Source organism: Micromonospora sp. II (assembly GCF_001709195.1).
In the GTDB taxonomy this organism is placed as follows: Bacteria; Actinomycetota; Actinomycetes; order Mycobacteriales; family Micromonosporaceae; genus Micromonospora; species Micromonospora chalcea.
This window is the reverse complement of the sequence record NZ_LYXF01000031.1, coordinates 1-42,877: the sequence shown is the minus strand read 5'-3', so window position 1 is coordinate 42,877 and position 42,877 is coordinate 1. Positions and strand designations below refer to the sequence as shown.

The window sequence follows — 42,877 nt, the reverse complement described above, 5'->3', positions numbered from 1 at the left end:
CTGCAACACCGACGCCGACGTCTACGCCGCCACCTCCACCGGCACCACCTTCGCCGGAACCACGATCAAGTGGCACGACTTCTTCTGCCTAACCGGCGAGTTCCCCTACCTCGCCGACACCAACGGCGACGGCAAAGACGACCTCATCGTCTTCACCAAAAGCACCACAAACGACATCTACGTCGCACTCTCCACCGGCACCACCTTCGCCCCCAGCACCAAATGGCACGACTACTTCGGCCTCACCAGCGAAACCACACTCTGAGCCCGACGGCGAGCGACGCCGGCCCGGATCGGGACCGGCGTCGCTCGCCGTCCACCTACCGCTCCACCACGTTGCGCGAGCTGGAGGCAGGCCTGACCGACGGGCTGGCCTTCGCTGCCGCGCTCACGTTGCTGGTCGTGGCGGGCTGTCGCGGTGCGGCTGCGGCAGCGGCGTCACCTGCGCCTGGCCACCTGACCGGCGGGGACGTGGGCGGAACCCGGGGAGACGATCGCGGTCAGGCCGGCGGTGGACAGCGTCGCCCCGCCCAGGTCGAGGCGTCCACCGGCCGGGTCCCGCGATTCCGGGACCAGTAGCCGGCCGGCGAGCAGGCAGATCACCACGATCGGGACGTTCACCAGGAAGATTGCACCCCAGGGCAGGTGAGCCAGGACGAGTCCGCCGATTGGTGGCCCGGCGGCGAAGCCCAGCGCACTGGTCGCCGCCCAGATGCCGATCGCCGGGGACCAGCAACAACATCTTCCCGCTCGTCCCCGGCGTGGACGGCGTGGTACGCGACGAGAAGGGCAACGTCCGCTGCGTGGTCCTGCACGATACGCCCCTTGGAACCTTCGCCGAACGCACCCTGATCGACCCTCGCGCAGCGTGGTTCTACCCGACGGCGTGGACCCGGTGCGGATCGCCACCGCCATGAACCCGGGCGATGTCATCCTGGATCGCGCTGACGCGCCGCATCAACTTCACCGCGGGCCAGCGCGTCCTTGTCCTCGGCGCCGTCGGCAACGCAGGTCGGATGGCGATCCAGATCGCGAAGTACCGTGCTCGCTCGTCGAGCTCTTCGACGTCTGCATCGCCGGCCTCATGCCCACGACCGAGGAGCCGGTCGCCGGCGGACGTGGCCTCGCACCTGCGCTCACGTATTGCTGCTCAGCCTCAGCCACGGCGCTCACTGTCGATCACGTGCCCTCGCCCAGCCACCGCGCACGAGAAAGGAGCCGGATGGGTTGCGGGCCGACAGCCACGCCGAGGCCGGTCCGGCGCGTCGGATTTCCCACAGCGGGTGCCCGGACCGGATCCGCGGCGAGCGCGGGCCGTTATGGTGGGGACGCCGTGGTGTTCGGGAAGCCGGTGTGATGCCGGCGCGGCCCTCGCCACTGTGATCGGGAGACCGTCGGCCCTCGTCGTTTCGCGAGGTCACTGGGCAGAGATGCCTGGGAAGGCCGGCCGGCGGTTGCTTGTCCCGTCAGCCAGGAGACCGGCCACGGCACGTTCGTCCCCGTCCACGAGGTGTTGGAAGGCGGTCCCGCTGTGCGGTTCCCCATGCCCTGGCGCGTTGCCGCGCCGTTGTTGCTGTCCACTGTGCTGCTCACCGGCTGCGGCGCCGATGCCAAGCCTGCTGCCGCACCACCGGCGGTGTCCGCTGGACCGGTCGCGGTGACCAACTGCGGCACCCCGGTGACCATCGCGGCGCCACCGATGCGGGTCGTCACCATGAACCAGGCCGCCACGGAGATCATGCTGGCCCTGGGCCTGCAAGATCGGATGATCGGCACGGCCTACCTCGACGACGCGATCCTGCCCGCCTACGCGGACGCCTACGCGAAGATCCCGGTGCTGGCCAAGGAGTACCCGACCAAGGAGAAGCTGCTCGAGGCTGAACCCGATTTCGTGTACGCGTCGTACAACAGCGCGTTCGGTGACGAGGGGGTCGGTGACCGCGCCGACTGGCAGAAACTCGGCGTCGGCACCTACATCTCCCCTGCCGGGTGCCCGGCGCAGACCCGGCAGGCGAAGCTCGCCATCGGCGACGTGTTCACCGAGATCCGCGAGCTCGCGGCGATCTTCGGGGTGAGCGACCGCGGCGAGAAGCTGATCGCCGACCACGAGGGCCGCATCGCCACGGCCGCAGGCACCGCCCGCAACGTGAAGGTCATGTGGTGGGACGGCGGCAGCGACGCCCCGAGCGTCGGCGCCTGCTGCGGCGCCCCCAACATGATCATGTCGGCGGCCGGGGTCACCAACGCCTTCGCCGACCTCACCGGCAGCTGGGGCGACACAAGCTGGGAGACCGTCACCGACCGCAACCCCGAGGTCATCGTGCTCGTCGACGCGAGCTGGGATCCCGCCGCGCAGAAGAAGACCTTCCTCGCCGGGCACCGCACCCTCAAGGACCTGCCCGCGGTCAAACAGCAGTGGTACGTGGTGATCCCGTTCTCGTCAACCACGGCCGGTGTCCGCAACGTCCTCGGCGTCGAAGCCCTCGCCCAGGGCATCGCCGCGCTGCCGTCCGGGGTCCCGAGCTGACCGCCGTCACCACCCGGCCCGCCCCGGTGCGCACCCACCGCCCGGTGCGGGCGGTCGGCCTGGCCGCGCTCGTGCTGGCTCTGGTCGCCGGTCTGGTGCTGTCGGTGGCCGTCGCGGTCACCATCGGCCCGGCCGACCTGACTGTCGGGACGGTGTGGACGGTCGTCGCCGGCCACCTGGGACTCGCGAACTCGGACGTGCCGCTGCTGCGCGACCACATCGTCTGGGACCTACGTTTGCCCCGGGTTCTCGGCGCCGCCACGGTGGGGGCGGGCCTGGCCGCGGCCGGTGCGGTCATGCAGACCGTCACCCGCAATCCCCTGGCGGACCCGTACCTGCTCGGGGTCTCCTCAGGGGCGTCGCTGGGCGCGGTCCTGGTGGTCGTGGCCGGCATCGGTAGTGGCGTAGCCGCGCTGACCGGCGGCGCCTTCCTCGGCGCCCTTGTCGCGTTCCTGCTGGTCGTGGGCCTGGCCGGGAGGTTCGGGGCATTGTCGCCGACGCGCGTGGTGCTGACCGGGGTCGCGGTGGGACAACTGTGCGCGGCACTGACCTCTTTCGTGATCATCTGGGTGGCCGACCCGCACGCCACGCAGAGCATCACGTTCTGGCTGTCCGGGTCAATGGCCCGCGCCGACTGGACGGCCCTGGGCTGGGCGGTACCGGTGCTGGTCGTGGTGCTGGCGGTGGTCGGCTGGCACGCCCGTACCCTCAACGCCTTCGCCTTCGGTGAGGAGGCCGCCGCGAGCCTCGGCGTCGAGGTGAACCGGCTGCGGTGGCTGCTGCTGGTCGGCACCGCCCTGCTGACCGCCGTGCTGGTCGCGGTCAGCGGCGCGATCGGGTTCGCCGGGCTGATCCTCCCGCACGCCGCCCGCCTGATCACCGGACCGGACCACCGGCGGCTGCTACCGGTCGCCGTGCTCGCCGGCGCCATCTTCCTGACCTGGGTCGACACCGCCGCCCGCACCGTCTTCGAACCGCGTGAGCTGCCGGTCGGGGTGCTGACGGCACTGGTCGGGGTGCCGGCGTTCTTCCTGATCCTGCGCCGCCGGGAGGTACGCGGCTGATGCTTCAGATCTCCGACGTCTCGTGGGCGGTGCCCGCCGCCCGCATCCTCGACCACGTCACCGGCACCGTCCCGGCGGGCAGCCTGGTCGGGCTGCTCGGCCCGAACGGCTCCGGCAAGACCACCCTGCTGCGGGCCGTCGCCGCCCTGGTGCGCCCGGATACCGGCAACATCACACTCGCAGGCGACGACGTGACTCGGCTGCGGCGCCTTGCCCTGGCCCGGCGCATCGCGTTGCTGGCCCAGCACGCCGAGACCGACCTCGACCTGACCGTCCGCGACGTGGTCCTGCTCGGCCGCATCCCGCACCGCCGGACCCGCTGGTCCGACACCGGCAGCGACCATGCCGCCGCGGTCGAGGCACTGGGCCGGGTCGACCTGGCCGGGTTCGCCGACCGTAAGTGGCAGACCCTGTCCGGTGGGGAACGCCAGCGCGTCCAGCTCGCCCGCGCGCTGGCCCAGGAGCCGGAACTGCTGCTGCTCGACGAACCCACCAACCACCTCGACATCGGCCACCAGCTTCAGCTGCTGCACCTGGTCCGCCGATCGCAGGTCACCGCCCTCGCCGCGCTGCACGACCTCAACCTGGCCGTCATGTTCTGCGACACCGTCGTCGTGCTGCACCACGGCCGGGTCGTCGCCGCGGGACCACCCGCACGGGTGCTCACCCCGGCGCTGCTCGCCGACGTGTACGGCGTCGACGCAGACGTGCGGGTTCACGACGGGCGGACCGTCATTGAGTTCCGGCCGCCGTCATGACCCGGCACGTGCTGCCGGTGCCCGGTCGGTCACCCACCACGCTGGCCACGACACGATCCACCAGCTCGCCGAGCAGATGGCCGCGCGTCTGGGCGTATTCGTGCACAGGTGTTTCCTCGACGGCGCGAAACCGTTTGCTGCACGCGGCGCTCGACGCGGCCACCGGTTCACTGGTCGGACGTGACCCGGCGGTTCGACGCGCCCCGCGCCGGCAACCCGATCATCCTGGCACGATGACCGAGGCCGGCGCTGGGCCGGCGTTCCTCGCGGCGCAGCAGGCGGCGGGAGTCATTGCGGCCAGACACCGCGGTGCCTTCGCCGGCGCCGAGGAACTGCTGGGCGCCATCGGCGACGAGACCGTGCGCACCCGGGTTTCATGCTGCTCGCCGAACTCGCCCTTGGCCCTGGTCCAGTCACAGACAGGGCAGAGCATGGACGAACTCGTCCATGAGGTCACGTTGCTGATGGCCGAAGTGGTGGGCAGCGTCGGACACCAGCCCGGGCTGGACCTCGCCCACGCCGAGCCCGGCGGTCCGGCGGATGGACAGCAGGCGATACTGGGGCGGTGGAAGGACAGGCTCGCCGAACCGGGCGGCTCATGGTGGCGGGCACGACGTCGGACGCGGGCAAGAGCCGGGTGACGACCGCGTTGTGCCGGGCGTTCGCACGGCGCGGTGTTCGGGTCGCTCCGTTCAAGGCACGGAACATGGCGAACAATTCGATGGCGTGTGCGGGTGGGGCGGAGATCGGCCATGCTCAGTGGGTGCAGGCGCTGGCGGCGGGCGCAGAGCCGGCCCGGCAGGCCCGGCTGGATCTGCTCGCCGACCTGGCGGAGAAACACCTGGAGGTCGACGCGCTGCTGAACCTAGCCGAGCGGGGCGCTCCCGCGGCGCCGGTGATCGGACCCTACGCGTGAGGATTCTCGTGCTCGGTGGGACGGGCGAGGCCCGCGCGCTGGCGGCCTCGCTCGTCGACGACGGTGCCGTGGTCGTGACCTCACTGGCGGGGCGGGTCGCGCGTCCCCGGCTGCCGGTGGGGCAGGTCCGCGTCGGTGGCTTCGGCGGGATCGCAGGACTGGCCGCGTACCTGGCGGAGACCCGGGTGCGTGCCGTGGTCGACGCGACGCACCCGTTCGCGGAGAAGATCAGCGCCAACGCGGCGGCGGCGTGCCCGGCCGCCGGGGTTCCCCTGCTCCGTTTGGAACGGCCCGGCTGGGCCGCTCGCCCCGAGGCGTCGGCCTGGTACTGGGCCGGTGACCACAGTGAAGCTGCCCGGGTGGCGGCCGGTCTGGGCGACCGGCCGTTCCTCACCGTCGGACGGCAGTCGCTGGCGCACTTCGTCGAACCGTTGCGCCGGCACGCGTGCCTGGTTCGCGTGGTGGACGAGCCCGACATCGTCCTGCCGGTGTCGTGGAAGCTGCTGCGCAGCCGCGGTCCCTACACCCTCGCGCACGAGCGGGAGGTGATGGCGGGCACGGACGTTCTAGTTACCAAGGACTCCGGCGGTGACCACACGGTCGCGAAGCTGGAGGTCGCCGCCGAGCGGGCGATGCCGGTCGTGATCGTGCGCCGCGCCGGGCCGCCGGCCGGAGTGCCGCTGGTCCGTGACGTGGACGCCGCCCTGGCGTGGGTGCGGGCGTTGCCCGCACCCTGACGCGAGGTTCAGCCGGGAAGGTTCAGAGCGTGGCCGCCAGCTCCTGGCGGCGCAGCCGCTCGGCGGCACGGTCCGCGTCGCGTCCGACCAGACCGGTCAGCACTGCACCCAGGACCGCCCAAGTCGCGGCCAGGGTCGTGATCGACGAGATGCGGAAGTACCAGAGTGTGTCGGCCGGGAAGCCGCCGACCTCGTTGACCGTCGGCAGCAGAGCCCCGGCGACCACGACGACCACGAGATAGGCGCCGGCACCGGCCAGCACCGCCGAGTATGCGCCCAGCTGGGGCAGCAGACGCCGGGCCAGGACCACGGCGCCGATCGCGGCGGCCAGGCTCAGTGCCCAGAACCCGAAGTACAGCGCGGTCCGCTCGTTGATCGTGTCACCGGAGCCGACCGCCGGTGGTGTGGCGGGGTACTTGAGGAACGGCACGAGGGCGGTGGCGACGAAACCGACGGCGGCGACCACCGCGGTGCTGGCCCGTGCGGACAGGGAGCCCAGACGCCCGGCGGCGAAGGCGGCAGCGAGCGCGGTCGCTCCACCGAGGACGACGCCTACCAGGATGGTGCCCAGTGCCAGGCCCCCGGTGGACTGGGTGCCACGCGAGACTTCGGCCTCCTCCTCATCGTGGCTGTGAGACTGCTCGGCGGTGGCATTGTCGTGCGGGTGCTCGGCGGCACCGGCTTCCTCCAGGGCGATGGCTGCATCGACCTGGGGTTCGGCGACGACGTAGGAGACGAGGAAGGCCGCGAAACCGGCGATGAGCCCGGCCAACAGCCCGTGAACGAGAAAAGTGCGAGGGGTCATCAAGGGTCCGTTCGGGAGCCGGCCGCGGGCAGCACGAAACGCCCGCAGCGCCGGTGACGAGGAAAGACGAAAACTCCGGCCGGGCCGGGCGGACTGCCGCGTGGCGTGGTGTCAGTGGCAGGGGAAGCCCAGCACGTGCCGTGCGTCGTGCGTCAGCTCGTGGATGAAGGTGCCCTCGAAGACGGAGAAAGCTCCCTGCTCGGCGCCCACGAAATACAGGACGACGGCGGTGACCAGCGCGAAGAACAGCGCCCAGGGGGCGAGCGCGCGAACGGGAATGGTGGGAAGAACGGCCGGAATGGCCGTGGTCGCCTGAGGCATGACACTCCTTGGGATGCTGCGTCCCGTCGATGGGTGGTCGACCTGGCTGGAGGGTCTGGCTTCGCCGCGAGCGGCGTCACAGTAGCGCGACTGCGCCGGATTCACACCGGCTTCCTTCAGCAGGGTGGCACGACCATATCAGGTATCGGAGCAACGCGACGCTGTCGCGACTGCCTGCACGGCGGCCGGTCCGAGGGCGACGACGTGGCCGATCACCGTTACGGCGGGCGCGCCGATGCCGGCCTCGGCGGTGTCGGCGACGACGTCGGCGAGGGTACTGCGCAGCACCCGCTGGCCGGCCGAGGCGGCGTCCGCGACGACGGCGCATGGTGTGTTCCGGTCGAGACCGGCGGCGACGAGCGCGTCGGCGATGGCCGCGAGGTTGCGCATGCCCATCAGCACCACGAGGGTGGTGCCGGTGCGGGCGAGGGCGGCGTAGTCGATCGACGAGTCGGGATGGCCGGGCGGTACGTGGCCGGAGATGACGGTGAAGCCTTGCACGAGTCCGCGGTGGGTGACCGGGATGCCGGCCAGCTCCGGGGCCGCGATGCTGGAGGTCACGCCGGGTATCACGGTGGTGGGGACGCCGGCTTCGGCGCACGCGGTGACTTCCTCGAAGCCGCGGCCGAAGACGTACGAGTCGCCGCCCTTGAACCGCACAACGTGCCGTCCGGCGCGGGCGTGCTCGACAAGCAGCGCGTTGATCTGTTCCTGGCTCGTGCTCCGCCCGTACGGGATCTTGGTGACGTCGATGATCTCGGCATCCGGGCGCGCCCACTTCAGGGCCTCCCACGGGGCGAGCCGGTCGGTGAGGATCACGTCGGCCTGCTTGACGGCCGCGCGTCCGGCGACGGTGACCAGCCCTGGATCGCCCGGGCCGGCGCCGACCAGCGTGACGTGTCCGGCCGTTCGGACCGCTGCCGGCGCCCCGGCCTCCGAGGGTGCGACGGTACGCAGCACGACGTCGAACCGGCTCTCGTCGACCGGGGTGGTGACCCAGGTCAGGCGCCCGCGGAGGGCGAGGTCCTCCAGCGCGGCGCACACGGCCGGCGCGGCGACGGTGACCAGGGCGCGCCTGTGCAGCAGCGCACTGACCGTGACGGCGGCGGGTGCGCTCCCGTCGAGGACGAGCACGCTACGGCCGGTGAGGTTCAGCTGCATGTGACGGTGATTCCTAACGTGCTGAGGAGACAGCCGTCCGGTGTACGGCCTCGGTGAACGACTGGGCCAGATGCGGTTGCCCAGCCCAATGCACGTGCAGATAGGACGCGCTGAGGCTGGGGGAGGCGAATCCGGCATTGCGGCCCTCGATGCGCCAGGCGGGGTGCTCGCCGTGACCGGGTGTGACGGTGGTGCGGTGGAATTCGTGGCCGGTGGCAGCGGTTCCCCGCTCGCCGAGCAGCTGGTCCGAGCCGAGTGCGGCACGGTGGTACGCGAGGGTGAGGCGCGGCGTCATGACGGCTTCGGCGTCGAGCGCCCCGACCATGGGATGGCCGTCGACGGAGCGGCACAGATACAGCAGGCCGGCGCACTCGGCGACGGTGGGGACGCCGTCGAGGACGGCCTGGCGCAGTTCGTGGCGCAGCGTCGTGTTGGCGCTCAGCGTGGACGCGTGTACCTCGGGGAACCCCCCACCGAGGTACAACCCGCGTGTCCCGGCGGGAAGCCGCTGGTCGCGGGCCGGGTCGAACGGAACGACGGTGCAGCCCGCCGCCTGCAGCAGCTCGGTCGTCTCGGCGTACCGGAAGGTGAAGGCACGCCCGGCCGCGACCGCAACCACCGGTGATCCGGCGCCCAGCCGCCGGACGTGCGCGGCGGGATCCCATGGCTGGGCGTCCAGATCGGGTGCGGTGCGTGCCACCTGCAGCACCGCATCGAGGTCCACGTGGCGGGCGATCTGCTCGGCCAGCACGTCCAGGGCGGCGGCGGCCTCCTCACGTTCGGCTGCCGGCACGAGCCCGAGGTGGCGCGACGGGGCGCTGACACCCTGGTCGCGGTGCAGGATCCCGAGCACCGGTACGCCGGTGGATTCCACCGCCCGGGCCGCCTCGGCGGCGTGGCGGGCGGACCCGGCTTTGTTGAGCACGACACCCGCGACGGTGACGCCGGCCTCGAACGTGCCCATTCCGTGCACGACGGCCCCTACGCTGCGCGAGGTGTGCGAGACGTCCACGACCAGCAGGATCGGGGTGGCGGTCAGGGCCGCGAGGTGCGCGGTAGAGGCGAAACCGTCGCCGCCGATGCGGCCGTCGAACAGGCCCATGACCCCTTCGACGATGGCGATGTCCGCGTCGCGTGCGCCGTGCAGCAGCAGCGGGATCACGAGTGAGGGGTCGGTCAGGTGCGGGTCGAGGTTGCGGCCGGGGCGTCCGGTGGCCAGCGCGTGGTAGCCGGGGTCGATGTAGTCGGGCCCCACCTTGTGCCCCGACACGGTGTGCCCGCGCGCGGCCAGCGCGGCCATGAGCCCGGTCGCGACCGTGGTCTTGCCGTGGCCGGAGGCCGGCGCCGCGACGATCAGCCGCGGAAGGCTCACCATTCGATGCCTCGTTGGCCCTTCTGGCCGACGTCCATCGGGTGCTTGACGTGCTGCATCTCGGTCACCAGATCGGCTGCCTCGATCAGCCGGTGGTCGGCCCGGCGCCCGGTGACGATCACGTGCTGACGGCCGGGACGGTGGACCAGTGTCTCCACGACGTCGCCGACGTCGACCCAGCCCCACTGCATCGGATAGGTGAACTCGTCCAGGATGTAGAGCTGGTGCCGTTCCGCCTGGATACGGCGCTTCACCTCCGCCCAGCCCTCGGCGGCGTCCGCGGCGTGGTCCGCCTCGGTGCCGCTCTTACGGCTCCAGGACCATCCGGAGCCCATTTTGTGCCACTCGACTGGCCCGCCTTCGCCGGTCTGCTCGTGCAGCAGCCCGAGCCTCTCCAGGACGGTCTGCTCCCCGATGCGCCACTTGGCCGACTTCACGAACTGGAACACCCCGATGTCCCAGCCCTGGTTCCAAGCGCGCATCGCGATACCGAAGGCGGCGGTCGACTTGCCCTTGCCGTTTCCGGTGTGGACCATCAGCAGCGGCCGGTTGCGCCGCTGGCGGGTGGTGCTGCCGTCGTCCGGGACGGTGAGCGGCTTACCCTGCGGCATCAGGCCACCCCCGCCCGCGGAGCGGTCGCCGTGCGAACGACCCCGGTGAGCCCGTCGGCGGTCACTTCACCGAGCGGCACGTGCTCGGCCCTCAGATGAGTGGCAAGCCGGGCGGCGAGGCCGAGCCGGAATCGTCCGGTCTCGCAGTCCACGACGACGACCTGGACACCGCTGGTGGCGAGCGCGGCGGCGGCGCGGTGGGCACGACCCAGCGGGTCCGGGCCGGAGGTGGCGCGGCCGTCGGTCACCACGACGAGCAGGGGCCGGCGGGACGGGTCGCGCAGCGCCTCCCGGCGCAGCACCTCCCCACTGCGTTCCAGGCCCTCCGCGAGCGGGGTCCGGCCACCGGCCGGTAGGTCGGCCAGGCGGCGGGAGGCGACGTCGACCGAGCCGGTCGGTGGCAGGACGACCTCGGCGGTGTGCCGGCGGAACGTCACCAGTGCGACCTTGTCCCGGCGGCGGTAGGCGTCCAGCAGCAGCGACAGCACAGCGGTCTTGACCTGCTCCATGCGGCGGCGGGCCGCCATCGAACCGGACGCGTCCACGCACAGCAGCACGAGGTTCGACTCGCGCCCGACGGTCTCGGCCCGGCGCAGGTCGCCGGGCACGAGCGCGAGGCCGCGACCGCCGGTCAAGCCACCCCGGGAATGCTGATGCGGCGCCGCCGCGGTGATGGTGCCCGGCAGGTGCAGCCGGCCGTCGCCGGACGTGCGCCGCCGCTGCCCGGCGACACGGCCCTGCGGTGTTCGTGCCCGGGACCGCCGGCCGGCCTGACCGTCGCCGGTTCCTTTCACGACCAGCAAGCGGGCACGTGCGGGCTCGCCCGCGGATGCCATCGATGTGGCGGCCTGCCGTTCGGGCTCCGGTACGGGCGGGCTCTCGCCGGGAGAGCCGGGCACGTCCCCGGCCGATCCGTCGTGCCCGGTGTCGTCGGGCAGACCGCCGCCGGGACCGTCGGGTCCGGGGTCGGGGTCGTTGTGGCCGAGTAGGTCGTCCAGGCGGTCCTGGTCCAGGCCGGGCTCGTCGAAGGGGTTGCGGCGGCGGCGGTGCGGCAGCGCGAGACGGGCGGCGATGCGGATGTCCTCGAGTGTCACTCGCGTACGTCCCCGCCAGGCCGCGTGCGCCGCGGCGGCGCGAGCGGTGACGAGGTCCGCACGCAGGCCGTCCACGTCGAACGCGGCGCACAGCTCGGCGATCCTGGTCAGCGTCTCGTCGTCGAGCACGACACCGGCCAGCGAGCGCCGGGCGGCGGCCAGCCGGGTGCGCAGGGCTTCCTGCTCGCCGGCCCAGCGTGTGGCGAAGCCCTCCGGGTCGGCGTCGAATGCGAGCCGGCGGCGGACCGCCTGCACCCGCAGGACGGGGTCACGCGGGGCGGCGACCTCGACCGTCAGGCCGAACCGGTCGAGCAGCTGCGGGCGCAGTTCGCCCTCCTCCGGGTTCATCGTGCCGATCAACACGAACCGGGAGGCATGCTCGACCGAGACACCGTCGCGTTCGACGCTGACCCGGCCGGTCGCCGCGGCGTCGAGCAGCAGGTCGACCAGGTGGTCCGGCAGCAGGTTGACCTCGTCGACGTACAGCAGGCCACGATGGGCCCGGGCCAGCAGGCCAGGCTCGAACGCGACGACGCCGTCTCGCAGCGCGGCATCGAGCTTCAGCGATCCGGTCACCCGGTCGTCGCCGGCTCCGACGGGTAGTTCGACGAGGCGTACCGGCCGTTCGACGACGGGCGTGGGCACGTCGAACGGCCCGTCGGGGCAGACCGCCGAGGGATCGTCCGGGTCGATGGAGAACCGGTCGCCCGCATAGACCCGTACCGCCGGGAGCACCTCGGCGAGGCCGCGCACGGTAGTGGTCTTGGCAGTGCCCTTCTCCCCGCGGATCAGGACACCGCCGATGAGCGGATCGATCGCGACCAGGGTGAGGGCGAGAGTCATGTCGTCGGCGCCGACGACGGCACAAAAGGGGTACTGCGCTGGCATGTAGGGCTCCCGCTCGATCTGCCATGGCGGTCCACGACGCGGCATGCGCCGTGGATCGGATCGAGGCCGGTCTTCGGACTTCCCAGGTCAATGCCTGGATCACCGCAGCGGGCCCTGTGCCGGATTCTCACCGGCTTCCCAGATTCTCCCCGCGACCACGGTCGTGGGGCACCTCGAACCTGTGCATCACCATAGACGCCCCGGTGGCCGGGGCAAGGGCCGGTGGGCGGCTAGGGTGCATCTCCATGGAGGAGCGGGTGACCGTGGTGGGGATCGGGGCTGACGGGTGGGTGGGTCTGCCGGAGCCGTCCCGGGCGCTGGTGCGGGCGGCCGCGACGCTGCTCGGCGGGCGGCGGCACCTCGAGGCGGTGCCGCCCGTCGACGGCCAGCAGCGCGTGGCGTGGCCGTCGCCGCTGCGGGACAATCTGCCAGGTGTGCTCGCCTCCGCGCGAGGGCCGGTTGTCGTGCTGGCCTCCGGCGACCCGCTCGTGTCGGGTATCGGCACGACGCTGCTGGACGTCCTGGGCCCGGAGCGCGTGACGATCGTGCCCGGGGTCTCCTCGGTAGCCCTCGCCCGAGCACGTCTCGGATGGCCGGCCGAGTCCGTCACCACGGTCAGCCTGGTCGGCCGGGACCTACGGCTGATCGTGCCTGCGCTCTCGGCCGGGCGCCGGCTGCTCGTGCTGTCCAGCGACGAGACGACACCCGCGGCCGTGGCCGCGGTGCTGACCGGGCTCGGTTGGGGGCAGTCCAGGCTGGTCGTGCTCGGTGACCTCGGTGCCGCCGGTGAGTCGTGTACCGCGACCACCGCGGCCGGGTGGGACCTGAACGACGTGCCGCGGTTGAACGTTCTCGCTGTCGAAGCTCGCGGTGCCGGTCCGGGCTGGGCCTCGGGCGGCGTGTTGCCCGACGACGCGTTCGAGCACGGCGGGCAGATCACCAAACGTGACCTGCGGGCCAGTGCCCTGGCCCGGCTCGCGCCCGCGCCCGGTCAGCTGCTGTGGGACGTCGGCGCCGGCAGCGGCTCGATCGGTGTGGAGTGGATGCGGGCCTGGCCGACGGCACGGACGATCGCGGTGGAGCCCCGCTCCGACCGGGCCGCGCTGGTGCACCGCAACGCCGCTGCCCTCGGCGTGCCGGGTCTGTGTCTGGTCGAGGGTTCGGCGCCCGGGGCCCTGTCCGGCCTGGACCGTCCCGACGCGGTGTTCGTCGGCGGCGGGGCCACCGTCCCCGGCGTGCTGGACACCTGCTGGGATGCGCTCGGCGCCGGTGGACGGCTCGTCGTGCACGGTGTCACCGCCGAGACCGAGGCGGTGCTGCTGAAGCAGCACAGCCGGCGCGGCGGTGAACTCGTCCGCCTGCACGTCGAACGCGCCGAACCGCTCGGCGGCTTCACCGGCTGGACGCCCGCACGGGCAGTCAGCCAGTGGTCCATCGTCAAGGGAGATTCATGACCGTCCATTTCGTCGGGGCCGGGCCCGGCGCCGCCGACCTGCTCACCCTCCGCGCGGTACGCCTGCTCGAGTCCGCCGACGTGTGCCTGTACCCGGGCACGTACCTCGACGCCGAGGTGCTGGAGCACTGCCGTGACGACGCCCGGCTGATCGACACCCAGCACCTCGACCTGGACCAGATCACCACGCACCTGGTCCAGGCACACGCCGACGGGTCCGAGGTCGTACGGCTGTGCTCCGGTGACCCGTCGCTGTACTCGGCGGTGCACGAGCAGGCACGCCGGCTCGACGCCGCCCGGGTCCCGTGGGACGTCACGCCCGGCGTGCCGGCCTATGCGGCTGCTGCCGCCGCCGTCGGCGCCGAGCTGACCGTCCCGGAGCTGGCCCAGTCGGTCGTGCTCACCCGCGCGCAGGCCCGGTCCACGGTCATGCCGTCGGGAGAGAAGCTCGCCGCGTTCGCCGCGACCGGCGCGACGCTCGCCCTGCACCTGGCGGTCACGCGTACCCGCGAGCTGGCCGCCGAACTGGCCGGCTACTACGGCCACGACTGCCCCATAGTCGTGGTGCACCGGGTGTCGCAGCCGCAGGAGCTCATCCTGCGCGGCACGCTGGCCGACATCGGCGGCCGGGTCGAGCAGGCCGGTCTGCGACAGGCAGCGGTCATCCTGGTCGGCCCGGCGCTGGCCGGGGACGTCCGTGGCGGCGAGTCGTTCCTCTACTCGGCCGGTCGCGAGCGCCGCGTGCGCGGCTGATCAGGGCACGAAGCGCGGGCTCCAGACACGTCCGGCCGCGGTGACTCGCGTCGCCGAGGCGCCGATGATCAACAGGCATTTCATGTCGATGCTGCCGGGGTCCAGTTCGCCGAGCGAGGTGACGGTGAGACTCTCCCCGGCCCGGCCGATGTCGCGGCCCACGACCACGACCGTCCGGGGGGACTTGTGCTCCAGCAGCACGGCCCGGGCCTGCGCGACCTGTTCGGTGCGTGAGCGTGAGCGCGGGTTGTAGAGGGCCAGCACCAAATCCGCCTCGGCGACAGCGCGCAGCCGCTTGACCACGACCTCCCACGGCTTGAGCCGGTCCGACAGGCTCATCACCGCGAAATCGGCCCCGATCGGCGCGCCCGCGCGCGCCGCGACCGCCTGGACGGCGGAGATCCCGGGTACGACACGGATGGCGACGCCGGCGTAGCGGGGGTCCTCCGCGGCCTCGAACACCGCCGACGCCATGCCGAAGACGCCCGCGTCACCGCCGGAGACGACCGCGACGCGCTCACCGGCGAGCGCCAGTTCGAGCGCCTGCCGGGCCCGCTCGAGCTCGACCGTGTTGCCGGAGGCGTGGCGGACGAGTCCGGGGCGCTGCGCGACGCGCTGGACGTACGGGCCGTAGCCGACGACGTGGCCGGCCTCGGCGAGCACCTGCGACGCCTCGGGGGAGAGCCACCGATCGGGACCGGGGCCGAGGCCCACGACGACGACCTCGGCACCGGGATAAGGTTCGGTGACCCTGGTGGCCGGGAGGTCGTAACGGGCCACTCCGGGCCGGGTGTCGCCGGGGACCAGCACGATCGAGAAGTACGGCACCGTGGCGGGGTCCACGTCGGCGACAGGCAGTACCCGCTCGGCGGTCATCGACGCCCGTTCGACGTACCAGGAGCCCTCGACGCGCCCGGCCTGCTCGAGCGCCGAGCGGACCTTGGTGAACGTCCGGCCCAGCTTCATGATCACCGCCCCGTCGGTGTCGGCGAGACGCCGGGCCAGCTCGGGCTCGGGCAACGTTCCCGGCAGCACGGTCAGCACGTCGGTCTGCCGGACCAGCGGCAGGGCGGTGGTGGCGGTGGCGGCGGCGAAGGCGGGCACACCGGCGACGACCTGCGTGTCGAACTCGCCGGCGAGCCGGTCGTGCAGGTACATGAACGAGCCGTAGAGCATCGGGTCGCCCTCGGCCAGCACGACCACGTCGCGGCCCGCACGAAGGTGGGCCCGCAGCCGCTCGGCGGCTTCGGCGTAGAAGTCGGCCATCGCCCCGGCGTACCCGCCCGGGTGCTCGGTGCTCTGGGTCGTCACCGGATAGACCAGCGCCTCCTCGATCACGTCGTCCGGGAACAGCCCGGCAGCGATGCGGCGCGCGTTGGACTGTTTGCCGACACCCTGGTGGTAGGCGATGACCTGGGCCGCGCCGATCAGCCGGGCGGCTTTGAGCGTGATCAGTTCGGGATCACCCGGGCCGACCCCGACGCCGGACAGCCGCCCGGTCACTCCGCCTCCCGGGCGAGGGCGTTGAGCGCGGAGGCGGCCATCGCCGAGCCGCCCCGGCGCCCGGTCACCACGAGATAGGGCACGTCGAGGCCGGGGGCGTCGGTGGCGAGGTCGATGAGCGCCTGCTTGGACTCGGCGGCGCCGATGAATCCCACCGGCGTACCGATGATCGCAGCTGGTCGTGGCGCGCCGTCGCGCAGCATCTCCAGCAGGTGGAACAGGGCCGTGGGGGCGTTGCCGAAGGCGACGACCGCGCCGGCGAGGTGGTCGGTCCACAGCGACACCGCCGCCGCCGACCGGGTCGTTGCCCACCGGTGGGCAAGCGCCGGGACCTCGGGTTCGTGCAGAAAGCAGCGGACCTCGTTGTCACGGGGCAGGCGGGCGCGGGTAACGCCGGCGGCGACCATGTGCGCGTCGGTCAGGATCGGCGCCCCCGCCTCCAGCGCCCCGCGGGCGGCGGCCACCAGGCCGGGGTGGATCACCAGGTTGCGGGTGAGGTCGGTCTGGCCGCATGCGTGGATCATCCGCACCGCGACCTTCTCGGCGTCGGCCGGCACACCCGAAAGATCGGCCTCGGCACGGATGGTGGCGAACGAGGCGTCGTAGATCGCCGCGCCGTCGGTGACGTAGTCGTAGCGGCGTGCCGGTGTGGTGAGACTCATGCGTTCTCCAGATCGGGGACGAGCAGGGTGCGGTACGGGGTGACGACGATCTCGCCGGCGCCGAGCGCGCGGATCTCCTCCAGCAGGGGAGCGTCCACTCGGCCGCCGGAAGCCGCGAGGTGCGCGGTGACGCGGCCGTCATCCTGAACGATCCTGCCCAGCGCGGGTGGAGGTGTGCTCACCCGGGTCCGCTCGGCACGGTCGAGTACGGTGCCCAGCAGCGCGGCGCCGGCGCCGGGCAGCTCGTCGACGTGCCAGGGTGAGTCAGGCCGGTCACCCGCGAGCCCGGCGAAGCGTACGGCGAGCCCGGTCAGCGCCGCGGCGGCCTCGTCCAGCCGGATGACTGGCCCCCACGCCGAGGTTCCGGCGCGTAGCTGCGCGGTGTCCGAGTCGAGCGCCACCAACCCCAGGTCCAAGTCACGGCTGACCAGATCACCGCGGCCGTCGTCAAGCACGAACAGGAACCGTCCGGTCAGCGCGGTGAGCCGGGGCTCGGCGCGCAGCCGTGCGTCGAGTCCGGCGACGACCGGGTGTAGATCGGCCCGGCCGCCACTGCGTCCGGTCAGCGGTGAGGCGAGGATGTTGCGGACCAGCTCGTGCGACGTGGACGGTACGAGCCCGGTCGCGATGACGTCGGCGACGACGGTCTCGGGCAGCCGCCCATCGTCGTGCTCGAGACCGCGCACCTGCAGGTTGGCGCGGCTGGTCAGGTGGACCGCGCCGTCGCCGTGCGCACGGGCCACCTCCACGAGTGCGCACAGCGCCGCAGTCGGCACGATCCCGCCGGGGACGCGCACCCGCACGAGCGCGCCGTCGTCGGCGATCCATGGGCGCAGCAGGCCGGGACACAGGTCGCGGCGGGTCCTCTCGGTCACGGCGACATGGTGCCAGAGCCCGTCCCCGGCGACACCGGCTGTCGGTGCTACCGTCGTGATGCCAGTCAAACTCAGCCATGAGCCAGGGAACCCGGTGCGAATCCGGGACTGACGCGCAGCGGTGAGGGTGACGGGCGGGGCACGACGCCACTGGACCCACGGTCTGGGAAGGCGCCCCGTCCGGTTGATCCCGAGTCCGAAGACCTGCTGGCCGCAGATCCGTCTGCGACACGTGCCCATCCAGGCCTCGCGCACAGGCCCCGGACGAAAGAAGACCCCGTGTCCCGATCGCACCGGATCACCGGCTCCTGACCCCGTGAGCGTCCTCGTTCACGTCGCGACCGCACTGACGGACGCCGCGTCGCCGGTGCTACGCGGGCAGGCCGAGGCAGCCGGCGCCCGACTGGCCTTCCTGCAAGCCGGCGAGCCGACGCTGACCCATGTGCTCGACCTGCTGCACGCCGAGGGCGCCCGGGAGGTTCGCCTGGAACCGGTGAGCACCGACGACCTGACTTTCGCCCGTTCGTGGGTGGGACGCGTGGCCGGCCACTGGCACCGTCAGCAGATCGACCCGCCGGTCATCCGGTTCGGCGAGCGCGCGATCACCGGGCACGAGGCGCCACTCACCTCACCGGCCTGGGACACCCTGCCGCCGTACCGCCATCATCTACTGCTGTGCCGCGGCCCGCGCTGCAGTGCCCGCGGCGCGGACGAGACCTATCGCGCGATCGTGGGCGCGCTCGTCGAGCAGCAGCTCACCGACGCCGACGTCCTCATGGCCCAGACCGGCTGCCTGTTCCCGTGCAACCACGGACCAGTCGCCGTCGTGCACCCCGACGGCACCTGGTACGGGCCGGTGCGACCCGGCGACGCGGCACGCCTCGTCGGCGAGCACCTACGCGCCGGCCGTCCGGTCGGCGACCTGCGCCTCGGCTCCCGTGTCACCGAAGGAGAAACATGACACGTATCGCCCTGCTGTCCACCTCGGACACCGACCTGCTCTCGGCGCGGGCCAGCAACGCGGACTGGTCCTGGGCCAACCCTGCCCGGCTCACCGGCGAGCGCCGCGACACCCTGACCACCGAGGCCGAAGTGGTCGTTCTGCGGGTGCTCGGCTCGCCCGAGGACGTACGCGACCTCGCCGCGCTGATCCGCGGCACCGGCCGTCCCCTGGTCGTGCTCGGTGGGGAACGGACGCCGAACGCCGCGTTGATGGGGCTGTCGACCGTCCCGATCGGCGTCTGCGCCGAGGCGCACCGCTACCTCGCCGAGGGCGGCGCGGAGAACCTGCGCCAACTGCACGCCTTCCTGTCCGACACCGTGCTGCTGACCGGCGAAGGCTTCGAACCGCCGGCCGTGCTGCCCGAGTGGGGAGTCAGCCGGCAGCCGGCCCCGGACGCCCGGCCCCGCGTCGRAGTCCTGTACTACCGGGCCCACGAGGTGAGCGGCAACAACGCGTTCGCCCACGAACTCGCCGATGCCATCGACACCACCGGCGTGGCCGCCGGCGTACCGATCTACGTCTCGTCACTGCGGGCGGCGCCCGAGGAGTTGTACGCCGAACTCGCCACCCTGGACGCGATCGTCGTCACGGTCCTGGCCGCCGGCGGCGCCCGGCCCGCCACCGCGAGCGCCGGCGGCGACGACGAGTCCTGGGACGTCGAACGGCTGCGCGCCCTCGACATCCCCGTGCTGCAGGCTCTGGCGCTCACGTCCGGCAGAGCCGAGTGGGAGGCGTCCGACGAAGGCGTCACCCCGCTCGACTCCGCGACCCAGATCGCCATCCCCGAGTTCGACGGCCGCCTCATCACCGTCCCGTTCTCATTCAAGGAGGTCGACGCCGACGGCCTGCCCCGCTACGTGACCGACCCTGAGCGATGCACCCGCGTCGCGGGCATCGCCGTCAACCACGCCCGACTGCGGTATGTCCCGCCCGCCGAGCGCAAGGTGGCCCTCGTCCTGTCGGCCTACCCGACCAAGCACAGCCGCATCGGCAACGCCGTCGGCCTCGATACGCCCGTGTCGGCGATCCGATTGCTGCGCGCGATGCGAGATGCCGGCTACGACCTCGGCGCACCCGGCGCAATTCCCGGGCTCGACCCGCTGCTCCCGGTCGAGGGAGAGGATGCCGACACGACGGCCGGCAACGCGCTCATCCACGCTTTGATCGCCGCCGGTGGGCAGGACGAGGAGTGGCTCACGCAGGCTCAGCTCAGCGAGTCGCACGTGCGTGTCAGCCGGGACGACTACCGGCGCTGGACTGCCGGATTGCCCGCCGCGCTGCGCGACGCCATGGCCGAGACCTGGGGCGAGGCTCCCGGCTCGCTTTTCGTCGACGACGACGGCGACATCGTGCTGGCCACCCTGCGCGCCGGTAACGTCGTCATCCTCATCCAGCCCCCGCGTGGCTTCGGCGAGAACCCGGTCGCGATCTACCACGACCCGGCCATGCCTCCGTCGCACCACTACCTGGCCGCGTACCGCTGGCTCGAACACGGCTTCGGCGCCGACGCGGTGGTGCACCTCGGCAAACACGGCTCGATGGAGTGGCTGCCGGGGAAGAACGCCGCGCTCTCAGCCGCCTGCGCCACGGACGCGGCAATCGGCAGCATGCCGTTGATCTATCCGTTCCTGGTCAACGATCCTGGCGAGGGTGCCCAAGCCAAGCGCCGCGCGCACGCCACCATCGTCGACCACCTGGTGCCGCCGATGGCACGCGCCGAAAGCTACGGCGACATCGCCAAGCTGGAGCAACTGCTCGACGAGCACGCCAACATCGCCGCGATGGACCCGGCAAAGCTGCCCGCGGTCCGCCAGCAGATCTGGACGCTGATGCAGTCCGCACAAATGCATCGCGACCTCGGCCTGGACGAACGGCCCGGCGACGAGGAGTTCGACGACTTCCTGCTGCACGTCGACGGCTGGCTGTGCGAGATCAAGGACGTACAGATCCGCGACGGATTGCACGTGCTCGGCCAGGCGCCGACCGGACAGGCACGCGTCAACCTGGTGCTCGCCGTGCTCCGCGCGACACAGGTCTGGGGCGGACAGAACCGGGCACTGCCCGGCCTGCGCGCCGCGCTGGGTCTTGCCGAGGACGCCCCGGCGGCCGACGTCGACGCCGTGGAAGCGCAGGCCCGTGCCCTGATCGAGGCGATGGAGAAGGCCAGCTGGCAGGCTGACGCGATCGACGCGCTGCACGACGACCCGGTGGTACGCGACGTCCTGCGCTTCGCCGCCGAGCAGGTCGTGCCGCGACTGGCCGCCACCACCGACGAACTGACCAACGTCCTGCACGCGCTCGACGGCGGTTTCGTCCCGGCCGGGCCCTCCGGCTCCCCGCTGCGCGGACTGGTCAACGTCCTGCCGACCGGCCGTAACTTCTACACCGTCGACCCGCGGGCCGTTCCGTCCCGTCTGGCCTGGGAAACGGGACAGGCGATGGCCGAGTCCCTCGTCGCCCGGCATTTCGCCGAAACCGGCGAGCATCCCCGATCGGTCGGCCTCTCCGTGTGGGGCACCTCCGCGATGCGCACCTCCGGCGATGACATCGCCGAGGTGCTGGCGCTGCTGGGCGTACGCCCCATCTGGGACACGGCCTCACGCCGGGTCAACGGCCTGGAGGTGATCGGCCTCGACGAACTCGGCCGGCCCCGCATCGACGTTACCGTGCGCATCTCGGGATTCTTCCGCGACGCCTTCCCGCACGTCATCGAACTCCTCGACGACGCCGTGCAGCTCGTCGCCGGGCTCGACGAACCCGATGAGCGCAACTACGTGCGGGCACACACCCGCCACGACCTCGCCGAGCACGGCGACCAGCGGCGGGCCACCACGCGGATCTTCGGTTCGAAGCCCGGATCGTACGGCGCCGGCATCCTCCAGGTCGTCGAGTCCGGCACCTGGCGCGACGACGCCGACCTGGCCGCCGTCTACACCGCCTGGGGCGGCTTCGCCTACGGCCGCGGCCTCGACGGCATCGCGGCAACCGACGACATGCGAACCAACTACCGGCGCATCGCCGTCGCCGCGAAGAACATCGACTCCCGCGAGCACGACATCGCCGACTCCGACGACTACTTCCAATACCACGGCGGCATGATCGCCACGGTCCGCGCGCTGACCGGCGCCGAACCCAGGGCGTACGTCGGTGACTCCACCACGCCCGACGCCGTACGCACCCGCAGCCTGCAGGAAGAGACCAACCGCGTCTTCCGCTCGCGGGTGGTCAACCCGCGCTGGATCGCGGCGATGCAGCGCCACGGCTACAAGGGAGCGTTCGAGCTCGCCGCCACCGTGGACTACCTCTACGGCTTCGACGCCACCGCCGGTGTCGTCCACGACTGGATGTACGAGTCACTGGCCCGCGAATACGTCCTCGACGAGACGAACCAGCAGTTCATGCGCCGCGCGAACCCCTGGGCACTGCGCGGCATCGTGGAACGGCTGAACGAGGCCGCCGACCGTGGACTGTGGGCCGAACCGGACGCCGAGGTCATGGCGGAGATGGCCCGCGTGTACCTCGAGGTCGAGGGAGACCTGGAGGATCAGGCGTGACACGGCGCCTCACCCTGGTCGGCCTCGGCCCGGGCGACCCCGAACTGGTCACGGCCCAGGCCGTCCGGGCACTCAACGAGGCCGACTACTTCCTCGTCGCCGACAAGACCGGACAGCACCCGGGCACGGCCGACCTCATCGCGATGCGCGAGGCGATCTGCGCCCGGCACGTCACCGGCGCCTGGCGGCTCGTGCACGTACCCGACCCGGAACGCGACCGTGCCGGCCCGGCCGACTACACCGGCGCGGTACGCGACTGGCACGAGGCACGGGCCGAGGCGTTCGAGCAGGCATTGCTGGACAACCCGGGAGACGCCGCAGTGCTCGTCTGGGGCGATCCGGCCCTGTACGACTCGGCGATCCGTGTGGCCGACCGCATCGCCGAACGCGCACGGGTCGACATCACCGTGGACGTCGTACCCGGCCTCAGCAGCATCCAACTGCTGGCGGCACACCACCGGCTCGTCCTCAACACAATCGGCGGCCCGATCACCATCACGACCGGCCGCCGCCTGCTCCACGACGCGGCGACACACGACAACCTCGTCGTCCTGCTCGACGGGGCATTGACCTGTCGCCAGCTCCCCGAACTGTCGGCCTGGCGGATCTGGTGGGGCGCGAACCTCGGCTCGTCCGACGAGCAACTGGTGGCCGGCAACCTTGACGAGGTCGCCGACCGAATCTGGTCCCGGCGGACGGCGGCGAAACAGAGCCGCGGCTGGGTCATGGACACGTATTTGTTGCGCCGGGCCGGCAGCCTCGAGCGGCGATCCTGAGAATCACATCCTTTGACCCACCGATGATCACCCAGCCGTGAACGCACTCCTGCGATCGTTGGCCGCAACCCGTTACTGTGCGTGCCGCTCTAACGCCTTGCGCCGAGCCTTCCTTCACTACAATCGCCGTTGTAGCGGCCGTGCTCCACGCGGAGTAAGTAGATCGCGTAGTGATCCGTTGATGATCGGATGTCGGCGACCGTTTCAGTACGGGCGCGTCTAATTGGTTGCGCCAGCCAACGTCGGGCAGGGCTCAACCCCGATCCTGGTGTTCGACGCCTGGGAGCACGCCTACTACCTGCAGTACCGCAACGTCCGCCCGGACTACGTGGACCGGCTGTGGAACCTGGTCAACTGGACCGACGTCATCTCCCGCTTCGACGCCGCCCGCGCCGCCACCCCGAAGATCTGATCGGGATGACCGGGTACACCCCCGAGGCGGCCGAGATCGTCCAACGCGCCGCCGGGGTCATCGCGGCCAAGCATCGCGGTGACCTCGCGGGCGCGGAGGAACTGATGTCGGCGTTCGGCTCCGAGCAGTCCCGCACCCTCGGCTTCTACCTCCTGGCCGATCTCGCTCTGGGCCTGGTCAAGGCGCAGAGCCGCCAGTCGATGGACGACCTGGTCCGGGAGCTGTCCTTACTCTTGGCCAACACCGTCCAGTCCCAACCGGCATGACGGTCCGCTGGGTTCCGCCCGGAGGCGGAACCCAGCGGGCAACCGCAGCGTCACCGCCGAGCTCGGGCAGGCCCGATGCGGCGGATGAACCGCCCCGGATCTTGTAGAGCCGTCTCCACATAACCCGGGGCGGCTCAGGCCCAGCGAACCTGGCTCAGAGAGTGTTGGGATACCTCGACGTAATCTTCGTTAAGTGTGTGTCAGCGAAGATCGCGTCTGTGTGGCTGTGCCTGTAAACCGGGCCTACGAGTTGTCGCGGCAGAACATGCCCCGCCCGCGGCGGCAACAGGTGACAGTATTCCAGGATGATTGATGTTCGACGCCGTGCGCCCAATCAGACTTGAGGATTAGCCGTCGTCGGTTCCACTGCTGCCATCAGAACGCGCCGCGATGCGGATAACCCTGTCTAGTGCCCGGTCGCCGGTGAGGAGAACGGCACACACGACGGCGATCGTCCCTGGGATGAAGACGAGCAGGTCATCGACGTCGAGCAGCGCGGCCAGCTCGTACGCGGCGTCGGCCCACTCCGGGACGTTCCGGTCCGCAATGCCTCTCGTCTGAGGGTCCTGCACGCGAACGCCCTGAGCGGGCTGAAACCTTGACGGCCCGCTCGATCGAACGGTAGAGGATCGCCGGCGCACCCTCTGGCCCACAGGACCCGCCAGCAAGGCCACCTGGCCTAGTACTCCAGCCGCACCTGGTGAAGTTGGAGTCTTCGCTGGTAGTGGGCTGTTCTGGCGCGGTACTGGTGTCGTCGTCGCCATCGTGACCATCGATGGATGTAGTCGAACGGTCGGGTGCTGGTCTGGCTCGTCGATTCGCTCGCATGGTGCTCGACTCGGCCCGTCGCCGGGCCGTCCGTCAGGCGGGGCAGCCGGACGAGGGTCCAGTCCAGGGCGCTGGCCCGCCATACGGCGAGCTCGGCGGGCTTGTCCGCGACGAGTGGGCCGCCGAGCTTGTTGATCAACCAGCTGATGACCTTGTCGCGGCGGGACTTGCGGTCACCCGGCACGTCGACACCGGCGCCACTGATGCCGACGAAGCGGTTCACGCCGGCGTCCCGCATGACGTCAACCAGTGCTCTCGCGGCGTCGGTGTGCAGATCGGCCTCCTTGTCGGTCGGCCCGAGCGCGGAGATGACCACGTCGCAGCCGTCGACGAGCCGCCGGAGTGCCTCGACGTCGCGCACGTCCCCGCGAATCACCCGCGCGTCGGCGTCGTCGGCGGCGCGGCCGAGCCTGCCAGGATCCCGAACCAGAACTGTGACCCGGTGGCCGCGATCGGTGAGGACGTCCAGCACCAGCCGGTTGGTGCGTCCGGTGCCGCCGATGAGGGCGATGTTCATGACGGGCTCCTGGTTGTCCAGTGGTGGCGCTCACGGTGCGCGAACGGCGGGCGGATGCGCCGACGCCGCGGCAGCCGCGACGTCGGCCGCCCGAAGGTGCCGCACCACCACCGATCCCACAGTGCCGGTAGCACCGGTCACGAGAATCCGATCCATCGCGCACCTCCTCGGTCCAACGTGTGTATCGCACACACATGTCCTCTCGTCCGGCTGAAGACCCGGATCTCGTAGCGGTCGACGAGGCGCTGCTCCGGCTGCGCCGTTTCTTCCGGACACCGGCGGCCCTCGAGCACGACAATCGATCCGTCGACCTGTCCACTCTGCTGGTGGTCACGGCGATCGCAGCGGAGCCGGCCGGAGAGGCATCCGTCGGTCAGATCGCCACCGCGTTGGAGGTTGCACCTTCGACTGCCAGTCGCCTGGTCGGTCGCGCCGAGACCTGCGGCGTGGTGGTGCGGTTGGCGGGTCGGGTCGACGCTCGGCAGAGTCTGGTGCGCCTCACCCCCGACGGCGTCGCCCTGCACGAGCGGGCCCGGACGTTCCGGCACGCCCGTCTGCGTGCGGCGACGGCAGGCTTCACGACCGAGGAGAAGCACCAGTTCGCCCGTCTGCTGACCAGATTCGCCGCCGGAGCGGGCAGTTGAGGCGCGAAGCGGTCAATCTGTGAACTCGTGAGGCGCCGCCGGTGGGGGAAATCCGCTTTGATGCTTATGGCAGGTTTTGTACATCAGCTGATCGGTTGATTCTTGCTGCCGTGTCGTCTATGGTTCGTTCACCATCTGTGCTTGGGGCGCCAGTTCGCACGAAGGCGGGGAAGGGCAGCATGACCACGATGACCATGGCATCGACCGCGACCGAGGTGCAGCGCGCGCCGCAGACCGGTGAGGAGAGCCGCGCCAGTGAGCTGATCGCGGCGCTCGCCACGCTGCCCGCCGACCACCCGCAGCGGGCCGGCCTGCGTAACCAGGTCATCGAGGCGTGGCTGCCGCTGGCGAACCACCTGGCCGCCCGCTACAGCGGGCGCGGCGAGCCGGCCGGCGACCTGGCCCAGACCGCCGCGCTCGGCCTGATCAAGGCGGTCGACCGGTTCGACGCCTCGCGCGGCGTCGACTTCGCCGGCTTCGCCATCCCGACGATCCTCGGCGAGATCAAGCGGCACTTCCGCGACCGCACCTGGAACATCCGGGTTCCGCGCCGCCTCCAGGAGCTGCGGCTGCGCATCTCCGAGGCCAACAGCACGCTGACCCAGACGCTCAACCGGGCCCCGACCGTCGCCGACATCGCCGCCCACCTCGACGTCACCGAGGAAGAGGTGCTGGAGGGCCTGGAGGGCGCCCGCGCGTACAACGCGGTCTCGCTGTCCACCCCGATCGGCGACGGCGACAGCGCCACCGAGCTGGGCGACACGCTCGGCACCGAGGACAACGAGTACGAGCTGGCCGACCTGCGCGCCTCGCTGGGCCCGGCGCTCGCCACGCTCGACGAGCGTGAGCAGAAGATCCTCACGCTGCGCTTCTACGGCAACCTGACCCAGAGCGAGATCGCCGCCCGGGTCGGTGTCTCCCAGATGCACGTGTCCCGGCTGCTCGCCCGCGCCCTGACCAAGCTGCGCGGCCAGCTCACCGAGGTCTGAGCAGAGCAGTGTGGGCTGCGCCCGCGCCCTTCACCGATCAGGGCCGATCGGCGCGGCGTCCGCCCCGGCGGGCCAGGTCAGGTAGAGCAGGGCCGTGTCATCGCTGTGCCGGCCGTCGTCGCTGCGTCTGATCTTGTCGAGCAGGGCGGTGAGAAAGTCGCCCGGTTCCGTGACGGTGCTCAGCGTGGCGGCGAGTTCTATGAAGCGTTCCTCGCCGAGGCGGGTTCCGTCCTCGCTGAACCCCTCGTAGACGCCGTCGGTGTACAGCAGCAGACCTGCGCCCGCCGGGAGCGTGACGACCGACTCCTGCCAGCGACCTCGCCCGGGGAACATGCCCAGCCCGAGATGGTGGCGGATCGGCGCGGGGTCGGCCGAGCCGGGCGTGATCACCAGTGGCGCGGGGTGACCGGCGCTCACGATGATCACCTGCGAGCGGTCTGGGACGACGCGGATGGTGCAGGCGGTCGCGAACATCGACTCACGTGGCCGCTCGGCGACGAGCACCTGCTCCAGCAGCCGCATCCGGGCGGCCTTCTCCACCCCGGCCAGGGTGAGGGTGCGCCACCCGACGCGTAGGCCGACGCCGATGGCTGCCTCATCCGGACCGTTGCCGCAGACGTCACCGATGACGGCGTGGAGCGTGTGATCCTCGTCCTGCACCAGGTCGAAGAAGTCACCGCCGAGCAGTGACCGTCCCCGTCCCGGCACGTATCTGCTGACGACCGCCAGCGCGGGGTCGGTGACCAGTGGCGTAGGGAGCAGGCCCCGTTGCAGCCGCGTGTTCTCGCTGGCCTGCATCCGGCTGTCGCGTAGCTGCCGCTCCGTCACCACGGCCCGTCGGCGCTGAATGGCGTACTGGATCGTGCGGCCCAGGAGCGCGCCGTCGATGTGACCCTTGACCAGGTAGTCCTGTGCTCCGGCGGCGACAGCCGCCGTTCTGGTGGCCGCGTCGTCCAGGCCGGTGAGCACCACCACTGCCGCGTCCGGCCATCGGTGCAGCACCCGGCCGAGCGCCTCCAGCCCCTGGCAGTCGGGCAGGTGCAGGTCGAGCAGCACGCAGTCCGGCGTCGTCGGCGCGGCCGCGGCCTCTTTCAGGCTGCTCGCCTGGGTGAACCGGTTGCTGATTCCGCTGTCGCTCAGCAGCTCCCGGGTGAGCAACGCATCACCGGGGTCATCCTCGATGAGAAGGACCGCCGGCTCCGCGGTTGTCGGCGACGACGCCGGATTCGCCAGCCCCGACGGCATGCCGGTGGGCGGCACCGTCGGCAGGTCGGCGTCACTGATCACGACAGATCCTCTCTCCGGCCGCGACCGTCACGCGGACGGTGACGCCGACACGATGCACCATCCACCTGTTGTGTAAACCTGTCGATTATCACCTGCCCGCACGAGCCGGGTAGGACAGCGTCGCCTCGCCCGCCCGTGGGGCGCCTCTCCAGGCCACGGGCCCGCCGGGACGAGTCATCGGTGCGGCCGGTGGCGGTGCGGTGCCGGCCAGGTGAGGCAGGCCGGGCCTCGCGGTGAGGGGCGGTCAGGCGGACCGGTCGAGGGAGATCTCCGCCCAGACCACTTTGCCGGGCTCGCCGTGCGGGGTGGTTCTCGTGCCCCAGTTGCGCGCCATCGCGTCGACGATCAGCAGGCCACGACCGCCGATGCGGTGCGGGTCCGGCTCGAAGCGACGCAGTGGTCGATCGGAGTCGTCGAAAACCTCGATCCGGATCGCGTCCGACTGCGGGTCAACTCGACCCTGCCCCCGGCACCGGTGTGCCTGATGACGTTGTGCACGAGTTCCGTGATGACGGTGAGCGCGTCGTCGGTGACGTGCGTGGCCTGCCAGCCGACGAGGACCTCCCGGACGGCCCGGCGGACCGGCGCGCTGTCCGCACCACCGCCGAAGGGCATCCGCACTGAGTCCATGCCGATCACCTACCCGCTCGACCGAACCCGTACCGTAGTCGATCACCCTCGCTGAGGTGAACCATCTTATGGGGTGTCGTAACTGGTGCCGGCGCGACGCGGCAGGACGCCGGGGCGTAACGCAGGACGTGGAGATGCGCCGCTGTCGGCCTACGACTGCGCGGCCCGGATGTGGTGACGGCCCATCGGTAGCATCAGCGGCTTGCCGGAGACCGGATCGGGATGACCTGGCTGTCCAGGCCGAAGACGGCGCGGACGCAGTCCTCGGTCAGCACATCGGTCGGCGCACCTGCTGCGTGCAGGCCGCCGTCGGCGAGGGCGATGAGGTGATCTGCGTAGCGGGCCGCCATGTTCAGATCGTGCAGGACCATCACGATCGTGGTGCCGCGAGTGAGGTTCAGGTCGGTGAGCAGGTCCAACACCTCGACCTGGTGGCTGACGTCGAGAAAGGTGGTCGGCTCGTCGAGTAGCAGCAGCTCGGTCTGCTGGGCCAGCGCCATGGCGATCCACACCCGTTGACGCTGCCCCCCGGAGAGCTCGTCGATCGACCGGTCGGCCAGGTCGGCGATGTGGGTGGCGTCGAGGGCGGCGGCCACCGCCCGGTCGTCGTCCCTGCTCCATCGTGACAGCAGGCGTTGGTGCGGGTTGCGGCCCCGGCCGACCAGGTCGGCCACGGCGATGCCCTCGGGCGCGATCGGTGACTGGGGGAGCAGGCCGAGCGTTCGGGCCAGCTCCTTGGCCGGCATCCTGTGTACTTCGCGGCCGTCCAGCATGACGTGGCCGGTTCGCGGGGCGAGTAGCCGCGACATCGACCGCAGCAGCGTCGATTCCCCGCACGCGTTGGCACCGACGATCGCGGTGATCCGGCCGGGCGGGACGAGCAGATCGAGTGATTCGATGACGACGCGGCCGCCCTAGCCGACGGTCAGTTTCTCGACCGCCAGTGAATGGTCGGTGGTCACAGCGAGCCTCCCGCGCGGTTCGTGCGGACGAGCAGATAGATGAGGTACGGGGCGCCGAGAACGCCGGTGATCACACCCACCGGCGCGAGACGCCGAAGCGTTCGGCGACCTCCGTCACGGACAGGCCAGCTTCAACTTCCAGCACTGCGCGATAGCGCTGCCCGGTCACACTCAACTCCACCAGCACTCGGCGGAGTGTCACCCATCAAGTGAAGCCACCGTGCAACGCATCAACCGGAGTCGGACAGACGTGCCGACGTGCCGACGTGCCGACGACGTGCCGACGATGTCCCGACAACGATGTCCCGACGATGTCCCGACGAGGCTGTTCAAAGTTTCTGTACGTCTTCAAGGCGGCCCGCAACGGGCCGCACGCGCCGCCGCCTGGGCGCGCGCCGGCCGCTGCCGCTGTCGCTCTGCGGCCGTCACGCCTGACGCCCGGCGGCTGGCGCGGACAGCGGGGAGCCCCGGAGCCGCCACAGACGGGATAGCGGGGAGAGTGGTGGGGGTTCTCGCCGGCAGCCGGCCGCGCCGCGCCTGAGCAGCGCGGCGAAGGGAGGGCGCGTCGGGTCCGCGCGGCAAGCTCCAAGCTTGGGGGCGGTGTCCGCGCGAAGGCATGTCGGTCGTCCAGGAGCCGGCTTCGCAGCCGTGCAGGGTCAGGTCAACTGCTCACCTGGGAGGGGGAGGGGTGGCCGCTGGTGGTCAGCTCCGACCCCGGAAGCCGGGTCCGTGCCGGGCAAGGTTGGGTCAACTGCGCCACTGTGGCGATGTCCGCCGGGGGCGCGGTCCGTGACACGAGAGCCGACTCAGTCTGTTCCGACAGCGTCCGTACGCGCGTCAAGGCCCGCTTGACGTGGCGGGCCGGGCGGCGGCTCGCTCCCCAGGAGGGGCGGGTCGATGGCAGACAGGGATGGCTCATTCATCCTTCTCGGCCTCTCGTTCGACATGCGCAAATTTACACCCTTCCTGCTGGCTTGCCTGCCGCGTTTTGGTGGTTTCTGAACGGGTAGGCCGTGGCGGCTCGCCAGCGAGGTCAGGAGGAGCACATGGCGATTAATACGACGCGTGACCTGTTCATATATGAGCTAGGCATACTAGGTGAAATGGAGATATCCGGGCGGCGGGTACTCGACTTCTTGGCCCATCGAGTTAGTGACGATCTCGGGCAGATCGTACGGCGCAAGCAACAGGAATGTGTGCAGTGGAATCACAACATCAACTCCTGCGCCAAGGCATTCGGCACCTCCCCGCTTTCAACCCGGTCCGACACTGTTGAAGGCATGTATGGGCGATTTGAAAGCTTCGTACGCACAAACCCCTCAGTCGACCTCGTTGATCAATTCGCAGTCGATACTCTGATTCGGTTCCTATACCTCACCATTGCGGCACACAAGACCCTTTTTGATTGGGCGATTATTATGGGTGAGGCCCAGTGTGTGCAGTATCTACACGCCAACCTCGTCCAGAAGCAGGAGAGTGCGGCTGAAATTGAACGGTACGGCCACGAATTGGGCGTACGACTCCTAACCCCCGTCGCTCGGCCCGCGTGAGCTTACGTCGGGCACCACAGGGGCTACCAGCCTCCGGAGACAGGGAGGCTGGAAGGTCTGCAGCCGTCCGATGAGGAGGTCATCCTCTCGCTCTTGCCTGTGATCATCCTGTCCACATGCCGGCTAGGCGGGGACGCCGGCCAGCCAGTTTTAGGCCAGCCGAGGGCCGTGCTCAGGAATGAGTCCTCAGATACCCGCAATCGTCCGACGCGCGGCGGCATTTCGGCATTGAATGGCTCGCATGGAAGGTGCTGGTGCGGCCAGGGGTTTGGGGGTGAGGCTCCTCCGGGGGGAGTGGAGCAAGCAGGAAGCGAGTTTTGTCGAACTCTTTTTCGATCTTGTGCTGGTCTTTGCTCTCAACCGGGTGGTGGCTACCAGCACGTCGCAGCTGGCGTCTTCCCCCTCTAGTGCAGGGCGGTGGGCGAGCCTACTGCAGGCACTGCTGCTGATCCTGCCGCTGATGTGGGTCTGGTCAATGACGGCTTACAGCACGGCGCGCTTCGAGCCCCGCCGCCTGGCGGTGCAGGTCATGGTGCTGGTGACAGCCTTCGGTGTGTTGCTCCTGGGCGTCGTCACGCCGAAGGCGTTCGGCGGCAGTGCGTGGATGTTCGCCGGCGTCTACGTCGCGCTCCAGGCCGGCCGGGCGCTGGTGGTTGCTGTGGCGTTGCGGTCACATTGGTTACAGCGCCTCTATTGGGGAATCCTGGTTTGGTTCTGCGTGTCCGCCGTGGCGTGGCTGCTCGGTGCCGTCGCCCACGATACGGCCAGGATGCTGCTTTGGTCGCTCGCGATCGTCATCGAGTACGGATCGGCGCGGCTGGGCTGGTGGGTGCCGTGGCAAAAGCCAGAGCGCATCTTGGCTTGGGAGGCCGCTGCCGGGCATCTCGCTGATCGGTATCAACAGTTGGTGCTGATTGCGCTCGGGGAGACGATCCTCGCGGTCGGGATCGCCTACACCGAGGCGTCCGGGAGCCTGCGCTTTCCGCAGACGTTTGGGCTGGTGATCGCGTTCATCACCGCTGTGCTGCTGTGGCGTATCTACTTCTACAGGGCGGGCGAGGTGTTCGGATCGGCGGTCAAGTCGGCGGCCAATCCCGCCAGGCTGGGCCGAGTAGCCGGCAGCGCTCATCTGCTCATGATCCTCGGGGTTGCCGCCGCCGCCATCGGCAATGAACTGGTGCAGAAGCACCCCACCGGCCACACGTTCAAGTCTTGGCTTGCGTTGATGCTCGGCGGCCCGGCTCTGTTCGTGGCGGGCCGCACGCTGCTGGAGTGGGTGGTCTTCTCCCGCGTGTCCCGGCCCCGGCTGCTCGGCATTGCTGCCCTGCTGCTGYTCGCCGTGCCGCTGGCCTTCGCCCCGCCGCTGGTGGTGGTCACCGTAGTGGCCGTGGTGCTGCTCGCGATCGCCGTCGCCGACGCACGCCGGGCAGCCGGGAAGCCTGCTGAGGCACCCACGCCGCCGGGCTGACCATGGGCGGCAGACTGAGGATCGCCATACTTCGTAAACAAGGCTTGAACCGCCCCGGGTTTGATAGCTGCCCGACCTCTTGTGGAGGATCGAGCCATGTCACGCCCTTCCCCTTATCCGCGTGAGTTGCGTGAGCGAGCGGTGCGGATGGTCGCTGAGGTGCGGCCGAACTACGAGTCGGAGCACGCGGCGATCGACGCCGTCGCCCACAAGCTGGGCATCGGAACCGCCGAAACGCTGCGCAAGTGGGTCCGCCAGGCCGAGATCGACGCCGGCCAGCGGTCCGGAGTGAGCACGGACGAGTCGGCCGAGTTGAAGCGGCTGCGCCGGGAGAATGCCGAACTGCGCCGGGCAAACGAGATCCTCAAGGCGGCGTCGGCTTTCTTCGCGGCCGAGCTCGACCGGCCACAGCCACGCTCGTGAGGTTCATCGACGAGCACAAGCAGGTGTTCGGCGTCGAGCCGATCTGCCGTGTCCTGCGCGAGCACGGCTGGCAGATCGCGGCCAGCACCTACCGGGCTGCCTGCCGGCGCATGCCCTCGACCCGGACGCGCCGCGATGCCTGGCTCGCCGGCGAGATTCGACGGGTGCACGCGGCGAACTACGGCGTCTACGGGGCTCGGAAGGTGTGGCTGACCCTCAACCGAGAAGGCATCTCGGTGGCCCGGTGCACCGTCGAGCGGCTCATGCGCCAGCTCGGCTTGCGCGGAGTGGTGCGGGGCAAGACCCGACGCACCACGATCGGCGGCGAACACGCCATGCGGCCGGCGGACCTGGTGCAACGCCGGTTCACCACCGAAGCGCCCGAACCGGCTGTGGGTCGCCGACTTCACCTACGTGCCCACCTGGTCTGGGATGGTCTACGTCGCGTTCGTCATCGACGCCTACTCCCGCCGCATCGTCGGCTGGCGGGCCGCGACCAGCATGAAGACCAGCCTCGTGCTGGACGCCCTGGAGATGGCGATCTGGGCCCGCGGCCGCCAGGGCGCCACGGATCTGGCCGGGCTAGTGCATCACAACGACGCTGGTAGCCAGTACACGTCGATCGCGTTCACCGAACGCCTCGCCGCCGCCGGCGTCGATCCCTCGGTGGGCTCGGTCGGCGATGCCTACGATAACGCTCTGGCCGAGTCGACGATCGGCCTGTTCAAGACCGAACTGATCAAACCGCGGGGGCCGTGGCGGACCTGCGACCACGTCGAGATCGCCACCTTGGAATACGTCGACTGGTACAACCACCGCCGCCCGCACAGCGGCGCGGCGGACCTACCACCAGCCGCCTTCGAAGCCCTCTACGATCCCACCGAACACCGGCTGGACCAGCCGAAGTCCCAACCCATCTAGCCGCTATCAAACCCGGGGCGGTTCATACAACGATCATCGGCGAAGCTCACGCCGACACACCGAGCCACAGCGGACAAACCTGGCCTTTCAAGATCTGTAGCGAGACAGTCCTGCTTCTAACGCTCGTGGGTCATGACTGACCAAGGTTGGTGACCAGGTTAACGGCGACGGCCAGGATGCCGGTTCCGAAGGTGTACGAGAGCAGTGCGTGCCCGAGCGCGATCCGGCGCATGTGGTTACTCGTCGTTCGTTCTCGCCCGGGGCATAGGACATGCCGACCGTGAAGGCGATGTACGCGAAGTCGGCGTACGCCGGTGGATCTTCCCGCTTGAAGTCGATGCCACCGCCGTCGTCGCGGTAGCACAGCCGGGCGTACTTCAACGCGAAGACCGTGTTCACCAGCGCCCACGCCAGGACCACCGCGATGACGCTGAGGATCACCAGCGTGACTGCCACTGCGTCATGCTGGTTCGAGGCGCGCACGAGCGCCTCGGCCACGGCGGCGAGACTGGCAACGGACGCGATCAGGATCGCCGAGTCGGTGGAACGGGAGTGCTGCTCCGCCTCGGCAAGCTGCTCGGTACGCTTCGGGCTCGCCGACCAGCAGGCCCGCCACACCCAAACGAGGATCGTGCCCGCCGCGATCGTCCAGACCACCAGCGGCGTCAGCTCCGACGCCCCGACGAGCGCGGTGGCCGTGCCGGCGACGACACCGGCGGCCAACGACCACAGCGCACGCCTGACGGACAGCAGGCGTCCCGGCGCACGTCCCGATCGCTGCTCCACCCGTTCAGCGTTCCGGATCAACCGGGCCGGCCAGCGGAAACCCGGAGCCATCACCGGATCGGGCCGCATCGAGGGTGGGGCGGGGTGGCCGGTGTGCTGCGGGGAGGGTTCCTCATCCGCGACCGCAAGTACACCGCCGCCTTTCGATCACGCCTTCGCCGCCCGAACTCGGCGGAGATGTCTGGGGCGCAAGACGGCGGAGAGCGTGGTGCTGTCGGAACACTGAGCGCAAGTCGGTCCCCCGCCGATGGCCAAACTCGGACGCCTGCCGGACGCCTGGGTCAAGTCCACCGGTAACAACGCAGCGCTCGTGAGGGCAGACCGCAGGGTCCGCGGGTACCGGGGTCCCGCGCCTCCCGGCCTGCCGGTCAAGGCGCCGATCCGATGGTGGGCAGGCCGCAGGCGCCGACGGGGCCCAGCGCCTGGGACGCTCCGGTGCGACCTCCGCGACAACCACCCTCAGTGGCTGCCCTGCACCCGCAGCGAGTACAAACCCTGGCCTCCCCAGAAACCCATAAGGCCAACTCTGTGGGCGAAAGGTGCGTAGCGTTCAGGTGGGCCTGTGCCGAGGACCCACCCCACCGGCAGAAAGGGTATGAGATGTCGCTCGACGCGTTCCGCATCCCTGGCGGCTCCTTGGACGACTTGATCAGTCGGTTCTTCGGGGGAGATCCGTTCGCGGGACGTCCGGTGGAGCGGGTCGACCTGTCCCGGCTGCTCTCCACCGAGTCGCGGCAACTGCTGCAACGGGCAGCCGAGCAGGCTACGGAGTGGGGCAGCCCGTACCTCAATGTCGAGCACCTGCTGTGGGCCGCAGCCCAGGCCGACCCCACCCGCCGGATGCTCGGCGCGAGCGGCGCCGACCCCGACGACCTGGCCCGCCAGATAGAGTCGGCCGTCCCCAAGGGCAGGCCACGCGAGGACACGCCTCCGCTCGCGCCGGCGGCGAAGCGCGCCCTGCTCGACGCGCACCGCGAGTCGCGACGGTCCGGCGCGACGTACATCGGCCCCGAACACCTCCTGCTCGGCATCGCCGCGAACCCGGAGACGACCGCGGGCCGGGCGTTGCGGGCGCTCGGTGGGGCCGTCACCGGGCCCACGCCGCCGGCGGGCGGTGCCGACGGGCGCGGGGCCAGCAGCACCCCCACCCTTGACCAGTACGGGCGGGACCTCACCGAGGACGCCCGGGCCGGTCGGCTCGATCCGGTCGTCGGCCGTGATGACGAGATCGACGACACGATCGAAGTGCTCTCCCGGCGTACGAAGAACAATCCGGTGCTCACCGGCGAGCCGGGCGTCGGCAAGACGGCGATCGTCGAGGGCATCGCGCAGCGCATCGTCAACGACGAGGTGCCCGAAACCCTGGCCAACCGGCGTGTGGTCGCACTCGACCTGTCCGGGATGGTGGCGGGCACCAAGTACCGCGGTGAGTTCGAAGAGCGCCTGAAGAACGTGATCCAGGAGGTGACGTCGGGCGAGGACGGGCTGATCCTCTTCATCGACGAACTGCACACCGTTGTCGGCGCGGGCGGCGGTGGCGAGGGGGCGATGGATGCCGGCAACATGCTCAAGCCCGCCCTGGCCCGCGGCGAACTGCACGTGGTCGGTGCGACGACACTGAACGAGTACCGTCGCTACATCGAGAAGGATCCTGCGCTGGAGCGCCGGTTCCAGCCGATCCTGGTGTCGGAGCCGAGCGTGGAGGACACCGTCGCGATCCTCAAGGGCATACGTGACCGGTACGAGGCGCACCATCAGGTGCGCTACACGGACGAAGCGCTGGACGCCGCCGCTGAACTGTCCCACCGCTACATCACCGACCGGTTTCTGCCGGACAAGGCCATCGACCTGCTCGACCAGGCGGGGGCCCGGGTCCGGCTTCGTTCCCGCACACCCGCTCCGGACAAGAAGGAGATCGAGAAGCGGCTGTCCCAGCTGCGCCGGGAGAAGGACAGCGCGGTGGCGAACGAGGATTATCAACGCGCGGGTGCGCTGAAAGCCGAGATCGGTGCGGCCGAGCGGGACCTGGCGGCGGCGCAGGAGGGCACGCCTCCGGTGCCCGAGGTGCATATGAGCGACATCGCCGAGGTGGTCAGCCGCCGTACCGGTGTTCCCGTCACCCAGCTCACGGAGGTGGAGAAGCAGAGGCTGAGGCGCATCGAGGAGCAACTGCACGAGCGCGTGGTCGGCCAGCACGAGGCCGTACGGGCTGTGGCGGCCGCCGTACGCCGATCGCGTTCCGGGCTGAGTGACCCCCAGCGACCCGACGGGTCGTTCCTCTTCCTCGGACCCACCGGCGTCGGCAAGACCGAACTGGCCAGAGCCCTCGCCGCGGCGCTCTTCGGCGACGAGTCCAGCATGATCCGCTTCGACATGAGCGAGTTCCAGGAGCAGCACACGGTCAGCCGGCTGGTCGGAGCGCCCCCGGGCTACGTCGGGTACGAGGAGGCCGGTCAGCTCACCGAGGCGGTCCGGCGCCGGCCATACTCGGTGCTGCTCTTCGACGAGGTGGAGAAGGCGCATGCGGATGTGTTCAACGCACTGCTGCAGGTGCTCGACGACGGTCGCCTCACCGACGCGCAGGGCCGCACGGTCGATTTCAGCAACACCATCCTGATCATGACGAGCAACATCGGCGCGGACCGCATTCTGGCCGCGCAGGCGGCAGGGCGTCCGGTCAACGACCAGCGCGAGGAACTGATGGGGCTGCTGGGGCAGCGGTTCCGGCCGGAATTCCTCAACCGGATCGACGAGATCATCGTCTTCACCGGCCTGGACCGGGACCAGCTCCTTGAGATCACCGGCCTGCTGCTGGACCGCACCCGCCGTCGGTTGCACGCACAGAACATCAACCTCGAGATCAGCCCGGACGCCACGCAGTGGCTGGCCAACCGGGGCTACCAGCCCGAGTACGGGGCGCGGCCACTGCGGCGCAGCATCCAGCGCGAGTTGGAAGACCGGCTGTCGACCCTGCTGCTCGATGACGGGGCGAATCCGGGCGACACCATCGAGGTCAACGTCGTCGGCGGCGAGCTCGACCTCTCGGTCCGGCCCGCCGCCGTACCGGCTGGCACGTGACACCCGACGAGCAGCTCGGCGAGCCGTCGCGGTGTGTCCCGGGGGCTCCACCCCGGCGAGTTGTTGCAGCAGATCATCCAAACCGCGGCCGTGCTGGGAGGGCTTGACGACGACGCCGGCGCAGGCCGGTCAGCCTGCGGAACAACCGCCCGGCCAACCCCCTGTGCCTGAAGGACGTCGCCATCGGCCCCCAATGCGTAGAAGGCGCTGCGCCGCACGGGCGGCATCCGCTGCACCCCACTGAACGATGGCACCGTGAGCGCCGGAACGGTCGACGTGACGGCCAGTCGCTGACAACCGGCCGCCATCACCGGCTGGCCATCTGGAGGCGGCCGGTGATCGTCCTCAGGCAGCGCCGACGTCGGTGGTGAAGGTCGCGAAGGCGAGCAGGCCGGAGTAGGCGGCCAGGCCGATGGTGAACCAGGTGAAGCTGGAGTGCCTTTCGGGGGCCAGTTCGTCGACGAAAATGTTGAGCAGGATCCCGCCACCCAGGAAGGCGGTGAGCACGTTCATCAGCACGCCGGTGGGCTGGACGGCGACCGCGGTCACCCAGCCGCCGGCGGCGCCGGCGACCAGGACGAGGCGCCACCCGGTGGTGAGGCTGACCGGGAAGTGCTCGGCCAGGACGCCGTCGGTGGCCAGCACGTGCAGCCCCATGGCGACGGCGAACAGCACCGCCGGCCCGAGCCCCGCGTCCAGCTTAGTCGCCAGGGTGTACGTGATCAGGCCGCTGTACAGGGCGAAGAAGCCGAGCTGGAACCCGAAGACCAGCCGGGTGGCCTCTTGCCGGCGCTGCTGCGAGCGGTGGGTGACACGTTCCAGGGCGTAGAACGTGAAGAAGCCGACCAGCGCGACGAGGAACAGCACGAATCCGCGGGCCGGGGTGGGCCTGATCTCCTCCTCCAGGACGTGGGCCACCGCCTGGTTGCCCTCCGCGAGGCGCGGCAGCAGGTAGAGGAACACGTACGCGGCGGCGATGCCGCCACCGAGGGACGTCGCCGCGTGGGTGGGCACCGGCAGTCTCCGGCGGATGGCCGGCGCGAGAAGGTGCAGGGCTCCCAGCGCCACCGCCGCCGCCAGCGCCGCCCACAGGCTGCCCGCCCGGGTGAGCGTCACCGGGGCGGTGGGTTGCCGGCGGCCGGCTTGGAGCGCTGGAAGATGCCGAACAGCCAGAGCAGGGAGGGCGCCAGCAGCAGCGCTCCGACCGCGAGGACGGCGAGCACCGTGGCGAGCACGGTGGGATCACCGGCCGCCTCGGTGACGGTCAGGTCGGGCGGCAGCAGGTCTGGGTACTGGGCGGCGCCCCAGGCCCAGAGGACGGCCGCGACCGCGAGGGCCGCGGTCACCCGCACCGCCCGGTAGCGGCCGGTGGCGATCAGCACCAGCGACCCGAGCCCCGCGGCGAACGAGAGCAGCACCAGGGCGAGCGCCCGGCCCCGAAGATCGGCGAAAAGGTCCGGCGCGTCGGCGGCGACGACGGCCAGCCCGGCCGCCGCGCCGACGCCCACCACTATGCCGGTGACCAGGGCGCGGCGGCGGAACTGGGCCACCAGGTCGGCGGCACCGGCGCGGCGCGCGTCGTGGATGAGGTAGACCGCGGCGAGGTACGCGCACACGCCGATCGCGAGCAGTCCCCCGTAGATGGAGGTGGGATTGAGCCAGCTGCGCCAGATGTCACCCTCGGCGATGCCGGGCGGGACGCGACCGGAGGCGACTGCGCCGACGATCGAGCCGAGGAAGAAAGGGGTGGCCACCGAGGAGAGCGCGAAGGTGGCGCCGTAGAGGCGTTGCTCGGTGAGGGTGTGACTGGCCTTGCGGAAGGCGAAGGCCGCGCCACGACCGATGATGCCCAGCGCGGCCAGGGTCAGCGGGATGTAAAGGGTGGAGGCGAACGCGGCGAACGCGGGCGGAAAGGTGGTCCAGAACAGGGTGATCACCAGGATCAGCCAGACGTGGTTGGCCTCCCACACCGGGCCGATCGAGTGCGCGATCAGTTCCCGGCGGGCTGCGCCGCGGCGCGCCCCGCCGGCGAGGAGGTCCCAGATCCCGGCGCCGAAGTCCGCGCCGGCGAGCAGGGTGTAGAGCGTCAGACCGGCCAGCAGCACCCCGAGCAGGACGTCGACGACGGTCATCGGCCGCTGTCCACCGGTTCGGGTACGCCCTCCTGCGGAGCGACCGGCTCGTCGCGGTGGCAGGCCATCCGCCACAGAACCGCGACGGTGGCGACGGTGAGCACCGCGTAGACGGCGGTGACCAGGGCCAGGCCGGTGGCCAGGCCCGGCGCCGGATTTACCGCCTCGGCGGTGCGCAGCACGCCGTACACGATCCAGGGTTGCCGCCCGACCTCGGTGACGACCCAGCCGGCCTCGACCGCGACGGCGGCGGCGACCCCGGACAGGGCGGCGGCCCGCAGGAACCACGGCGAGCGCGGCGGACCCCGACGCCGCCACCACGCAAGCGCCCACCAGGCGGAAAGCGCTACCAGCCCGAAGCCGATGGCCACCATCAGCTGGAACGCCCACTTGACCACCGTCACCGGTGGCTCCTGATCGTCGGGCACCTGGTCCAGGCCCATGACCACGGCGTCCGGATCCCACCTGGCCAGCAGCGACAGGGCGTTGGGCACCTCGACTGCGTACCGCAGTTCCCCGTCGACGTAGACGCCGCCGAGCGAGAGCGGCGCGCCGGCCTCGGTGCGGGCCAGCCCCTCCATCGCGGCGAGCTTGGTGGGCTGGTACTCCGCGACGAAGTGCGCCGCCCAGTCGCCGACCACGACCTGCACCGGGGAGAGCACCGCAGCTACGGTGAACGGGATGGCGAAGCCGAGCCGGTGGTAGCGGTCCCGGCGGCCGCGCAGCAGGGCCACCGCGTAGACGCTGGCGATGCCGAAGCCGGTCACCATGAACGCTGCGACGATCATGTGCAGGGTCTGCGGCGGCGTCGCCGGGTTGAACATCGCCTGCCACGGCCTGACGTCGGTGACCTCGCCGGAGACCAGGTCGAAGCCGCGGGGCTGGTTCATCCAGGCGTTTGCCGACACCACGAAGAACGCGGACGCCACGCCCGCGACACAGACCGGCAGTCCGGAGAGCAGGTGCACCCGGGGTGGCACCCGGTCCCAGGCGTACAGGTAGATCCCGACGAAGATGGCCTCGACGAAGAACGCGATGCCCTCCATCGCGAACGGCAGGCCGATCACGTCGCCGAAGCGGCCCATCAGGCCGGGCCAGAGCAGCCCCATCTCGAACGACAGGATGGTCCCCGACACCGCGCCGACCGCGAACAGCACGCCCATCGCCTTGGCCCAGCGGTGCGCCAGCCGGGTGAAGGTCGGGTCCCCGGTGCGCAGACCGCGCCACTCGGCGAAGACGGTGACCGCCGGCATGCCGACGCCGAACGAGGCGATCACGATGTGCCAGCCCAGGGACAGGGCCATCTGCACCCGCGCCGCCATGAGGTCTCCCGGGGCGGCGTCCTGGGCGAGCAGGTCAACCAGCATCGGGTTCCCCACCTTCGTTGCGTGTCAGCCCTATGGTGGTTTAACGGCCCGGCTGCTGGTCGGCAACGCGAATGCCGCATCCCGGGCGCGGAATCAGGGCTTGTACTCGCTGCGGGTGCGGGGCAGCCACTGCGGGTGCTTCTCCCGCAGGTAGCGAACCATCGCCTCGCGCAGGTCGCAGCGGAGGTCCCAGGCGCTCGGCCCGTCGGCGGCGGACGCCTGGATCTGGATGACGACGGTCTGCGGGTTGGCATCGACCATCTGAAGCACCCACTGATGCCGGTCCCACAGCGGCGACGCCTCGATCAGGCGCTGCGCCTCGACGCGCAGGTCGTCCAGGTTGGCGGTGTGGTCGACGTGGATCTGGACCTTGCCGACCACCCGGGTCTCGTGTCGCGTCCAGTTCTGGAACGGGCGCTCGGTGAAGTAGGTCGTGGGCAGGATGAGCCGGCGGTCGTCCCAGAGCCGGATCACCACGTTAGTCAGTTTCACCTCCTCGACGCGACCCCACTCGCCGTCGATGACGAGCACGTCACCGATGTAGAGGCCGTCCGCGAAGGCGACCTGGATGCCGGCGAAGGCATTGCCTAGCGCGGTCCGGGCGGACAGGCCGATCACGGCGCCGATCACACCGGCCGAGGTGAGCACCGAGATGCCGAACAGGCGTATCGGCTCGAAGGTGGTCATGATCAGACCGATCGCGACGATCGTGACCGCCGTCGAGGTCAACCGTCGCACCGGCCGGATCTGGGTGCGGGTGCGGCGGATCCGACGGCCGGCCATCACCCCGGCCGGCAGCCGGCTGAACGCCACGAACTCGGCGACGTGCAGCGCCCTGACCACCAGCAAGGCGACGCTGCCGATCAGCAGCAACAGGATGGCGTGCCGGCCCTCGCGCAGCCACCGGCCCGGCCCTCCCGGCAGCGCGGCGTAGAGGCCAGCGAGTAGCAGAACGGCGGTCGTCGGGCGGCGGCAGGCCTGGCGCAGCGGCGCCAGCAGCCATTTGTAGCGACCATGGGCGATCCGGTTGACGAGTACGCCGCTGAGCACGTCCACCAGCACGGCCGCCGCCACCGCGGCCAGCATGATCACCGCTCGGCCCATCAGCTGCCGTTCACCGCGATACCGATGGTCATTACTTCCGCTCCCGTCCGGGTCGTCCCCACGGCAGCGTGTCACGAGACGGCCGATCGCCGGGCGTACATCGCGACCGGCCGAAGTCCCCCGGCGGCCGCGGCACGCGGCGCCGCCGCCCGGGGCTCGGGTGGCGAGGAGGTCGCCCGTGATCATCCGCGCTAGCCGAATCCGCCGTGGGAGGCAAAAACCAGGCCGCGGTGCACACCTGGTACCCGGCCAAGTTCGGCGGAGGTCCGGTGGCGCCGTTGCGGACCGTCGCCGATGCCATTGCCACCTGGCCCGAGTACGCCACCGCCGTGGCCGTACGCCTCGACGCGCATGACCAGATCACGGTATGCGCGCCCCACGGCCCCGACGATCTGCTCGATGGGGTGTGGCGGCGCAACCCGGCCAGGGCCAGCGCGGAGATCTCCCGGCGGCGACTCGCCCGCCACCGCCCCACCGAACGCTGGCCTGGTGTCCGCGTCGTGATGTGACCCGGCGCTCGAAGCCCGCTGCCCGAGTCGACCTGCTAATCGCAGGGTGCCCCGTTGCGACATGTGAGTGCGTCTAAGAGCGTGTTTGAGAAGGTCTGTTGTGGACGGCGTGGTGGCATGACTTCCACCGGCGAGACGGGCAGGGTGGCGCGGTGTCTGCACGCCGTGGCT

35 protein-coding genes, 7 pseudogenes and 4 riboswitches are annotated in these 42,877 nt (G+C 70.7%); of the genes and pseudogenes, 21 read left to right on the top strand and 21 right to left on the bottom strand.

Annotated features, from left to right (window positions below):
• Positions 1-265: pseudogene (locus A8711_RS17315) on the top strand (N-acetylmuramoyl-L-alanine amidase); the annotation flags it as partial.
• Between the two features lie 224 nt (positions 266-489).
• On the opposite strand, the pseudogene A8711_RS31530 reads toward A8711_RS17315, so the two are convergent.
• Positions 490-729: pseudogene (locus tag A8711_RS31530) on the bottom strand (MFS transporter); the annotation flags it as partial.
• A gap of 588 nt (positions 730-1,317) precedes the next feature.
• A riboswitch (cobalamin riboswitch) is annotated at positions 1,318-1,502 on the top strand.
• Positions 1,503-1,543: 41 nt separating this feature from the next.
• On the opposite strand from A8711_RS31530, the gene A8711_RS17305 reads away from it, so the two are divergent.
• From A8711_RS17305 to A8711_RS17285, 6 genes and pseudogenes are all read left to right on the top strand, one after another.
• Positions 1,544-2,527, top strand: a complete 984-nt coding sequence (locus A8711_RS17305; protein WP_069088814.1) for an ABC transporter substrate-binding protein — start codon at positions 1,544-1,546, stop codon at positions 2,525-2,527.
• Positions 2,528-2,553: 26 nt separating this feature from the next.
• Complete coding sequence (locus tag A8711_RS17300) at positions 2,554-3,591, top strand: iron ABC transporter permease (RefSeq protein WP_073827192.1); 1,038 nt, start codon at positions 2,554-2,556, stop codon at positions 3,589-3,591.
• Positions 3,591-4,349: an ABC transporter ATP-binding protein gene (locus A8711_RS17295; protein ID WP_030275086.1), complete on the top strand. Its 759-nt coding sequence runs from the start codon at positions 3,591-3,593 to the stop codon at positions 4,347-4,349. Before A8711_RS17300 ends, A8711_RS17295 begins: the two co-directional genes overlap by 1 nt.
• Positions 4,350-4,582: 233 nt before the next feature.
• Entirely contained in the window at positions 4,583-4,990 is a 408-nt protein-coding gene (locus tag A8711_RS32870) for a hypothetical protein (RefSeq protein ID WP_069088813.1), read from the top strand.
• Positions 4,948-5,142 (top strand): annotated as a pseudogene (locus A8711_RS32865) (cobyric acid synthase CobQ); the annotation flags it as partial. The gene A8711_RS32870 and the pseudogene A8711_RS32865, both read left to right, overlap by 43 nt.
• Positions 5,143-5,273: 131 nt before the next feature.
• Complete coding sequence (locus tag A8711_RS17285) at positions 5,274-6,002, top strand: cobalt-precorrin-6A reductase (protein ID WP_013476131.1); 729 nt, start codon at positions 5,274-5,276, stop codon at positions 6,000-6,002.
• 22 nt (positions 6,003-6,024) lie between these two features.
• On the opposite strand, the gene A8711_RS17280 is transcribed toward A8711_RS17285, so the two are convergent.
• The 6 genes from A8711_RS17280 to A8711_RS17255 all read right to left on the bottom strand — a co-directional run bounded on the left by A8711_RS17280 (position 6,025) and on the right by A8711_RS17255 (position 12,254).
• Positions 6,025-6,807: a CbtA family protein gene (locus tag A8711_RS17280; protein ID WP_069088812.1), complete on the bottom strand. Its 783-nt coding sequence runs from the start codon at positions 6,805-6,807 to the stop codon at positions 6,025-6,027.
• 111 nt (positions 6,808-6,918) lie between these two features.
• Positions 6,919-7,128 carry a CbtB-domain containing protein gene (locus A8711_RS17275; protein WP_013476133.1) on the bottom strand — a complete coding sequence of 70 codons (210 nt, stop codon included), beginning with the start codon at positions 7,126-7,128 and terminating at the stop codon, positions 6,919-6,921.
• Positions 7,127-7,267: riboswitch (adenosylcobalamin (AdoCbl) riboswitch) on the bottom strand. Its footprint overlaps the gene before it by 2 nt.
• Positions 7,267-8,289 (bottom strand): uroporphyrinogen-III C-methyltransferase, encoded by a 1,023-nt coding sequence (gene cobA / locus A8711_RS17270; RefSeq protein ID WP_069088811.1) that lies wholly within the window; start codon positions 8,287-8,289, stop codon positions 7,267-7,269. (Overlaps the previous riboswitch by 1 nt.)
• Positions 8,290-8,302: 13 nt before the next feature.
• A complete protein-coding gene (locus A8711_RS17265) occupies positions 8,303-9,664 on the bottom strand; it encodes a cobyrinate a,c-diamide synthase (RefSeq protein WP_069088810.1) in 1,362 nt (453 codons plus the stop codon).
• A complete protein-coding gene (gene cobO / locus A8711_RS17260; RefSeq protein WP_069088809.1) occupies positions 9,658-10,272 on the bottom strand; it encodes a cob(I)yrinic acid a,c-diamide adenosyltransferase in 615 nt (204 codons plus the stop codon). Before cobO ends, A8711_RS17265 begins: the two co-directional genes overlap by 7 nt.
• Positions 10,272-12,254 carry a magnesium chelatase subunit D family protein gene (locus A8711_RS17255; protein ID WP_013476137.1) on the bottom strand — a complete coding sequence of 661 codons (1,983 nt, stop codon included), beginning with the start codon at positions 12,252-12,254 and terminating at the stop codon, positions 10,272-10,274. Before A8711_RS17255 ends, cobO begins: the two co-directional genes overlap by 1 nt.
• 46 nt (positions 12,255-12,300) lie before the next feature.
• Positions 12,301-12,445: riboswitch (cobalamin riboswitch) on the bottom strand.
• A gap of 54 nt (positions 12,446-12,499) precedes the next feature.
• On the opposite strand from A8711_RS17255, the gene A8711_RS17250 reads away from it, so the two are divergent.
• Positions 12,500-13,708: a bifunctional cobalt-precorrin-7 (C(5))-methyltransferase/cobalt-precorrin-6B (C(15))-methyltransferase gene (locus tag A8711_RS17250; RefSeq protein ID WP_064448784.1), complete on the top strand. Its 1,209-nt coding sequence runs from the start codon at positions 12,500-12,502 to the stop codon at positions 13,706-13,708.
• Positions 13,705-14,460: a cobalt-precorrin-4/precorrin-4 C(11)-methyltransferase gene (locus A8711_RS17245; protein ID WP_013476139.1), complete on the top strand. Its 756-nt coding sequence runs from the start codon at positions 13,705-13,707 to the stop codon at positions 14,458-14,460. The genes A8711_RS17250 and A8711_RS17245 overlap by 4 nt, the downstream gene beginning before the upstream one ends.
• Here A8711_RS17245 and A8711_RS17240 read toward each other — a convergent pair whose 3' ends face one another.
• Genes A8711_RS17240 through A8711_RS17230 form a run of 3 tightly spaced genes read right to left on the bottom strand, consistent with a single transcriptional unit; the run spans position 14,461 to position 17,500 of the window.
• A complete protein-coding gene (locus A8711_RS17240; RefSeq protein WP_013476140.1) occupies positions 14,461-15,963 on the bottom strand; it encodes a precorrin-2 C(20)-methyltransferase in 1,503 nt (500 codons plus the stop codon).
• Positions 15,960-16,625: a precorrin-8X methylmutase gene (locus tag A8711_RS17235; protein WP_013476141.1), complete on the bottom strand. Its 666-nt coding sequence runs from the start codon at positions 16,623-16,625 to the stop codon at positions 15,960-15,962. The genes A8711_RS17240 and A8711_RS17235 overlap by 4 nt, the downstream gene beginning before the upstream one ends.
• On the bottom strand, positions 16,622-17,500 hold the full coding sequence (locus A8711_RS17230) for a sulfite reductase subunit beta (RefSeq protein WP_043325467.1): 879 nt from the start codon (positions 17,498-17,500) through the stop codon (positions 16,622-16,624). The genes A8711_RS17235 and A8711_RS17230 overlap by 4 nt, the downstream gene beginning before the upstream one ends.
• A 45-nt stretch (positions 17,501-17,545) precedes the next feature.
• Positions 17,546-17,727, top strand: a riboswitch (cobalamin riboswitch).
• 89 nt (positions 17,728-17,816) lie between these two features.
• On the opposite strand from A8711_RS17230, the gene A8711_RS17225 reads away from it, so the two are divergent.
• From A8711_RS17225 to A8711_RS17210, 5 genes and pseudogenes are all read left to right on the top strand, one after another.
• On the top strand, positions 17,817-18,461 hold the full coding sequence (locus tag A8711_RS17225) for a ferredoxin (RefSeq protein WP_013476143.1): 645 nt from the start codon (positions 17,817-17,819) through the stop codon (positions 18,459-18,461).
• On the top strand, positions 18,458-22,057 hold the full coding sequence (cobN, locus tag A8711_RS17220; RefSeq protein ID WP_069088808.1) for a cobaltochelatase subunit CobN: 3,600 nt from the start codon (positions 18,458-18,460) through the stop codon (positions 22,055-22,057). Before A8711_RS17225 ends, cobN begins: the two co-directional genes overlap by 4 nt.
• On the top strand, positions 22,054-22,833 hold the full coding sequence (gene cobF / locus A8711_RS17215; protein WP_030275065.1) for a precorrin-6A synthase (deacetylating): 780 nt from the start codon (positions 22,054-22,056) through the stop codon (positions 22,831-22,833). The genes cobN and cobF overlap by 4 nt, the downstream gene beginning before the upstream one ends.
• Positions 22,834-23,083: 250 nt before the next feature.
• Positions 23,084-23,245 (top strand): annotated as a pseudogene (locus A8711_RS31515) (Fe-Mn family superoxide dismutase); the annotation flags it as partial.
• A 5-nt stretch (positions 23,246-23,250) separates the two neighbouring features.
• Entirely contained in the window at positions 23,251-23,511 is a 261-nt protein-coding gene (locus A8711_RS17210) for a hypothetical protein (RefSeq protein WP_030275063.1), read from the top strand.
• Between the two features lie 347 nt (positions 23,512-23,858).
• Here A8711_RS17210 and A8711_RS17205 read toward each other — a convergent pair whose 3' ends face one another.
• A complete protein-coding gene (locus tag A8711_RS17205; RefSeq protein WP_043325461.1) occupies positions 23,859-24,083 on the bottom strand; it encodes a hypothetical protein in 225 nt (74 codons plus the stop codon).
• 107 nt (positions 24,084-24,190) lie between these two features.
• Positions 24,191-24,856 (bottom strand): NAD(P)-dependent oxidoreductase, encoded by a 666-nt coding sequence (locus A8711_RS17200; protein ID WP_052166232.1) that lies wholly within the window; start codon positions 24,854-24,856, stop codon positions 24,191-24,193.
• A gap of 194 nt (positions 24,857-25,050) precedes the next feature.
• On the opposite strand from A8711_RS17200, the gene A8711_RS17195 reads away from it, so the two are divergent.
• Positions 25,051-25,500, top strand: coding sequence for a MarR family winged helix-turn-helix transcriptional regulator (locus tag A8711_RS17195; RefSeq protein ID WP_051611151.1), 450 nt, complete (start codon positions 25,051-25,053; stop codon positions 25,498-25,500).
• Positions 25,501-25,679: 179 nt separating this feature from the next.
• The gene (locus A8711_RS17190) at positions 25,680-26,489 is read left to right on the top strand and encodes a SigB/SigF/SigG family RNA polymerase sigma factor (RefSeq protein WP_069088806.1); all 810 of its coding nucleotides are present in this window, start codon (positions 25,680-25,682) and stop codon (positions 26,487-26,489) included.
• Positions 26,490-26,519: 30 nt separating this feature from the next.
• On the opposite strand, the gene A8711_RS17185 is transcribed toward A8711_RS17190, so the two are convergent.
• From A8711_RS17185 to A8711_RS31510, 4 genes and pseudogenes are all read right to left on the bottom strand, one after another.
• On the bottom strand, positions 26,520-27,776 hold the full coding sequence (locus tag A8711_RS17185) for a PP2C family protein-serine/threonine phosphatase (RefSeq protein WP_051611149.1): 1,257 nt from the start codon (positions 27,774-27,776) through the stop codon (positions 26,520-26,522).
• A gap of 345 nt (positions 27,777-28,121) precedes the next feature.
• Entirely contained in the window at positions 28,122-28,415 is a 294-nt protein-coding gene (locus A8711_RS17180) for a hypothetical protein (protein ID WP_030275400.1), read from the bottom strand.
• A 141-nt stretch (positions 28,416-28,556) separates the two neighbouring features.
• A pseudogene (locus tag A8711_RS17175) lies at positions 28,557-29,305 on the bottom strand (ABC transporter ATP-binding protein).
• A gap of 136 nt (positions 29,306-29,441) precedes the next feature.
• Positions 29,442-29,552 (bottom strand): annotated as a pseudogene (locus tag A8711_RS31510) (helix-turn-helix domain-containing protein); the annotation flags it as partial.
• An 862-nt stretch (positions 29,553-30,414) separates the two neighbouring features.
• Between A8711_RS31510 and A8711_RS31505 the strand changes: the two are divergent.
• The 3 genes and pseudogenes from A8711_RS31505 to A8711_RS31500 all read left to right on the top strand — a co-directional run bounded on the left by A8711_RS31505 (position 30,415) and on the right by A8711_RS31500 (position 33,730).
• Complete coding sequence (locus A8711_RS31505; protein ID WP_116507033.1) at positions 30,415-30,918, top strand: DUF892 family protein; 504 nt, start codon at positions 30,415-30,417, stop codon at positions 30,916-30,918.
• A gap of 274 nt (positions 30,919-31,192) precedes the next feature.
• A complete protein-coding gene (locus A8711_RS17170; RefSeq protein ID WP_176722828.1) occupies positions 31,193-32,386 on the top strand; it encodes a low temperature requirement protein A in 1,194 nt (397 codons plus the stop codon).
• Positions 32,387-32,482: 96 nt separating this feature from the next.
• Positions 32,483-33,730 (top strand): annotated as a pseudogene (locus A8711_RS31500) (IS3 family transposase).
• An 87-nt stretch (positions 33,731-33,817) separates the two neighbouring features.
• Here A8711_RS31500 and A8711_RS17155 read toward each other — a convergent pair.
• On the bottom strand, positions 33,818-34,516 hold the full coding sequence (locus tag A8711_RS17155) for a DUF1345 domain-containing protein (RefSeq protein ID WP_198937459.1): 699 nt from the start codon (positions 34,514-34,516) through the stop codon (positions 33,818-33,820).
• A gap of 600 nt (positions 34,517-35,116) precedes the next feature.
• On the opposite strand from A8711_RS17155, the gene A8711_RS17150 reads away from it, so the two are divergent.
• Positions 35,117-37,594, top strand: a complete 2,478-nt coding sequence (locus A8711_RS17150) for an ATP-dependent Clp protease ATP-binding subunit (RefSeq protein WP_069088804.1) — start codon at positions 35,117-35,119, stop codon at positions 37,592-37,594.
• A 345-nt stretch (positions 37,595-37,939) separates the two neighbouring features.
• On the opposite strand, the gene A8711_RS17145 is transcribed toward A8711_RS17150, so the two are convergent.
• The 4 genes from A8711_RS17145 to A8711_RS17130 form a co-directional block, all read right to left on the bottom strand.
• Complete coding sequence (locus A8711_RS17145; RefSeq protein WP_043325455.1) at positions 37,940-38,710, bottom strand: hypothetical protein; 771 nt, start codon at positions 38,708-38,710, stop codon at positions 37,940-37,942.
• Positions 38,707-39,726, bottom strand: coding sequence for a cytochrome d ubiquinol oxidase subunit II (locus A8711_RS17140; RefSeq protein WP_030275000.1), 1,020 nt, complete (start codon positions 39,724-39,726; stop codon positions 38,707-38,709). Before A8711_RS17140 ends, A8711_RS17145 begins: the two co-directional genes overlap by 4 nt.
• Positions 39,723-41,093, bottom strand: coding sequence for a cytochrome ubiquinol oxidase subunit I (locus A8711_RS17135; protein ID WP_124779049.1), 1,371 nt, complete (start codon positions 41,091-41,093; stop codon positions 39,723-39,725). Before A8711_RS17135 ends, A8711_RS17140 begins: the two co-directional genes overlap by 4 nt.
• A gap of 93 nt (positions 41,094-41,186) precedes the next feature.
• Complete coding sequence (locus tag A8711_RS17130) at positions 41,187-42,383, bottom strand: mechanosensitive ion channel family protein (protein WP_245254699.1); 1,197 nt, start codon at positions 42,381-42,383, stop codon at positions 41,187-41,189.
• Positions 42,384-42,403: 20 nt separating this feature from the next.
• Between A8711_RS17130 and A8711_RS17125 the strand changes: the two genes are divergently transcribed.
• Positions 42,404-42,706, top strand: coding sequence for a nucleotidyltransferase family protein (locus tag A8711_RS17125; protein ID WP_082931039.1), 303 nt, complete (start codon positions 42,404-42,406; stop codon positions 42,704-42,706).
• Positions 42,707-42,877: the final 171 nt, after the last annotated feature.

Coding starts and splice junctions, on each gene's coding strand:
- A8711_RS17305 (WP_069088814.1), top strand. CDS start 1,544: ATGCCCTGGCGCGTTGCCGCGCCGTTGTTGCTGTCCACTGTGCTGCTC.
- A8711_RS17295 (WP_030275086.1), top strand. CDS start 3,591: ATGCTTCAGATCTCCGACGTCTCGTGGGCGGTGCCCGCCGCCCGCATC.
- A8711_RS32870 (WP_069088813.1), top strand. CDS start 4,583: ATGACCGAGGCCGGCGCTGGGCCGGCGTTCCTCGCGGCGCAGCAGGCG.
- A8711_RS17280 (WP_069088812.1), bottom strand. CDS start 6,807: ATGACCCCTCGCACTTTTCTCGTTCACGGGCTGTTGGCCGGGCTCATC.
- A8711_RS17275 (WP_013476133.1), bottom strand. CDS start 7,128: ATGCCTCAGGCGACCACGGCCATTCCGGCCGTTCTTCCCACCATTCCC.
- cobA (WP_069088811.1), bottom strand. CDS start 8,289: ATGCAGCTGAACCTCACCGGCCGTAGCGTGCTCGTCCTCGACGGGAGC.
- A8711_RS17265 (WP_069088810.1), bottom strand. CDS start 9,664: ATGGTGAGCCTTCCGCGGCTGATCGTCGCGGCGCCGGCCTCCGGCCAC.
- cobO (WP_069088809.1), bottom strand. CDS start 10,272: ATGCCGCAGGGTAAGCCGCTCACCGTCCCGGACGACGGCAGCACCACC.
- A8711_RS17255 (WP_013476137.1), bottom strand. CDS start 12,254: ATGCCAGCGCAGTACCCCTTTTGTGCCGTCGTCGGCGCCGACGACATG.
- A8711_RS17250 (WP_064448784.1), top strand. CDS start 12,500: ATGGAGGAGCGGGTGACCGTGGTGGGGATCGGGGCTGACGGGTGGGTG.
- A8711_RS17245 (WP_013476139.1), top strand. CDS start 13,705: ATGACCGTCCATTTCGTCGGGGCCGGGCCCGGCGCCGCCGACCTGCTC.
- A8711_RS17235 (WP_013476141.1), bottom strand. CDS start 16,625: ATGAGTCTCACCACACCGGCACGCCGCTACGACTACGTCACCGACGGC.
- A8711_RS17210 (WP_030275063.1), top strand. CDS start 23,251: ATGACCGGGTACACCCCCGAGGCGGCCGAGATCGTCCAACGCGCCGCC.
- A8711_RS17200 (WP_052166232.1), bottom strand. CDS start 24,856: ATGAACATCGCCCTCATCGGCGGCACCGGACGCACCAACCGGCTGGTG.
- A8711_RS17195 (WP_051611151.1), top strand. CDS start 25,051: ATGTCCTCTCGTCCGGCTGAAGACCCGGATCTCGTAGCGGTCGACGAG.
- A8711_RS17190 (WP_069088806.1), top strand. CDS start 25,680: ATGACCACGATGACCATGGCATCGACCGCGACCGAGGTGCAGCGCGCG.
- A8711_RS31505 (WP_116507033.1), top strand. CDS start 30,415: ATGGCGATTAATACGACGCGTGACCTGTTCATATATGAGCTAGGCATA.
- A8711_RS17150 (WP_069088804.1), top strand. CDS start 35,117: ATGTCGCTCGACGCGTTCCGCATCCCTGGCGGCTCCTTGGACGACTTG.
- A8711_RS17140 (WP_030275000.1), bottom strand. CDS start 39,726: ATGACCGTCGTCGACGTCCTGCTCGGGGTGCTGCTGGCCGGTCTGACG.
- A8711_RS17135 (WP_124779049.1), bottom strand. CDS start 41,093: ATGCTGGTTGACCTGCTCGCCCAGGACGCCGCCCCGGGAGACCTCATG.
- A8711_RS17130 (WP_245254699.1), bottom strand. CDS start 42,383: ATGATCACGGGCGACCTCCTCGCCACCCGAGCCCCGGGCGGCGGCGCC.